54 protein-coding genes and 1 other annotated feature (1 of these 55 running past the window's edge) are annotated in these 57,671 nt (G+C 43.3%); of the genes, 42 read left to right on the top strand and 12 right to left on the bottom strand.

What is annotated here, in order from left to right:
• Window positions 1–36: 36 nt before the first annotated feature.
• Window positions 37–354: a helix-turn-helix domain-containing protein gene (locus JZO70_RS16280; RefSeq protein ID WP_207674731.1), complete on the bottom strand. Its 318-nt coding sequence runs from the start codon at window positions 352–354 to the stop codon at window positions 37–39.
• 138 nt (window positions 355–492) lie between these two features.
• On the opposite strand from JZO70_RS16280, the gene JZO70_RS16285 reads away from it, so the two are divergent.
• Entirely contained in the window at window positions 493–711 is a 219-nt protein-coding gene (locus JZO70_RS16285) for a helix-turn-helix domain-containing protein (RefSeq protein ID WP_207674732.1), read from the top strand.
• Window positions 712–847: 136 nt separating this feature from the next.
• Window positions 848–1,894, top strand: coding sequence for a galactitol-1-phosphate 5-dehydrogenase (locus JZO70_RS16290; RefSeq protein ID WP_207674733.1), 1,047 nt, complete (start codon window positions 848–850; stop codon window positions 1,892–1,894).
• 423 nt (window positions 1,895–2,317) lie between these two features.
• Here JZO70_RS16290 and JZO70_RS16295 read toward each other — a convergent pair whose 3' ends face one another.
• The gene (locus tag JZO70_RS16295) at window positions 2,318–3,847 is read right to left on the bottom strand and encodes an LPXTG cell wall anchor domain-containing protein (protein WP_207674734.1); all 1,530 of its coding nucleotides are present in this window, start codon (window positions 3,845–3,847) and stop codon (window positions 2,318–2,320) included.
• A 271-nt stretch (window positions 3,848–4,118) separates the two neighbouring features.
• On the opposite strand from JZO70_RS16295, the gene JZO70_RS16300 reads away from it, so the two are divergent.
• Both JZO70_RS16300 and JZO70_RS16305 read left to right on the top strand, forming a co-directional pair.
• Window positions 4,119–5,678 carry a WD40/YVTN/BNR-like repeat-containing protein gene (locus JZO70_RS16300; RefSeq protein ID WP_242703982.1) on the top strand — a complete coding sequence of 520 codons (1,560 nt, stop codon included), beginning with the start codon at window positions 4,119–4,121 and terminating at the stop codon, window positions 5,676–5,678.
• Between the two features lie 126 nt (window positions 5,679–5,804).
• Window positions 5,805–7,466 carry an SWIM zinc finger family protein gene (locus JZO70_RS16305; RefSeq protein ID WP_207674735.1) on the top strand — a complete coding sequence of 554 codons (1,662 nt, stop codon included), beginning with the start codon at window positions 5,805–5,807 and terminating at the stop codon, window positions 7,464–7,466.
• Window positions 7,467–7,618: 152 nt separating this feature from the next.
• Here the strand turns inward: JZO70_RS16305 and JZO70_RS16310 are convergent, their stop codons facing one another.
• The 6 genes from JZO70_RS16310 to JZO70_RS16335 form a co-directional block, all read right to left on the bottom strand.
• Window positions 7,619–8,350, bottom strand: coding sequence for an amino acid ABC transporter ATP-binding protein (locus tag JZO70_RS16310; RefSeq protein WP_207674736.1), 732 nt, complete (start codon window positions 8,348–8,350; stop codon window positions 7,619–7,621).
• A complete protein-coding gene (locus tag JZO70_RS16315) occupies window positions 8,289–9,059 on the bottom strand; it encodes an amino acid ABC transporter permease (protein WP_207674737.1) in 771 nt (256 codons plus the stop codon). Before JZO70_RS16315 ends, JZO70_RS16310 begins: the two co-directional genes overlap by 62 nt.
• Window positions 9,060–9,755, bottom strand: a complete 696-nt coding sequence (locus JZO70_RS16320; RefSeq protein WP_207674738.1) for an amino acid ABC transporter permease — start codon at window positions 9,753–9,755, stop codon at window positions 9,060–9,062.
• Window positions 9,756–9,766: 11 nt separating this feature from the next.
• Entirely contained in the window at window positions 9,767–10,627 is an 861-nt protein-coding gene (locus JZO70_RS16325; protein WP_207674739.1) for a transporter substrate-binding domain-containing protein, read from the bottom strand.
• Window positions 10,624–11,619: a uroporphyrinogen decarboxylase family protein gene (locus JZO70_RS16330; protein ID WP_207674740.1), complete on the bottom strand. Its 996-nt coding sequence runs from the start codon at window positions 11,617–11,619 to the stop codon at window positions 10,624–10,626. Before JZO70_RS16330 ends, JZO70_RS16325 begins: the two co-directional genes overlap by 4 nt.
• 259 nt (window positions 11,620–11,878) lie before the next feature.
• Window positions 11,879–12,802 (bottom strand): LysR family transcriptional regulator, encoded by a 924-nt coding sequence (locus JZO70_RS16335; RefSeq protein WP_207674741.1) that lies wholly within the window; start codon window positions 12,800–12,802, stop codon window positions 11,879–11,881.
• Between the two features lie 359 nt (window positions 12,803–13,161).
• Here JZO70_RS16335 and JZO70_RS16340 point away from each other — a divergent pair, with 359 nt between their 5' ends.
• The 4 genes from JZO70_RS16340 (at window position 13,162) to JZO70_RS16355 (ending at window position 17,647) form a co-directional block, all read left to right on the top strand.
• The gene (locus tag JZO70_RS16340) at window positions 13,162–13,941 is read left to right on the top strand and encodes a DeoR/GlpR family DNA-binding transcription regulator (RefSeq protein WP_207674742.1); all 780 of its coding nucleotides are present in this window, start codon (window positions 13,162–13,164) and stop codon (window positions 13,939–13,941) included.
• Window positions 13,928–15,310, top strand: coding sequence for a M24 family metallopeptidase (locus tag JZO70_RS16345; protein ID WP_207674743.1), 1,383 nt, complete (start codon window positions 13,928–13,930; stop codon window positions 15,308–15,310). The genes JZO70_RS16340 and JZO70_RS16345 overlap by 14 nt, the downstream gene beginning before the upstream one ends.
• Before the next feature lie 167 nt (window positions 15,311–15,477).
• A complete protein-coding gene (locus tag JZO70_RS16350) occupies window positions 15,478–17,064 on the top strand; it encodes a polysaccharide biosynthesis protein (protein WP_207674744.1) in 1,587 nt (528 codons plus the stop codon).
• An 88-nt stretch (window positions 17,065–17,152) separates the two neighbouring features.
• Window positions 17,153–17,647 carry an acyl-CoA thioesterase gene (locus JZO70_RS16355; protein ID WP_207674745.1) on the top strand — a complete coding sequence of 165 codons (495 nt, stop codon included), beginning with the start codon at window positions 17,153–17,155 and terminating at the stop codon, window positions 17,645–17,647.
• Window positions 17,648–17,698: 51 nt separating this feature from the next.
• Here JZO70_RS16355 and JZO70_RS16360 read toward each other — a convergent pair whose 3' ends face one another.
• Window positions 17,699–18,664, bottom strand: coding sequence for an ABC transporter substrate-binding protein (locus tag JZO70_RS16360; RefSeq protein WP_207674746.1), 966 nt, complete (start codon window positions 18,662–18,664; stop codon window positions 17,699–17,701).
• Window positions 18,665–19,086: 422 nt separating this feature from the next.
• Here JZO70_RS16360 and JZO70_RS16365 point away from each other — a divergent pair, with 422 nt between their 5' ends.
• Together JZO70_RS16365 and JZO70_RS16370 are read left to right on the top strand one after the other, a co-directional pair.
• Window positions 19,087–20,385, top strand: a complete 1,299-nt coding sequence (locus JZO70_RS16365; protein WP_207674747.1) for a putative DNA modification/repair radical SAM protein — start codon at window positions 19,087–19,089, stop codon at window positions 20,383–20,385.
• 4 nt (window positions 20,386–20,389) lie between these two features.
• Window positions 20,390–21,133 (top strand): TIGR03915 family putative DNA repair protein, encoded by a 744-nt coding sequence (locus JZO70_RS16370; protein ID WP_207674748.1) that lies wholly within the window; start codon window positions 20,390–20,392, stop codon window positions 21,131–21,133.
• Window positions 21,134–21,219: 86 nt separating this feature from the next.
• Here JZO70_RS16370 and JZO70_RS16375 read toward each other — a convergent pair whose 3' ends face one another.
• Window positions 21,220–22,476: a C39 family peptidase gene (locus JZO70_RS16375; RefSeq protein ID WP_207674749.1), complete on the bottom strand. Its 1,257-nt coding sequence runs from the start codon at window positions 22,474–22,476 to the stop codon at window positions 21,220–21,222.
• Window positions 22,477–22,696: 220 nt separating this feature from the next.
• Here JZO70_RS16375 and JZO70_RS16380 point away from each other — a divergent pair, with 220 nt between their 5' ends.
• The 17 genes from JZO70_RS16380 to JZO70_RS16460 all read left to right on the top strand — a co-directional run bounded on the left by JZO70_RS16380 (window position 22,697) and on the right by JZO70_RS16460 (window position 39,047).
• Window positions 22,697–24,286 carry a hypothetical protein gene (locus JZO70_RS16380; RefSeq protein ID WP_207674750.1) on the top strand — a complete coding sequence of 530 codons (1,590 nt, stop codon included), beginning with the start codon at window positions 22,697–22,699 and terminating at the stop codon, window positions 24,284–24,286.
• A gap of 163 nt (window positions 24,287–24,449) precedes the next feature.
• Entirely contained in the window at window positions 24,450–25,169 is a 720-nt protein-coding gene (locus JZO70_RS16385) for an alpha/beta family hydrolase (protein WP_207674751.1), read from the top strand.
• 111 nt (window positions 25,170–25,280) lie between these two features.
• A complete protein-coding gene (locus tag JZO70_RS16390; RefSeq protein WP_207674752.1) occupies window positions 25,281–26,768 on the top strand; it encodes a phytoene desaturase family protein in 1,488 nt (495 codons plus the stop codon).
• A complete protein-coding gene (locus tag JZO70_RS16395; protein WP_207674753.1) occupies window positions 26,758–27,654 on the top strand; it encodes a phytoene/squalene synthase family protein in 897 nt (298 codons plus the stop codon). Before JZO70_RS16390 ends, JZO70_RS16395 begins: the two co-directional genes overlap by 11 nt.
• 8 nt (window positions 27,655–27,662) lie before the next feature.
• Window positions 27,663–28,211, top strand: coding sequence for a TetR/AcrR family transcriptional regulator (locus JZO70_RS16400; RefSeq protein ID WP_207674812.1), 549 nt, complete (start codon window positions 27,663–27,665; stop codon window positions 28,209–28,211).
• A gap of 79 nt (window positions 28,212–28,290) precedes the next feature.
• Window positions 28,291–29,226, top strand: a complete 936-nt coding sequence (locus JZO70_RS16405) for a cation diffusion facilitator family transporter (RefSeq protein ID WP_207674754.1) — start codon at window positions 28,291–28,293, stop codon at window positions 29,224–29,226.
• Window positions 29,227–29,360: 134 nt separating this feature from the next.
• Complete coding sequence (locus JZO70_RS16410) at window positions 29,361–29,876, top strand: dCTP deaminase/dUTPase family protein (RefSeq protein ID WP_207674755.1); 516 nt, start codon at window positions 29,361–29,363, stop codon at window positions 29,874–29,876.
• 29 nt (window positions 29,877–29,905) lie between these two features.
• Window positions 29,906–31,276, top strand: coding sequence for a DNA repair protein RadA (radA, locus tag JZO70_RS16415; RefSeq protein ID WP_207674756.1), 1,371 nt, complete (start codon window positions 29,906–29,908; stop codon window positions 31,274–31,276).
• 120 nt (window positions 31,277–31,396) lie between these two features.
• Window positions 31,397–32,548, top strand: coding sequence for a PIN/TRAM domain-containing protein (locus JZO70_RS16420; RefSeq protein WP_207674757.1), 1,152 nt, complete (start codon window positions 31,397–31,399; stop codon window positions 32,546–32,548).
• Window positions 32,549–32,636: 88 nt separating this feature from the next.
• The gene (gene gltX, locus JZO70_RS16425) at window positions 32,637–34,094 is read left to right on the top strand and encodes a glutamate--tRNA ligase (RefSeq protein WP_207674758.1); all 1,458 of its coding nucleotides are present in this window, start codon (window positions 32,637–32,639) and stop codon (window positions 34,092–34,094) included.
• Window positions 34,091–34,298: a binding site (T-box leader), on the top strand. Its footprint overlaps the gene before it by 4 nt.
• Window positions 34,299–34,404: 106 nt before the next feature.
• Window positions 34,405–34,938 carry a serine O-acetyltransferase EpsC gene (gene epsC / locus JZO70_RS16430; protein WP_207674759.1) on the top strand — a complete coding sequence of 178 codons (534 nt, stop codon included), beginning with the start codon at window positions 34,405–34,407 and terminating at the stop codon, window positions 34,936–34,938.
• Window positions 34,931–36,340: a cysteine--tRNA ligase gene (gene cysS, locus JZO70_RS16435; protein ID WP_207674760.1), complete on the top strand. Its 1,410-nt coding sequence runs from the start codon at window positions 34,931–34,933 to the stop codon at window positions 36,338–36,340. The genes epsC and cysS overlap by 8 nt, the downstream gene beginning before the upstream one ends.
• On the top strand, window positions 36,340–36,744 hold the full coding sequence (locus tag JZO70_RS16440; RefSeq protein ID WP_207674761.1) for a Mini-ribonuclease 3: 405 nt from the start codon (window positions 36,340–36,342) through the stop codon (window positions 36,742–36,744). The genes cysS and JZO70_RS16440 overlap by 1 nt, the downstream gene beginning before the upstream one ends.
• On the top strand, window positions 36,728–37,519 hold the full coding sequence (gene rlmB / locus JZO70_RS16445; protein ID WP_207674762.1) for a 23S rRNA (guanosine(2251)-2'-O)-methyltransferase RlmB: 792 nt from the start codon (window positions 36,728–36,730) through the stop codon (window positions 37,517–37,519). Before JZO70_RS16440 ends, rlmB begins: the two co-directional genes overlap by 17 nt.
• Window positions 37,519–38,043, top strand: coding sequence for an NYN domain-containing protein (locus tag JZO70_RS16450; protein WP_207674763.1), 525 nt, complete (start codon window positions 37,519–37,521; stop codon window positions 38,041–38,043). The genes rlmB and JZO70_RS16450 overlap by 1 nt, the downstream gene beginning before the upstream one ends.
• Window positions 38,044–38,115: 72 nt before the next feature.
• Window positions 38,116–38,685 carry a sigma-70 family RNA polymerase sigma factor gene (locus tag JZO70_RS16455; RefSeq protein ID WP_207674764.1) on the top strand — a complete coding sequence of 190 codons (570 nt, stop codon included), beginning with the start codon at window positions 38,116–38,118 and terminating at the stop codon, window positions 38,683–38,685.
• 116 nt (window positions 38,686–38,801) lie between these two features.
• Window positions 38,802–39,047, top strand: a complete 246-nt coding sequence (locus JZO70_RS16460; protein WP_010756310.1) for a Veg family protein — start codon at window positions 38,802–38,804, stop codon at window positions 39,045–39,047.
• Window positions 39,048–39,093: 46 nt separating this feature from the next.
• Here the strand turns inward: JZO70_RS16460 and mscL are convergent, their stop codons facing one another.
• Window positions 39,094–39,567 (bottom strand): large conductance mechanosensitive channel protein MscL, encoded by a 474-nt coding sequence (mscL, locus tag JZO70_RS16465; protein ID WP_207674765.1) that lies wholly within the window; start codon window positions 39,565–39,567, stop codon window positions 39,094–39,096.
• 144 nt (window positions 39,568–39,711) lie between these two features.
• Here mscL and yfmF point away from each other — a divergent pair, with 144 nt between their 5' ends.
• The 9 genes from yfmF (at window position 39,712) to mprF (ending at window position 52,010) form a co-directional block, all read left to right on the top strand.
• Window positions 39,712–40,974, top strand: a complete 1,263-nt coding sequence (gene yfmF / locus JZO70_RS16470) for an EF-P 5-aminopentanol modification-associated protein YfmF (RefSeq protein ID WP_207674766.1) — start codon at window positions 39,712–39,714, stop codon at window positions 40,972–40,974.
• The gene (gene yfmH / locus JZO70_RS16475) at window positions 40,967–42,259 is read left to right on the top strand and encodes an EF-P 5-aminopentanol modification-associated protein YfmH (RefSeq protein ID WP_207674767.1); all 1,293 of its coding nucleotides are present in this window, start codon (window positions 40,967–40,969) and stop codon (window positions 42,257–42,259) included. The genes yfmF and yfmH overlap by 8 nt, the downstream gene beginning before the upstream one ends.
• Window position 42,260: 1 nt before the next feature.
• A complete protein-coding gene (ymfI, locus tag JZO70_RS16480; RefSeq protein WP_207674768.1) occupies window positions 42,261–42,986 on the top strand; it encodes an elongation factor P 5-aminopentanone reductase in 726 nt (241 codons plus the stop codon).
• A gap of 14 nt (window positions 42,987–43,000) precedes the next feature.
• The gene (locus JZO70_RS16485) at window positions 43,001–43,879 is read left to right on the top strand and encodes a RodZ domain-containing protein (RefSeq protein WP_207674769.1); all 879 of its coding nucleotides are present in this window, start codon (window positions 43,001–43,003) and stop codon (window positions 43,877–43,879) included.
• A gap of 15 nt (window positions 43,880–43,894) precedes the next feature.
• Window positions 43,895–44,476: a CDP-diacylglycerol--glycerol-3-phosphate 3-phosphatidyltransferase gene (gene pgsA, locus JZO70_RS16490; protein ID WP_207674770.1), complete on the top strand. Its 582-nt coding sequence runs from the start codon at window positions 43,895–43,897 to the stop codon at window positions 44,474–44,476.
• A 271-nt stretch (window positions 44,477–44,747) separates the two neighbouring features.
• Window positions 44,748–45,995 (top strand): competence/damage-inducible protein A, encoded by a 1,248-nt coding sequence (locus JZO70_RS16495; protein ID WP_207674771.1) that lies wholly within the window; start codon window positions 44,748–44,750, stop codon window positions 45,993–45,995.
• Window positions 45,996–46,113: 118 nt separating this feature from the next.
• Entirely contained in the window at window positions 46,114–47,166 is a 1,053-nt protein-coding gene (gene recA, locus JZO70_RS16500; protein WP_207674772.1) for a recombinase RecA, read from the top strand.
• A 563-nt stretch (window positions 47,167–47,729) separates the two neighbouring features.
• Window positions 47,730–49,286 (top strand): ribonuclease Y, encoded by a 1,557-nt coding sequence (gene rny / locus JZO70_RS16505; RefSeq protein ID WP_207674773.1) that lies wholly within the window; start codon window positions 47,730–47,732, stop codon window positions 49,284–49,286.
• A 162-nt stretch (window positions 49,287–49,448) separates the two neighbouring features.
• Complete coding sequence (gene mprF, locus JZO70_RS16510; protein ID WP_207674813.1) at window positions 49,449–52,010, top strand: bifunctional lysylphosphatidylglycerol flippase/synthetase MprF; 2,562 nt, start codon at window positions 49,449–49,451, stop codon at window positions 52,008–52,010.
• A gap of 48 nt (window positions 52,011–52,058) precedes the next feature.
• Here mprF and JZO70_RS16515 read toward each other — a convergent pair whose 3' ends face one another.
• Window positions 52,059–52,475: an Hsp20 family protein gene (locus JZO70_RS16515; RefSeq protein WP_207674774.1), complete on the bottom strand. Its 417-nt coding sequence runs from the start codon at window positions 52,473–52,475 to the stop codon at window positions 52,059–52,061.
• Window positions 52,476–52,627: 152 nt separating this feature from the next.
• Between JZO70_RS16515 and ispE the strand changes: the two genes are divergently transcribed.
• From ispE to glmU, 6 genes are all read left to right on the top strand, one after another.
• On the top strand, window positions 52,628–53,479 hold the full coding sequence (gene ispE, locus JZO70_RS16520; RefSeq protein WP_207674775.1) for a 4-(cytidine 5'-diphospho)-2-C-methyl-D-erythritol kinase: 852 nt from the start codon (window positions 52,628–52,630) through the stop codon (window positions 53,477–53,479).
• A 216-nt stretch (window positions 53,480–53,695) separates the two neighbouring features.
• Complete coding sequence (locus JZO70_RS16525; protein WP_207674776.1) at window positions 53,696–54,637, top strand: metal ABC transporter substrate-binding protein; 942 nt, start codon at window positions 53,696–53,698, stop codon at window positions 54,635–54,637.
• A gap of 11 nt (window positions 54,638–54,648) precedes the next feature.
• Window positions 54,649–55,329 carry a metal ABC transporter ATP-binding protein gene (locus JZO70_RS16530; protein ID WP_207674777.1) on the top strand — a complete coding sequence of 227 codons (681 nt, stop codon included), beginning with the start codon at window positions 54,649–54,651 and terminating at the stop codon, window positions 55,327–55,329.
• Window positions 55,302–56,135 (top strand): metal ABC transporter permease, encoded by an 834-nt coding sequence (locus JZO70_RS16535; RefSeq protein WP_207674778.1) that lies wholly within the window; start codon window positions 55,302–55,304, stop codon window positions 56,133–56,135. The genes JZO70_RS16530 and JZO70_RS16535 overlap by 28 nt, the downstream gene beginning before the upstream one ends.
• A 143-nt stretch (window positions 56,136–56,278) precedes the next feature.
• Window positions 56,279–57,097 (top strand): pur operon repressor, encoded by an 819-nt coding sequence (purR, locus tag JZO70_RS16540; protein ID WP_207674779.1) that lies wholly within the window; start codon window positions 56,279–56,281, stop codon window positions 57,095–57,097.
• Window positions 57,098–57,201: 104 nt separating this feature from the next.
• Window positions 57,202–57,671, top strand: the 5' portion of a protein-coding gene (gene glmU, locus JZO70_RS16545) for a bifunctional UDP-N-acetylglucosamine diphosphorylase/glucosamine-1-phosphate N-acetyltransferase GlmU (protein WP_207674780.1). 898 nt of this gene lie beyond the right edge of the window; only the first 470 of its 1,368 coding nucleotides appear in the window; it begins with the start codon at window positions 57,202–57,204; the stop codon falls past the right edge of the window.

Here is a 57,671-nt window from a genome sequence, read left to right on the forward strand (position 1 = left end):
GACTTATGTCACAGCCTCATCTTTATTTACGTATAGTCATTCCTTTGGCTTCACATTCTTCTGCTTAACAAATTCAATATAGTTGATAATATCCTCTAATTGTTCCGCAACGATATTTTCGTCGATGTGAGCAGCGATCCGATCGGCAGGATGAGTCGCTTCATCTTCAAAGTAAGAAATGGATACGCCTAGAGCTTTTGATAGTTTTTTGACTGTTTCCAGTGTAGGGTCTTTTCTTTCGCCTTTTTCCAATCGCGAGATGTTTGAGGCACTCACCCCTGATTTTAGGGCTAGCTGGTTCACGCCTAAACCCTTAGATTCGCGTAAAGCTTTCAATTTTTTTCCAAAGTTCATGAGAAAACTCCCTTCTCCCTTACTATATAGCCATTTGGCAACAATTACAAAAGACATTTGTAGTTTTATTAGCAAAAACATTGCCAAATGACAATTTTAGTTTTATATTATTGACATAAGGCAACGGAGGTGGAACCAATGAAAATTGTCCTAAATAAGGAAGCCTTAAAGAATCTGATGGTTCAAAGCAAGGAAGATGTATACTCGTTGGCAAAGAGAATGGAGGTCGCCCCCTCAACCATTTATCGCATTTTAAGCGGTGAACGAGGTGTTGGCAGCCAAATGATCGCAAAGCTGTTGTGGGCCTATAATCTGTCAGAAAAAGATTTTGATAAACTGTTTATTGTCAGCAAATAAGTTAACCAATCACCAGCACAACTTTACACGAATCATGAGAGGCATAAAACAGCCCTTAGTCACCCGTAGATACCAAGTTTCCTTGTAACCGCCGCATAAGCCAAAAAAAATCGGGTTAGGAAGAAGGGATTCCCCATTGAAAGCTGCACTACTAAATGATTCAAATCACTTCGTCGTCTGTCAAACCAACAAACCTGTTCCTCAGGAGAAAGAAGTCCTAATTAAAGTAAAAGCCGCAAGTATTTGTGATTCAGATATCAAGCAACTAAAACAGGCTCGCTCACGTCCAGCATCGCCAATTATCGGTCACGAATTCGCCGGAATTGTCGCAGATATCGGCAGCCAGGTCAGCCAAGTAAAAATCGGCGATCGGGTTGCGGGTATTCCTTTTCTGCCCTGTGGAAGCTGTGCCGACTGCCAAGCTGACAACCAGCATTGGTGCGAACACAGCCGAAAAATCGGTACCCATCAAAATGGCTGTTTTGCTGAATACGTAGTGCTGCCAGAAGAAAATGTCATCGGTCTTGGTGATAAAATCTCCTTTGAAGAAGCAGCCTTGCTGGAGCCATTAGCTAAGGCCGCTCATGGGGTGAAGCTGCTGGAGGTTCAAGCAGGAGACACGGTTGCGGTATTTGGACTAAATACCTTTGGCTTGATGAACATCCAGTGGCTGCGACAGACTGGGGCAAAACGAATCATCGGACTAGATACGGATGGCAACAATCTTTGGGAGGCCAAAGTGCATGGCGTCACCAATACAATCAATCTACTTCGGGAATCCATCGATAAACGAATTGCTCAGCTGACTAACGGACAGGGCGTGGATATAGCGTTAGAATGCACCGGCTCCTCACTTGCGGAGGAACAATGCCTGCTGATTACCAAAAAAGGCGGCACCATCGGCTATTATGGCATGGCGCCTTCCAATATGATGCTGCGGCAGCAGGCCTTTGAAAATATTTTCCGTCGCGAGTATACAATCAAAGGTCTGTGGAATACTTATTCGGCCCCTTTTCCAGGTGAAGAGTGGACCGCTTCTTTAGCCTTGATTGAGCAAAAAAAGCTGGCACCGCAGCAGTTTATTTCTCATCGCTTCAGCTTGGAGGACATCCAGCAGGCCTTTGATTTAGCCATGGACGAAAATATTTCCAATCAGAGAGTGATAGTCGTTCCTAAAGGATAACCTGAACCTTAATAGAAGCTTCAGCAGAAAGCACCCTAATAATCAATTCTTCAGCTGCTAGCTGCCGGTATCCTTACCACCAGATTTTGTCACACTATAATATACGCAATTTTTGTATTCTTGTCGTAAGCGAGGGGTTTTACCATCTAACTCTTTTTTTAGTGATTAATTATTAGTAATCGTCTAGTTATTGCTAAACTGCAAAAAGTAGGAATGACAGCTAACTCATCTTTAGGAATTGATTTCTCCAAAACCGGGAGAAATCAGTCCGATTGTCGTACGCATATCATCCTACTAGACTTCTCGTGTTGATTTATAAGTGATTAAATGCTGAGTAATCGTCTAGTTATTGCCGAACTGCAAAAAGTAGGAGTGACAAATAAGGACAACACCGGTTGGCGTTGTCCTTATAAAGAAGTCATATTAAGCTTTTTTTGATGAATTTTTCCAGTAAAGGAAGGCGGCAGCCGCCAAGATAAGCGCGCCGATTACAATCAACAGGTTCGAGTTGGTGCTCCCGGTTTGCGGCAATGATTTTCCTTGTGTTGTTGGTACTGTTTTAGGTGTAGCCGTCTGCTTAGGTGTAACTGGAGTGGTTGGAGTGACGATCTGTTCTTCAGATTTCACTTCGCCAATGGTGATCACGCTGGTGGCACTCGTTTGGCCATCCGTGTAAGTCACGCGATATTTACCAGGCAGTGAACGGTCGATGGTATCAATTCCACCCTTGTCGTTGTTTTCAGTAGACAAGCGCAAGCCTTTATTCACCGCTTCCTGCTCAGTCATGACCGCAACAGTGCTCAAGTTTGCTTTGCTTAATAGTTCATGCAGGTCAATATGGTACACCTCAGCATTTGGCGTAACGTACACATACTCTGTCGCAATCGAAATCTTCAAATTGTTCTTGTCGCCCGTATAAGTCACAAGGTCCAACAAAGCTGGATTGTTTAGATAGCTGCCAACCTCAACTGGGAAAGTGTGATCGGCTACTTCGAGTTTTAGCAATTGCGGAGTAGGTGTTGGTTCAGGATCGGGCTCCACTCGGGTAGCACCATCTTTTCCGGTAATATCAAGAGCCAGCGTTGCAGCAGTTCCGTCAGGATTTTTCGCTTGAACTTCGTAGCTTCCTGATAGAGAAAGGTTGATCTGCTCCACTTGAGCTGAATCATTGGGTGCTGCCGTTAATTTTAGCGCAGCTGCTTCTTCTTCGGTAAATACGGAAACTTTATCAAGTGTTGTTTTGCCTAACAATGTATTTAAATCATGATAATAAACTGCTTCGTCAATTGCAGCGTAGACCATTTTTGAAGTGATAGTCAAAGCCAGCTCGTTTTTATCTCCTGAGTAAGTAATCCGATTTAGCAGATCAGCCTTTGTGATTACTTTATTGTCTTCAAATGGTAGGATTTCCTCGGTTTTATCAAAGGCAATTTTAGAAGTGTTTTCTCTTGTTTGCTTACTAGGTAAAACCTCCAGCTCTTCTACCGGCAAAGCTTCACTCACGAAGAAAGCAGCCGGTTCTTCGACTTCAGCTGGAACGTCCACTTTTGGAATCTTCACTTCGTGGGTTCCAAGATCATCCGTATAAGAAACCATCATACTTTTCTCTTCAGCTAAAGCAGCAAAAGCTTCAGGATTCTTCTTAGCCTCAGCAAGATAGCTCTGCTTTAATTCTTCAGCGATCTTCCGGGACTCTTTATTTGGTGTCACTACTTTATCAATGTAGTCCTTTTTAGCCGCTGATCTTCTTTTTGACGTACTCTTAACAGGTACCCAATTCCCATTTTCATACTTGAAGGTATCGATGCCGTCGCCGACATCTCTGTTCCAGATACTTGCATTTTCAATTGCTGCGCTAGGTTTTTCTACCGAGTTGTAAGTTGCTGCCTGGACTGATACAGCACTCGACAAGAAAAATGAAGCGACAACCAATAAACCAACCAACTTTTTCACGTGTTCTCCTCCTTGCATTTGTTAAGTGAAGTAAATCTATTATCTTTATCCTTTAAATAATAGTATATACATAAAGGGTAATAAATACAAAAGATAGTTTAAATATATATATAAAAGACTCAAGAATAATATAGAGATTCGTTAGTACTTTGTCTGTTAATGCCTCCGAATAATACTTCTCACTAAGCTTCACTTAAACTTAATCAAAAGCACCTATCCAGCATCAAGTATTTGTAGCATAATAAGTAAAAACGTTTTACACATTGGAGATATGATGAATCCTGAACTGTTTATTATTGAATTACTTTCTTCCAAAGAGAAGATTTTAGCCTATGATAAAGAAACGCGGCAGAAAAATCTATTGGCAATCATTGGCTATTTAATTGGAACCAGCGGTCTCTTCTTTGGTTTAGCTACGCTTGTCTATCGTGCCTTCCCGTGGCGGCTATGGTCGATCACCAGCAATTATATATTAGAAGGTCTTTATTATTTTTCATTAGCGGTGGGGATTATTTGCCTGGTCGTTCTATTGGGATTACTAGTGAAAAATGTATTTGGCGGCTTACTAATGCATCATTCCTATAATCGCTGGCTAGAGAAAAATGCCGGGAAAACGCTGAAGGTTCAGCAGGTGTATCAAGAAAATGGTTATTACTATTTAGCCGACAAATCGAAAGTTCCCAAAATCCGTTTGGCACAGACCGATTGTCTCGCGTTAACCACCACAATGGATGGTGCTACTATTATAATAGGAAGAAAACCGCAATTTCCCGGAATCGGGTCGAATCAGCTGTTCATACTAAATGGCGAACCAGCAGCTTTACCGCAGACTTTTTCCAAGGCTCATTCCTTCAATCAACGAGCTGTGCTGCTGCTAGCCGGGCTGCTGTTTGTTGCCATGGCGGGGATTTCTTATTATGAAGTAACCAGCTACTACCAAACATTCTATGGTACCGATGCAGTGGAAACGACCTATTCCTTCAGTAGTCAAGAAGTATTGGATGCCGGAGGACTGTTGACGCAGCAGGGCCCCACGCCAGATTATCAAATCAGCCAAACCAATCAATTGGAGCTGGTTACCGACAGCGATGAACTCTACATGACTACCGACAACGGAACGAATTGGTCATTTATTCCTTTGAAACCCGAATGGCTGCGGTTTGGCAGTTACTTGCTGACTAGCGGCGAGATTCCGATGGGCTATTGGATGGATAAGACTTATGATATTTCGCCGGATTTTTCCTGGTTCATTTATTCCCAGAATGCTGAGGCTGTAGAATTTTTATCCTCCAAAGACAATGGACAAACCTGGCAAAAATCCTTAGTAACTGAAAATGATGGGCCATGGATTCGTTACCGTAAAGCCAGTTTCTTCCCAAACGGCAGCGGCGTGCTAGTCTATTCAACCGCTTCGCCGGAGGTTTCCTCTGAAGGTCTGGAAATATACTTTACCAGTGATTTTGGTCAAACCTGGAATCGAAGCAATGGCACCACGATCAGCCAACCAGTCCAAAATGTCAGCTTTGTGAATCCGACACTAGGCTTTGTCTCCACGCGAGAACAATTGTACTATACCAATAATAGCGGCAGCTCCTTCAAGGAAGCCGTAGTCACCATCCCGGAAGGCTATCAAACCGGCGGACTGGATCTCTTCCAATCCCCCAACGAAGTTATCCAAGTCAGCACCAATCTACTGGAAACCAGATTTTACTTACTGAAAATGGAAGGCATCGATCAAGGCAAAATGTTCGCCTGCCGCTACCAATCTTCCGACAACGGCGAAACCTGGCAGCTTGCAGAACAGCTGTCCCAGGTGGAGCTGACGGATTAAAAATTTCAAGCTAGGTTCATCAAATAAGATGAGCCTAGTTTTTTTCTGGAGGAATTTCTAAAGGCAGAGGTGCATAAATCGTACAATTGGCTTACACTAGAAAAAAAGACAAAGGAGCACGGGAACATGATAAACTGGCAACATCTTTTTCGATCACATATTTTGGAACGAGGAGCTAGTTATCACTTTGAAGATTTAGTAGAAGATATGATAGTTAAAGATGGAAAAATCGCAGCTGTCGTTTGCGGCAGTGAAGACTATCAAGTGATCATTGAATTAAGGAGCAATCAAGTCATCTCCATGCATTGTGACTGTCCTTATGCAGAGAGTGGGAACCATTGTAAGCACATGGCTGCGGTCATGTTTGCATACGAGGATGAACACAAAGTGAAAAAGCCAACTATTGAACAAAAAATTGAGCACTCCAACGTAAGGGAGCTAGTGGTGAGTGCTGATGAAATTACTATTCGGTTATTCTTGCTGGAAATCTTGCAAAATGATGCAAAGTTGGCTCAACGTTTCGCTCAACAGCTGTCTCCGAAGGTCAGTGAGGAGGACATCAATAGCTATATGTATCGAATCAGCGATATTGTCGAAACCTATTCTGATTTTGATGATTTCATTGATTACTATCAGGCAGACAAGTTCGCCAATGAATTGTGGGAGCTATTAAACGAGGATATCCAACCAATGATTGGTAATAAACAGTATCTTCCGGCTTTTCAAATCATTTGCTGTATAGCTGACACTATTGGTAATGTGGACATTGACGATTCTAGTGGTGGAGTAGGAACAGTGGTATACCAATGTGTAGAGATGTGGGAGGAATTGCTGAGATTGGCTCCTCTCGCAGAAAAACGCGAAATGTATCCAATTCTGGTGGCTCGATTAGAGCAGAATAACGATTTTTTCCAAGATCAAATTGAGGAGATTATCAAAAAAAGCTTCTCAGAAGCAGAGTTTCTGGAACAAAGCTTAGCGCTGGCTAAGCGAAAATGTCAAGAAGCAGAGGCAGCGGGCTCTTTTTATTCTGAATACAGATTAAACAATTGGGTGTATTTTCAACTTGATTTGATGGAACGCCTAGGAAAACCAGTTTCAGAAATTGATCAACTATACAAAAAATACTGGAAGCTAAGCGGGGTCCGTAAGCAGAAGGTAAAACAATTGCTGACTCAGAAAAACTATTCACAGGCGGTTCAGGTACTAAAGGAAAGCCTAGAAATTGACCGAGAATATCCGGGCTTGGTTCGGGAGCATAGTATGAAGCTGAAAGAAATTTATGAACAGCTGGATCAAAAGGAAAATTACCTAAATCAGCTGTGGCAGCTTTTACTTCATGATGATAAAGGTAACGTGATCATTTATCGAGAACTGAGAGATATGTATTCAGAAGTAGAATGGCCAGATATATATGAAAATATTTTCGCAGAGTTAGCTGATTTTCAGCATGTTGATCAGCTATACTTGCAAGAAAAAAGATATGACTTACTTATAAAATTCATCATGAAATCCCATGGATTACATGTTACTCAGCGCTATTTGAAGCAACTAAAGGACCTGTATCCAAATGAACTTTTGACCAAATTTGAAACCGAGATCAAAAAGATGACCGCTGGGGCATCTAGTCGCAAAAATTATTATACTATTGCTCAAATTCTGCAAAAAATGCCTTCTATCCCTGGAGGTACCTTACGCATGCAGCTTTTAATAGAAGATTTAAAGCAGGCGTATCCTAGAAGGTCAGCAATGATTGATGAATTTGACAAGGTTTTGAAACAAAAATAGTAGACGCTTGGGGTTGTTCGACTATTAGGGCAGTCTTAGCTATAAAATCTATTTGCTGATTTTGACTGATTTTCATCAAATAGAATTAAGAAATATGGTTTGAACAATAAAAAAAGAAGAAACGCTGGATAGACTGCAGCGTTTCTCCTTTTTTAACTGATCCTCGCTAAAAACCGTTTGGTCCGTTCTTCCTTCGGTGCCGCAAAAAAATCTTTTGGTGCACCTTCTTCGATAATTCGTCCTTCATCCATAAACACCACATGGCTGGCAATCTCGCGGGCAAAGCCCATTTCGTGGGTCACCACCACCATAGTGATACCTTCTTCAGCCAATTGGCGCATCACCTGCAGGACATCACCGATCAACTCCGGGTCCAGCGCCGAGGTTGGTTCATCAAACAACAATACATCAGGCTTCACCGCAATGGCGCGGGCAATCCCGATCCGTTGTTGCTGACCACCAGACAATTCATGAGGATAGTAGTTTTCGTGACTAGACAGGCCCACCTTGGCAATGGCTTCCCGAGCAGTCTCGAGAGCTTGAGCCTTGGGAATTTTACGAGCAATAATTAGACCTTCCAGCACATTTTCCAAGGCCGTTTTGTTGGCGAACAGATTGTAATGCTGAAAAACAAAGGCGGTTTTTTTCCGCAACGTCAATATTTCCTTGTTGGATATTTTAGCTAAGTCGTAGGCGGTATCCGCCAGAGCAAGTTCGCCGCTGTCGGCTTTTTCCAAGCCATTCAGGCAGCGGAGGAAGGTGGTTTTTCCGGAACCGCTGGGCCCTAAGATGACAATTACGTCTCCTTGATTGACCTGCAGGCTAACGTCGTTTAAAACTGATTGCTGCTGAAAGCTTTTGTGAATGTGAGTAGCGTTTAGCATGGAATTGCTCCTTTCTAACAGTAGAGGGTTGAGAAATTCGGTACTGAACCAATGAAAACAGTCCTTGGATTGTGCCGCACAATAATAAATAGACCACGAAAATGACAAAGTAGGCTTCGAAATAATGGTAACCATAGGCAGCTTGTACCCGAGCGATGGCAGTAATATCTTGAACTGTCATCACGAACACTAGTGATGTGCCCTTCACCAAGTTAATCAGCAGATTACATAAATTGGGCAAAGCTGAAACCAACGCTTGCGGGAAAATAATCCGGCGATAAGTTTGAAAGGTACTCAGACCAATTGCTTGCCCCGCCTCCAGCTGTCCTTTATCCACCGTCATCAAGGCGGAACGGAAAACTTCTGATAGGCTGGCGGTAGTCAGAAAACCAAAGACGATAAAGACATAAAAAATCGGATTAAAGGCAAAGACATCAATCGAGCTGCCGATGCGCTGCATCAAGACATTTAAAACACTAGGCAGCAGACTGTAAAAGAAGAGAATCAACAAAATCGGCGGCGTTGCCCGCACAAAGGCTAGATACACCATGGAAAAGGCAGTGACACCCTTAACTTGATGAAGCCGGGCCAAGGCCAAAAGCAAAGCCGGCAGAAAACTTAGCGCAAAGGCAACGGCCATTATGGCTAAAGTGGTGGGAACTCCTCGCAGCGTGAGGAAAAAGGTTTCGCTGATAAACTGCCAGTTCATTTAATGCACTCCCTTCGGTGTCAGCAGACGCTCAGCTGCCTGTGTAGTCAAGGTCAGCACAAAGGCCAACCCCCAATAAATAATTGCTGCCGCGGTATAGGTTTCCAGCGAATAATTGCCAAAGTTGCGGCTGATTAACAGATTCGCGCCGCCCAACACATCCACTAAGCCGATGGTGTAGGCTAAGGCAGCATCCTTCATTAAATTAAGCAAGGCACTGGAAAAGTTCGGTAAAGCAATCCGGGCTGCTTGCGGCAGCAAAATTCGATAAAAGGTTTGAAACGGCGACAAGCCAATACTAAGTCCCGCCTCCAGCTGTCCTTTAGGAACCGCGGAATACGCGGAGGTAAATACCTTGGAAATAATTGCCGCAAACAATAACGTCATGGCGATGATCACAAATACTCCCCGGGACCAGCCGTCCGTTTCGATTCCCAGCCACCAATTAAGGAAACGAGGAAAGCCGTAAAAAACGATGAACAGCAGCACAATCGGCGGGGTACAACGCAGGACAAACACGTAGCCTTCAGCAATCGAGCGCAGCGTCTTGTCATTGGCCAGCAGTCCCCAGGCGACAATTCCGCCTAAAAGGGTGCCAATTAAAACGGTAACTCCAGCAACTGCCAAGGTTACCGGTAAATTTGCCAGTAAGCCAGGTAGTACTTGCCAGATGCGGGCGGGGTCAAATGAAACCATCAAATTCCTCCTTAGTTGTTTTCGTCAATAAATTGGAACACATCTTCACCAAAGTATTCCTCAGACAACGACTGCAGCGTGCCATCTTCCTCCAGCTCACGAATCGCTCCTTCGTAGGCTTTAGCAAATGCTTCATTCTGCTCATCTCTATGCAGCAGCGGATAAGTTGGAATACCTTTATAAGGAACATAGGTCAACTGATTGGCGTATTGATGATAGGCGCCGTCTTCGTTTTCAATCGCTTCTTCATAGGAAAGCTTAATATCAAAGAAAGCATCGTAGCGTTTTTCCAATACCCAAGCGTAGGCATCGGCGACATTAAAGGCTTCAGCCGCTGTCAATTGGATCTGCTGGTCGGGATTTGCCTGATTGTATTCATCAATCACATTCCATTGCGCATTTTGCGGTGAGATCGGAACAAGCTTGCCTCCTGTTTTTGCAAACGAGTCGATATCCGTGATAGTGTCCGCATCCTCTTGACGAATGGTAAAGCCGATAATGCTGGCGCCGATTTTTTCCTCCGGCAGAATAAATTTCTCTGCCCGCTCTTCTGTGTACCAAGCACCTTTAACTCCCACATCGTATTTCCCTGATTCCAGCCCGATCAATAGATCATCGTCGCTAGTACCGGTAAATTCCAATTCATACTGGGGCAGCTTTTCATCCACCGCTTTTAACACTTGAACCTCATAGCCGTCAGATTCGCCGGCTTCGTTGATAAAGTCATAAGGCACATAGTTTTGAGTGTGGGCGACTTGAATCGTAGTTACTTGTTTCTCATCAGCTGCGGCCGGCTGCTTGCTTTGCCTGACCAGCAATGTTCCCCCTACTACTGCTAAAACGACAACAACACCTGCAATTAGTTTCTTCACTTAACTTCCTCCTTGGTGTAAACCGCTTCGCGAACCCATTGCAAATGTTCCAGCGCAATATCACTCGGCACCGTGCAATCGGCCCCTACAATAACTCCAGTTGTTCCGGCTTCTTCAATCAACGCTTCAGCGGCCGCTTGGATTTCGGACTGATTGCCTTGATACAACAAGCCATCCACCGTATTATCAAAGCCGCCAATGACCGTGCGGTTAAAGAAATTTTTACCTTCCGCTAGGGAAACTTCTTCCGGCCCGACTGCCCAGTTGACGGCGGCTGACGGATAATCTTGATATAAGGACAAATCGTTGGTGGCCCCTTCATAGCCGCAAATATGCAGAATGTTGTTGGCGGAGGCTTGATTAGCCGCCTGCAACACCGTTAAATCCGAAGAGCGGACAAAGTGGGCGTAAGCTTCTGAAGAAATCCGGTCATCCTGAACATTTTGAACACTAAAGTAAATGCCGTCGATGTCGGTTTCCGTTAAAACGGCGGTGACTAAGTGGGCAATGTCTTCGGCAATAATTTGCAGAACCTGTTGCGTAAGCTGCGGATTTTCCAGCAAGAAATCAGCAAATTGTGCTTCGCCGCCTGCCAACTGCCATTTGAAATAAGTTGCTGGAGCGAAGATATTGTAAAAGGACGCAATGTCTTCTGTAAATTGAGCTTTCTGTTCCTTGATTAAAGCAACCTGCTGCTGAATCCAAGGATGATCTTTGCCAATCGACTGAATGTCCTTTAAGTCTTCAATACTTTCAGCTTGAGCGATTTGATCATTGGGGTAGTAAAAGAACCCATCGCTCATCAACTTCACAAAGTCCGGTTGGAAGGCTTGGATAAAATCCCGATGCCCGTTGATATTTCTCTCAATCACAGACGGGATCGGCTGACGCAGCTGCTCTTCATCAGTAATAAAATGAAACCAAAATCCCACAGGTACTCGGGTGACTTCCTTTTGATGCAATGCACGTAAAACCAATTCTCTTTTCGACATAAAAACACTCCCTTTTTTGTTTTGACCAAAGAAAAAAGGACTTGATAGGCTATCAAGTCCTTTAGTCGCTCCTTTAGAAAAATAGTGGTGTATTTTTTCTAAGGGTACGCTAAAGAACACGGCATTGACAAGCCATGTACATTTGTTCAGTTGTCATAACCGTACCAGCGACTTTTAGCATGCGTGTTCTCCTCCTTTTTTTTGATTGGTCTAACTATACCAAGGGAATGGTGATTTGGATAATTGTTGTTATTGATGGTTAGTCATTGATTTTGCCAATAGATGTGGATGATTGGTCCACTGCTTCCTGCACCTTGTCCAAAAATAGGGTGGCCATTTCGCTTAAGGACCGTTGCTGATGGTAAACAGCTCCTAAGGTATGAATCGCAGAATCGGCCAAGGGCTTTAGTATAATTTGATCTTTAGCGAAGCCCTCCACGATCCCCAACCCAGAAGCGTAGGCATCCGATCCGCACAATAAATTCAACAGCGTGCCTCGGTCATTGGCATAGATCACTGACTGGGTAGTAGGGATTTCCAACGGGTCTTCATCAAAATGGGAAAACTCATACTCCTCCTGGGTAAAACGAATTTGCGGATATTCCGTTAAATCTGCCACGGTAATCTGTTCTTTTTGTGCCAACGGATGATCTTTCCGCAAAAAAATCTGAGTAACAAATTGTCCCAACGGTTGAAAGCTCAGCTGCTCCTGAGAAAAATGCCGTTCCAAAGAGCGGCGATTTGCGGGAGTCAGGTATAAAATCCCCAACTCACTGCGAAAGGTTTGCAGGCTTTCAATAATTTTTTGGGTGGTGGTTTCCACTAAATGGAAATTTTGGCACTCCGTTTGAAATTCCTTAAAGACAGCTAAAAAGGGTTGGGACAGAAAATCATAATGTTGAGCCGTGACCACAAAGTCCTTTTTCTTATCAGGCTGATAGTGGTTCTCTAAAAGCTCCACCTGAGCCAAAATCCGTTTGGCAGCCACTAAAAATTCACTGCCGGCTTCCGTTAAGCGCACGCCAGATTTAGAGCGGTGGAAAAGGCGGATGCCTAATGAGCTTTCTAACTCCTTAATAGAAGTGGATAAACTGGATTGGGTAACAAATAAATCTTTGGCAGCCTGACTGAAGCTGCCCGCCTCAGCGATTGCTACCGCATAACGACATTGTTGAAAATTCATAAAAGGCTCCTTTCTGGGTAAAAGAAAAGAGGACTTGATCAATACCAAGTCCTCCAGCGCATATCCGACTATTCAGTCAGTTACAGGTACGCCAAAGAACATGATGCGCAAAGACACATCATGCGTTGGCAGTTTGTTGCTGGCAATACTAAGTAGTCTCTGTTCATCATGTTCACATCCTTCATTAGAATATTATGAAGATAATAGCATAGTTTTAATCTAAATCAAATAGAAAGCTTGCTAAAAGTTGAAGAAGGAGCTGGAGGTTACTTTCGTTTGCACCGATGTGCATTATTATCTGAATTAAATTGCAAAATATTGCAAAAGATGGTAAAATTAAGACGAGGGAGAAATCAATCATGCTAATAGAAGAACGTTTAAGTAAAATCAAAACTATTTTAGAGCAGCAGGAAAGTGCTTCAATGGACTATTTAGCCCAACAGCTCGGGGTTTCCAAGGACACTATCCGCCGCGATCTGATCAAACTGGAGCAAAAAAATGTCGTAAGACGCATCCACGGCGGAGCGATGTTAGCCAGTCGGGAAGCCCTGATTTTCGATTATCAAGAGCGGTCCAGTCGGGATCAGCAGGTAAAAGAGCAGATGGGGCAGCTGGCAGCGGAGATGATCAAAAGCAATTCTTCCATGATCTTAGACTCCTCCACAACTGTCGAAGCCGCCATTCCATACCTGCAAGGTAAAGGGGTGCTGGCGATAACCAATTCCCTAACGCACGCCACCTTATTGGCTCAGCTGGACAATAGTGAAATCAGTATCCTGCCGGGTAAGCTCCACAAAAAGCAGCTGTTTATTTACGGCGCCGAAACGGTCCAGAAAATCAGCGAATATTTGGTAGATTACACGTTGCTGGGAGTTTTCGCCATCAGCCAGAATGGGATATTTATCCATACCGAGGAAGAAGGTTTGGTGAAGCGCCAAATGGTACGACAAAGTAAAAAAGTTATCGCCATGGCAGATCATACGAAAATTGAAACCACCGGACTGTTTAAAATTTGTTCCTTGCAAGAATTAGATGTGTTAATAACCGATCAAATGCCTTCGCAGGAATTTATTGCAGCTTTAGAAGAAAACAATGTCGAACTAATCACCCTAAAAGGAGAAAAACATGAAAACAATTAAACTAACGACTGTCAAAGAACCAACGATTCACGAAGAAGTAGCCCCGGTCTTTTTAACTGACGAAACGATGCAGCAGCGGAAAGAAAAAATCCTGTGCCTGATGAAAAAAGCTGCCTACGACTACTTGGTCGTTTATGCGGACAAAGAGCACGGCTCAAATTTTGAGTACCTAACCGGCTTCTTCCCCCGTTTTGAAGAAGGCCTGTTGATTATCAACAAAGAAGGCGAAAGCTCCTTTGTTCTAGGTAATGAAAATCTGAAAATGGTAAATCACGCTCGGATCGAAGGCCAATTGTACCACTCGCCGTACTTCTCATTGCCGAATCAACCGATGGATAATGAACGACCTTTAAGCGACATTTTTAAAGAGATCGGACTAGCAACTGCTAAAAAAATCGGGGTTGCTGGCTGGAAGATGTTTACACCAAAACTGACCGATGGCAAACAGCTGTTGGATTTACCTTACTTCATCGTGGAAGAGCTAAAACAAGCTGCCCAGCAAGCAGAACTGTTAAATGCCTGCGATCTATTTATCAGCGGCGAGTATGGTGCTCGCACGGTGAACAATGCCAATGAATTTGCTCATTACGAATACGGCGCAAACTTAGCTTCTTCCCGTATTTTGCGTGCGTTGAATGCCATCGAACCAGGAATCAAAGAAGCTGAACTCGGCGAACTATTGAATGGCGAAGGCCAACTGAATTCAGTGGTGACCATTGCTGCAGCAGGAGATCGCTTTGAAAAAGCTAATTTTTATCCTACCCACAAAGCAGTCAAGGAAGGGGACAAATTGTCGCTAACCATCGGCTACAAGGGCGGTTTATCTAGTCGTTCCGGCTTCGTTATTCAAAAGGAAAGTGAATTACCTGCTGATCAACAGGATTACTTAGAAAAGGTCGTTTATCCATACTTTAGAGCAATGACTGCCTGGTTGAGTGAATCGAAGATCGGTCGTACCGGCGGCGAGCTGTATCAAACAATCGAAACAGTCTTGCCTAAGGAAACCTACGGCTGGAGCTTGAATCCCGGACATTTAGTGGCGGATGAAGAATGGATGTCTTCACCAATTTATCCAGAATCAAAAGAAGTGCTAAAAAGCGGTATGATTTTCGAGATCGACATTATTCCATCAATTCCTGGATATCAAGGCACCAGCGCAGAAGAATGTGTGGCTCTGGCAGATGAAGAACTACAAAAAGAAATCAAAGAGCAATACCCAGAATTATGGGCCCGGATCGAAGGCCGCCGCGAATACATTCGCAACGAGCTGAATATTCCATTGTCAGACGACATCTTGCCGTTGTCTAACACAGTCGCTTACCTGCGACCTTTCTTCTTAGCGAAAGATCAAGCTTTAGTTGTTGAATAACTATCAGACACTGCTCAGATTTTGGGTAGTGTTTTTTGCATTTAGAAAAATCAATTCCAATCCCCGAGCTAGCTGCCGGAAAGTAAACAATTCGTTAAAGCGGCAGCAACGAACCGGCTAGTTAAAATTTCTCCGCTATAATTAAAACAAAAAAGCACAGGTGAAGTATGAAAAAGAATTTATTATCCGGCACCTTTTGGCTTTCGTCAGCGAATTTACTTTGCAAGGTTCTAGGCATTATTTATTTAATTCCTTGGCTGATGATGATGGGCTCAAAGGACGCCGAAGTGCGGGCACAAGCCCTATACAATGTCGCTTATTTACCCTATGCGCTGTTTTTAACCTTAGGCACAGCCGGTTTTCCCAGCGGTATTGCTAAAAAGATCGCTGCTGAAAAAGAGAATCCGCAAAATGTCCAGCTGCTGTTTAAAAGTTCATTAGGTATCATGGAAGGAATTGGAGTCATTTCCGCTATTTTGATGTTCATTTTCGCACCACTGTTGAGTCAGATTAGTCCGGTCAGCAATTTGCAGGAGGCAACCTGGGCCATTCGCAGCCTATGTCCTTCGTTAATGGTGATTCCAATTTTGAGTGCTTTGCGAGGGTATTTCCAAGGGGTCAGTGATGTGATTCCCTACAGCTTGTCCAACGTAATCGAACAGCTGGTGCGAGTGATCGTAATTTTGGCGGGGACCTTTTATCTGCGAGTGCTGACTGACGGCAGTATTTTATCCGCGGTGGTGATTAGTACGCTGGCTTCCTGCTTCGGGGGTCTGGTAAGTATCGCCTATTTAATGTTTGTGGGGAAACGCAAAGACTATTTCCGTCTGCGATTTTTTGTTTTCCGACCTAGCACACTGCTGCAGGAGCAACGTCCGCTGGTGATATCAGTAATCCGCGAATCACTGCCATTTATCTATGTCGCTTCCGCAATTTCTATCGCACAGCTGATTGATCAGGTTACCTTAAAGGGGATCTTGTATTATTTGACCCATCAACTTAGCCTGGGGCAAACGGAAGTCCTCTTTACTCAAGCCGCGGCGAACCCTAACAAATTGACGGCAGTGTTGATTACCATCATCGGCTCGATTTCAGTGACCTCTTTGCCGTTGTTAACCAGTCTGCGCTCGCAAAAGGATTTGCTGGTAGGAATTTCTGATGTGTTGCGCCTAGCTTTGACTTTCTTACTGCCGGCAACCATTGGGATGTTCATTCTGGCACAACCAATGTATACGATCCTTTTTGGCTATGATCCGGCGACGACTGGATATATGCGATTAGCGATTGTAACTACGGCTGTTTTAAGCATCAGTTCAATCTTATTGGCGATTATGCAGGCTATCGGAATGCATCGGGCAGCTATCACTTTAGTGACAAAAGCCTTAGCTATTAAGCTGCTGCTGCAATTTCCCTTGGTCTGGTTGACTCGCGGCTATGGTCTGAACCTGGCAACGGGTGCAGCTTTTCTAGTAATTACTTTGCAAGGCTATCGCAAAATTTGTTCTCATTATGAAATCCAACCGCTGCATTATGTTCGAAACTACGTGAAGCAGCTGATCTTTGCGGCTGGCGTGATGACGCTGCTTTGCGGTGTTGCTTATCTTTTGCTTGCCCAGCTGATTCAAGTAGACACACGTATGGGCGCCTTGCTAATTAGTGTGTTAATTGCTGGTTTAGGCAGCGGTATTTATGTATTAGCCGGTTTGCCAAGGCAGGTTCAGAAGGTAAAGAATCGTTTGCTTTCGCATTTGTAGAAATTACTAGCGAACTTAAAAACAATACCTATCAAAAAGAAGACAATTCCTTGTATACTAATGATAGAAAAAGAAGGGAAGGTAAATTATGCCAACTTGTAAAGAAACCCGCGCGGTCCAAACGCATTTAATCATGTACTCTCAAATGAATATGCACAAGACTCTTTATGGCGGTCAGTTAATGCACTGGTTAGATGAAACAGCCGGTATTGCAGCTGCTCGGTTTGCTAGAACCAGCTTAGTAACCGCCTCATTGGATCAACTAGATTTTCTGCAGCCGTTATATGAAGGCCATTCTGTTTGTTTGGAAGCCTATGTGTCTGGTGCCGGAAAACGTTCGATGGAAGTGTTTGTAAAGGTGATTGGAGAAGATTTATTGAAAAGTGAGCGCTATCTAGCAGCTACTAGTTTCTTAACCTTCACCAGCCTTGATCGCAGGATTGAATTGCCAGATATTACTCCTGAGACCGCCGAAGAAAAATATATCTGTGCCGGCTACGCTGCTCGTCGTGCTTCCCGTAAAGAAAAGCGGACAGAAAGCATTGAACTGGCGAAACATGTAAATACCGAACTTCCTTGGTAAGCAAAAGCAACAGCCTCTTTTCAGTCTAGAGGCGGTTGCTTTTATTTATAACTATTTCGGTTCTTCAATGCTGGCTGGGTCAATGCCTAACGCTTCAGCCATATCTTCGTTTACGTAGAAAGCTAAGTCTCTAGCACTTTCAACCGGCATCGTTTGCGGTTCAGCTTCGCCATCTAAAATCTTCGCAGCCATTTCCCCGGTTTGTTTACCTAAAGAAACATAATCCACTCCTAAGGTAACCAATCCGCCTTCTTTTACTTGATTCACAGAACCAGCAACTAATGGAATTTTATGCTGTTTAACTACTTCACCAACCACGGTAGCGGCACTGGCGAAAGTACTGTCAGTTGGGATATAAATGGCGTCTACTTCGCTGGCTACTGACTCAGTTGCCTGCTGTACATCATTAGTGCTGGTAGCATTGCGTACCATAATTTCTAGTCCAAGCTCTTCTAAATATTCAGTCGCAACATCAATTTGAATTTGTGAATTCACTTCACCGGCATTGTAAAGCAGGCCGACTTTTTTCGCATCAGGTGTTACTGATAAAAGCAAATCAATTTGTTTTGTAATAGGTGACAGGTTAGTGGTCCCTGACATATTAGTTCCCGGTTCTTCATAAGTTTTCACTAGTTTTGCTGCTTTCAAGTCAGTCACTGCTGTTACCAGTGCTGGAATATCTGTCGTGCCATTAGCAATTGATTGTCCTGCTGGCGTGCCGATTCCCAGCAACAAGTCAGGCTGATCCTTGATTAATTTTTCACTCATACTTTTTAGGTTGTCTTGATTATTTTGGGCATTTTGGTAAGCAATTTCTAAGTTTTCCCCTTCAACATAGCCGTTTTCAGCCAAGCCTTCTTTGAAACCTTCGTAAGCCTCGTCGAAAGAACCATGCTGTACTGTCTGTAAGACACCAACCTTTTTCACCGATTCATCCGAACTAGCATCGCCTTGTCCACAAGCACCTAACATCAATAAACTAACTAAACCTAATCCTACCAATACATTCTTTTTCATTTTTACATTCTCCTTTTCCATAAAAAAATCATCCACTCAGTAAACTAAGTGGATGATGGGAATACGAGAATAGAATTCTTCAGCCACTTCGATTACTTCTACGTGGCTGGTGGTACGTCAAAATACTTTAGCCATCATAGATAGATACAAAACGTAGGTCGTTTGCATCCATCTTGATGAATACAAACCTATCTAAAAAAGCTAAAGAAAAAGCTGTTATTCAGTTGTGAGTGATTTCTGTTCATCATAAGGATGACCTCCAACTTCTAATTGATGATTAGTATACACTGAGAAAAATGAGATGTAAATAAGAAATTTAAACTTTTTTCGATTTTTCGTAAGAAATCCCTTCGAATTTTGACTTTCCACTCGATTTTCAGTAAAATAAGAACGTACGTTCGCATTAAATAAGGAGAGATTCGATGGAACTGACAAGAAAGATAGAGATTTTAGCCGAATCAGCGAAATATGATGTGTCCTGTTCCAGCAGCGGGGTTACCAAGAATACCCGCGAAGGATCCGTCGGCAGCACCGCTGTTTCCGGCATTTGCCATTCATTTACCCCTGATGGCCGCTGTGTGTCGTTGTTGAAGCTGCTATTCACTAATGCGTGCATCTTCGATTGCCACTATTGCATCAACCGCAAATCAAACGCGATTCCTCGGGCCACCTTCACGCCTCAAGAAGTCGCCGATTTGACGATGGATTTTTATATACGCAACTATATAGAAGGATTGTTTCTAAGCTCAGCGATTATCAAAAATGTTGATTACACCTGTGAGCTGCTGATCAAAACCTTGAAAATCCTGCGGCAGGAAAAAGGGTTTCGCGGCTATATCCATGTCAAAGCCATTCCTGGTGCCGACGAGAAATTAATCGAAGAGCTGGGTTTTCTGGCTGACCGGATGAGTGTTAATGTGGAGCTGCCCTCCAGAGAGAGCTTGAAATTATTAGCACCCGACAAAGATCCTTATGCCTTATATAAACCCATGAAGCAGATCACCACTAAGAAAAAAGAAGAAGCTCTCTTACCGGCGATTAAAAAAGGCCCCAGCTTTGTCCCAGCCGGTCAGTCGACTCAAATGATTATCGGGGCCAGTCCAGAAAGTGACCGATCGATTGTCAAAATTGCCGAGAATTTGTATCAACGCTATGAGTTAAAACGGGTCTATTATTCTGCCTATATTCCTGTCAATCAGGACTCGTTGCTGCCGGCGATTACTACAGAACCGCCGCTACTGCGGGAGCATCGTTTATATCAAGCCGACTGGTTGATGCGCTTTTACCGTTTTTCAGCTGACGAAATTTTGTCGGATGAAAAGCCGAATTTTAATTTATACTTAGATCCGAAAGCAAACTGGGCGGTCCAAAATTACCACCTTTTTCCGATAGATGTTCAAACAGCTTCTTATGATATGTTGCTGCGGGTGCCAGGAATCGGCCCAAAAAGCGCCCAGAATATCGTAAAGGCTCGAAAATACTATCGACTCCATTTAAGTGATTTGAAGAAGCTGGGGATCGTCATTAAGCGAGCACAGTATTTTATCGCCTGCAATCACGAAACACCTGCCGGCTTAATCCGTGATCCAGAATGGGTGATTACGTCGCTGATTTCCTCCAAGCAATACCAGACCTTGAAACAGCTTAATACCCAGAGCAAAGCCGAGCAGCTGTCCTTGTTTGATGTTGAGCGATTCGAACATGCTCAAGAAAGCAGGTGAGAACATGCGAGAGGTTCCAGAGACTTGGGAGTACGACGGCAGCTTTTACGGCTTTCTTTGTTTGGTGGATCGTGCTTTTTCACAAAAAGTCTTTCCAACACTTATCCTAACGCCAGAAACGGCTTTGGAAAGCCTGTTTCTAGGGGATTTGATAGAGACCGATGAAGCCAGAGCGCACAAAATCTATCGTCGCTTGCAGCAGCGTTTGACGCCTGAAAATCTCCGCTTTATTCAAACGGGCTTTTACGCAACGCTAGTGAATAAAGAACGTTGTCTGTTGGATACGATCGAAATTGCCTTAGGTACAAAGGATTCATTGGAGAATTTTATCGGCCATCCATCTGTTTTACCTGTCAAAAAAAGCATTAAAACTTTGTTAGGGGAGGTTCATCTATTTACTGGTTTTGTTCGTTTTGAATATGTAGGAAAAATATTGTTCAGCAAAATCGCCCCTAAGCATTATTCACTGCCTTTTTTATGCCCGCATTTTGTTGAACGTTATTTTAATGAGCAAATGATGATTTATGATGAGACCCATCGTCTGTTGGCCCTGATCGATCATGGTCAAGTAACCTTAATCGAAGACAGCGAGTGCCCGGAAATCAAAGCAACAGATGAAGAGCAAGAAATTCAAGACCAATGGCGCGCCTTTCTTGGAGCGGTCACCATCAAGGAACGGATCAATCCCCGGGTGCAGATGGGACATTTGCCATTGCGCTTTCGGGGAAATATGGTGGAGTTTGAATAGGTGTCTTATGTATAGAAAGAAAAAGTGTCTCGTTGTTTATCCCATAACAGGTAAACAGCGAGACGCTTTTTAGAGTTTAAAGCAGCTTATCGAACAACAACTGCAAATTTTTTCAAATTGTAGCTGGCTTCAAATTTTGCTCCAGCAACCCAATACTTGCCGCCATTTGGATCTGATACATGGTACGTGTTGTTGCTTTCATTAAATCCATCCAAAGTCAAGATGTGGGCATTATCTATCCCAGTTCCCCAGAAATACTTGCCATATTTAGGACTATCCAAGTTTAAAGTCACATAAACAACAACGGGGTTACCATTTTTAAGTTCTTGTTTTAAAGTCCCCACCGATGAATTTGAAATATTGGCTACTTTTCCGTAACGACTACCCCAACTTGCTAATGGTGCGGGAAAAATAGATTGGTAGACATCCTCCATAATTCTATCTGGACGCCCAGCAAAGCCATTGTTAGGATTGTTATCGCTAGCTAGCGGCATTTCTTTAATAAAGGAATTTAAATTGTAATTCTTAGCATAGCCTTTCAACTGTAATGCTTGTAGCAAAGCAGCAGCTTCACAGCCCATCGGCATGCCGGCTGTGTTTTGATTAATATAAGGAGCATTAAGCAAAGCATAGTCGCTTACAGAAGTTGCTCCACCAACTGCATACCAAGCAATGCCCTCATAGCGCCAACCAACTCGTTGCAGATTATCCCTTTCTGCTCCGTTTAATGTATAGTGATGGGAACCCGCTTTTGCATTAGGATTATATAGTCGATACAAGGGTAGTCCGTCAGACGGTGAATACCAGCTAATTCCTTCATCGCGCCAACCAACCCCCTTTAAATGATCTCTTTCGTTGGCATCTAAAGTATAATGGTGATCTCCTGCATTAGGGTTGTACAACCGATAAACGGGTTGTCCGCCTTCCGGAGCCGACCAGCCGACACCTTCATAATTCCAGCCGGCATTTACAGTAATGTCTCGCTCAATACCGTTTGCGGTATAGAAATGTTCCCCGCTGTTAGGATTATACAGCCGATACATTGGGATGCTTGCTGCTTTCGTTTGAACTGTTGAAAAAGTGGCCGGAGTCATTGCTGGCGCCACTTCAGAAGGCTCAACTGCAGCTTCTTGCGGTTCTGTCGCTGCTGATGTGACAGCAGGGGAAACTTCTGGGACAACATCAACTGAATCATCCAATTCGTTTGTATCTGAAGCTTGAACCTCAGATGTCATTGTGTCAGAAGATACCGTAGTCTCTTCGACTGCGAAACCATTTACGCTGCCCAAAAAGGTTGAAGCAAGAATGGTTGTACAAAATAACAAGCTAACACTTTTTTTCATTAGTATATACTCCTCCATATCCATTAAAATCTAATATATAATTCGTTAGTAATTTCTTTTATTCTATCACTAGCAACTAAAATATACTACAAGAATAGTTTTTATTTTGAGTTAAAAAGTTATCGCTGGGAGTGGGCAAATTTCTTTGACAAAAATGATTCATGTAGTTTAGAATTTGATTAAGATAATAATTGTTTTTATCAAATTCGGAGGTGGCACAATGAATTTTAGGCAGGATAAGAAGAATAACAAGAAATATTTGCTAATCGTAGCAGGACTATTATTTTCAACGACATTATACGAGCAAAAAAGTGATACAGCGTTTGCTTCGGAGCTGGGAAATGAAGCAGTAGTAGTAGAAAACTCTGCAAATAATACAGCAGCAATTATGGAAGCGCCTCCTGGAGTGGTGGATAGTAGCCAAGAGAGCGTCAACAGTGAAGAACCAGCAATTACTGTACCATCTGATACAATAGAATCTGAAGACCCCCCAGCTCCACAACTACCTGAAAAACCAGATAATTCTTCGGAAAATGAAGTGCCTGTTGTGGAGGATGAGCAAGACAGTCAAAACGAAGAGGCTGCTGTAGAAGAGGAAGACATTCAAAATGAGGACTCGGCGGTAGAGAAGGAAGATACTCCAAGTGAACTTCCTGCTGTAGAAGAGGAGCAGTCAAAAGACAAAACAGAAAGCAGCCAAGCGGCAGATACGGCTGTTATTCCTGATAAAAAGCAAACCGCTCCCGCTGCACAAGCACCGGTGAAGAAAGCAGAACCGCAAAAAGCAGCAGTAAAAGCAGCCGAATTACCAACGAAAGCTCGAGCAGCAGCACCGAAAGCACCGGTGCAGGATGTACCAATCTTTAGAATTTACAACCCGAACTCTGGCGAGCATTTTTATACGATGAACGGCTATGAACGAGATATGCTTAGCCGGATTGGTTGGCGTTACGAAGGGATTGGCTGGCGGTCAGTATTATCTGGCATCGAAGTCTTCCGGCTATACAATCCTAATTCTGGCGAACACTTCTATACAATGAATGGTAATGAACGGGACAATTTGAAAGGGCACGGCTGGCGCTACGAAGGAATTGGTTGGCACACGCTAGGCGATGGCATGCCGGTTTACCGCGTGTACAACCCTAATGGCGGGGTGGGCGCACACCATTACACCGTAAACGGCAATGAACGAGATCATTTAACTAGTGTCGGCTGGCGTTATGAGGGAATTGGCTGGTACAGCACTCCGTTCCAACCAGAAAGTGTAGTGCAATGGGCTTCTGGATTTTTCGGAATTACGCGAGATCAAATTGTCAATGAATTGAGTAAACATGAAAATGACCGTTACTATTTGTATACACCATTTAGAGGCCTTACTGCTAATGCAAGTACTTCAATGAGTCCGAACGGAGACCCGAATGGCAGCGGACCGGGCATGAACTGTACCGGCTTTATCGCAAGTGTTATCCAAAGAGCTGGCGGTAATTTAGGTGCCATTACGAATGTGGCAAATGCTTGGGGCGGTGTAGGAAATGGCTATAACTGGCGAGATGCACTGACTAAAAATGTACAATATGAAACTTACGGCTCGGTAAGTTCATTATTACAAAGCGGATTAGCTAAAAAAGGTGACATTTTGTATTTTGAGCCTGATTATTCTCAACCAGGTTATGATTGCCACCTAGGCTTTTTCTGGGGAAATACACCAAATCACGACAGAATATGGCACAGTACCTTCCCGCATAATAACATGTCTAATATTAAATCGATGACACCTTGGACGAAAATATACTTGTTCCGTCAAGGTTAATATCAGGCCAATTGATCTCTGCATCTAGAGATCAATTGGCCTGTTTTGTGTCAAAAAATACCACTTTAGCTGAGAGTTTTACTGCTTAATCCTTCCTAATGCAATTTCCACGAAAATTTTGCCGACTGATGATATGATTGGAACGAAAGAAAGGAAGAGAGCAATGAAAAAATGGAAAAAAATCCTGCTGATTGTTTTAATTGGCATTGTAGTTATTGCTGTCGGCGGAGTTGCATATCTGCAAACCCAGACATATCCGCCGGCAAGACCTGCGGAACAAACTGCTCAAAGGGCAGAAGAAAGCAGTGATTGGCTGTACTTCCCATCAGAGGACCAAAGCAAGCCTATAGTCATTTTTTATCCAGGCGCACTAGTGGACCCAGAGAGCTACAGTGTATGGGCTGAAAGTCTGGCACAGTCAGGTTATCCGGTATACGTGCTAAAAATGCCCTTGGATTTAGCAGTTTTGGCGCCTAACCGTGCAGAAAAGGTATTGGAAGAGCAGCCTGAACGCTCTTATGTGGTTGGCGGTCATTCGTTAGGCGGTGTTATGGCCAGCCGTTTTGCTGCTGAAAATGCCGAACATTTAAAGGGTGTGTTCTTTTTAGCTAGTTATCCAGATGAAAAAGGCAGTCTAGCGAATAAAGAAGTACCAGTTCTTTCCTTAACAGCAGAAAACGACCAAGTTTTGAATCAAGCAGCTTATAAAGAATCTAAACAAGAACTTCCTGAGAATGCAGAATATCAAGAAATTGCAGGCGGCAACCATGCCGGATTTGGCGCATATGGTCCGCAAAAAGGTGATGGGGAATCTACAATTGATGATCAAAATCAACAGGTAGCTGACCGCTTGCTGGCTTGGCTAGAAAACGATGTAAAATAAGAAAAAGGGCTGATCATTTTCAAGTGATCGGCTTTTTTAGTATCTTTTTGGGCTGTATACTTTTACTTATCAAGTGATAAGTTATAAAATGATTAAAGGAGGAGAATGTCGATGAAAAAGGTAATAGTAATAGGTGCAGGTGTTGCAGGACTGACCGCCGCTGTCAGGTTGCAAAAATTAGGTTATGAGGTTCATTTATACGAAAAAGACAGCCAGGTAGGCGGAAAAATGAATCAGATTAAAAAGGAAGGATTCACTTTTGATGTAGGACCGACGATCGTTATGATGCCGGATATCTATCAAGAGGTGTTTGAATTTTGCGGAAAAGACCCCGAGGATTATATTCCAATGGAAAAAATTGATCCTATGTTGAAGCTGTATTTTTCTGACGATGATCCCTTAGTCTTTTCATCTGATTTGGTTGCGTTGACGAAGACGCTGGAAAGTATATCTGAAGAAGATGCGCAAGGCTATTTTGCCTTTTTAGCTGATATTTATAAGCGTTATTTGATTGCTAAAGACGCATTTATCACGCGCTCATTTCGTTCTTTCTGGGATTTTTACAATCCAAAATCATTGTTAAATGGCTTGAAATTAAAAACATTTGGCGACGCCTACAGCTCAATTTCCAAGTTTGTAAAAGATGATCGTCTGCGGAAATCGCTGGCATTTCAAACGTTGTATATCGGAATTTCGCCTTACCAAGGGCCTTCCTTGTACACAATCATCCCGATGATTGAGTTATTTTATGGGGTGTATTTTATGAAGGGCGGCATGTACACCTTGGCTCAAGGACTGGAGCGCTTGTTCAAGGAAATGGGCGGCCAGATTTATTGTGATACCGAAGTGCAAGAAATTCTGATCGAAAATAAAGAAGCTGTCGGAATTAGAGTCAACAACGAGCGGATTTTAGCGGATGCGGTGGTTTGTGGCGCAGATTTCCCTTATGCCATGAAGCATTTATTGCCAAATGAAAAAGATCGCGGCAAATATACGGATCAAAAAATTGAGAAGATGGAATACTCTTGTTCTTGCTTCTTGCTTTATCTTGGACTTGATAAAAAATATGATGTAGAAGCCCTTCATTCCATTCATTTTGCCAAAGATTTCGAGAAAAACATTACCGATATTTTTGATCAAGGTGTTTTGCCGGATGATCCTTCCTACTATTTATATGTACCGAGTTTGCTGGATCAATCTATGGCTAGAGAAGGACATGAGGCTCTATATGTCTTAATTCCGGTTCCAGAATTATCTAAGTTTGACGATTGGACCGACGAAACGATTCAGCAGTATCGCAATCATGTGATTCAAAAAATTAAAGAGGAAACCGTGTTTACCGATTTAGATGAACACATTGTTTTTGAAGAACATTATGCGCCAACGGACTTTGCTGGTAATTTTAATGCCTATCATGGGGCAACCTTTGGCTTAAAACCAACCTTAAAGCAAAGTAATTACTATCGCCCTCACAATAAATTTGACTATGCAGACCGGTTGTATTTCTGCGGCAGCAGTACACATCCGGGGGCTGGGGTACCAATTGTTATGCAAAGTGCGAAGTTAGCAGTAGAGGAGCTGGTTGTCGATGACCAATAAACTTGCGACGGATTTTATTCGCCACCAAGCGGATTTTGATTATTGCGAACGCATCATTGAGCACCATTCCAAAAGCTTTTATGCGGCTTTTTCCCGTTTACCGGAGCAAAAAGCCATGAGTGTTTATGCGATTTACGCTTTTTGTCGTCGGGCCGATGATGCTATTGACGTGGAGAAGAATCCGGAAAAACTGGCAGAGCTGAAAGCGCAGCTGGGAGCTTTTCAAAAAGGCGATCATCCGGATGAACCTTTATGGCGGGCGTTGGCAGTCGTATTCAAGCATTATCCGCTGGATATTCAAGCCTTTTACGATATGCTGGAGGGCCAGCGCCGCGATATCAAATTTCAACAGCCGGCTACTCAGCAGGAGCTGGAAGAATACAGCTATTACGTTGCTGGCTCTGTTGGCTTAATGCTACTGCCGCTGTTATCGCAAAACTGGGAAAAAATCATCGAAGAGGCTAAACAATTGGGTGAAGCCATGCAAATCACCAATATTTTACGGGACATTGGTGAAGATGAAGCACAAGGCCGCATCTATTTGCCAAAAGATAAAATGGCTGAATATGGCGTAACTCCTGAAGACTTGAAACAGCACCGACAAACAGCTGAGTTTGCCCAGTTATGGGAATACGAAGCGCAGCGGGCCGAAGCCAGCTATCAAAAAGGATTGACTATGATGCCTTGGATTGATGAAGATTGTCGGACGCCATTATTAGCAGCATGTTATTTTTATCGAGAAATATTGGAGGTGGTTCGAGAGAATGACTACCAAGTCTTCACCCAAAAGCACGCAGTAAAGCAGGCAAGAAAGCTGCGTATCTTTCAGGCTATCCGCAAAGAATTGGCCAAAATCGACCAGCAAAAGGAGTCGGTTCGGCGATGAATAAGACCATGTACCAAAAAATTTTAGATACAGCGGAAAGTCTATTTATGAATCAAGGATACGAAGCTACCTCTACCCGCCAAATCGCTGAAGCATTGGGGATTACTCAGCCGAATATCTATTATCATTTTAAGAAGAAGGAAGATATTTATGTAGCGGTCATGCGGGAATTGGCTGATGAAGTCGGAAGCCAGCTGCAAGAGATTGCTAAGGAAAATGGATCAACTTTGACAGAAAAGCTGACGGAAATGATGGTGTATCTGCAACAAAGGCATCCCTTTGATTTCTACATGATGATGCATGACATGCACTACGCCCTTTCCAAGGAGTCTTCCCAGGAGCTGTACCTTTTGTGGCAGCAGTCTTATGAGGCACCTTTTGTTGATGTGCTAAAAAAAGAAGACGTATTTTTGCGTTCAGGGGTCCAGGCTGAGCTGGCAGTCAAACAATTGTTCATTTTGCTGGCGGCTTATCTGCAGCCGGATACATACGACAAGCAGGGAAATTCTTTTCCTGCAGCGATTGATATGTTTTTGTATGGAATCGTGAAAAAGTAAGCTGAGCGCCGATGGAGGGGTTCAGCTTCTTTCTGTTATATAATAAAAGCAAGAATTGAGATAGAGAGAAGATGAAAGCATGGATAAGCAGCGACCAACGGCCGTTTTGGCGGCTTTGATTGCCAATATTTTAGTAGCCATCAGTAAATTTGTTGGCTATGCCGTCAGCGGCAGTGCGGCGATGTTGAATGAAAGTATCCATAGTGTAGTGGATTGCAGCAACCAAATCCTTTTGCTGTTCGGCAACAAACGGGCCAGCCGCGGACAAAGTGCTCTGCATCAATTTGGCGAGGGTCGGGCTAAGTACTTTTTTAGTACAATTGTTGCGACGATGCTTTTTTTTGGTGGTGGTGCACTAGGTGTAATGGAGGCTTTGGAAAAGCTTTTTCACCCGAGTCATGAAGTAGAAAACACTTGGATTGTTTTGGTGATCCTAGTCTTTGGCATTTTAGTGGAAGGCAGCTCGCTAAGGGTAGCACTAAAAGAAATTCACGAGTTGAACACGGAGAAGTTACCTTTGTTCCGTTTTTTACACGAAAGTCGTCACAGCGAAATTTTGATTATTTTTACTGAAGATTTTTGTGCCGTAATTGGTTTGGTGTTAGCTATTTTAGGGACATTGCTGACTGCTCTCACTGGCAATCCCATGTTTGATGCTTTAAGCGGTTTAATGATTGGCTTACTATTGATGTTTGCTTCCATCTTTTTAGCCCGGGAATTTTACAGCTTAATCGTAGGGGAAAGTGTTTCCCAAGCAGATTTAGCAAAAATCCAAATGGCCTTTCAACGCCCTGAAGTCAAACGCTTGATTGACGTTAAGACGGTTCATTTGAGCCCTGAGGAAGTACTGATTGCAGCTAAGATGGATATCAATGATGCGTATGAAGAAATCAGCTATAAAGTAATCAACGAAATTGAGCTTCAAATTCGGCAATCACTGCCAGATAAAAAAGCGTATATTTACATTGAAATTGATGAATTTGATCCGAATTATGCCGTAAGGGAGCAGAGCTAATGGCCCTGCTCTTTTTCTCATGGCAGTAAATCCCTAAGATTCACTAAATTTCCACATAGTTTTCGCAAAACATTTTCATAAACGTACGTTCTCTATGGTAGAATAACAATAAGATTTTTTTAAAGGAGCAACCCATGAAAAAAAGAGGATTTGAAGTAGTTACAAAGTACCAAAATCAAGAAATTCACTTGCCGGAGCGGGCAACTAAAAATGCGGCCGGCTATGATTTCGAAGCAGCTGAAGATATCGTTATTCCAACTTTTTGGAAACGATTGGTGGCACAGGTTACCGGTAAAGTTGATCAAGAAGAAAAATTGGTTAAACCAGTGCTGGTTCCAACGGGTATTAAAGCTTACATGGGTGAGGACGAGTACTTGCAATTAGCGAATCGCTCCAGCAATCCTTTGAAACGCTTTTTAAGTCTAAGCAACGGTGTTGGAGTCATCGACAGCGATTATTACAACAATCCTGATAACGAAGGGCACATCATGTTTCAATTTACGAATTTTGGCCTGACGGATGTTACGATTAAAAAAGGTGAACGAATCGGCCAGGGAATTTTCCTGCCGTTTTTAAAGGCTGACAACGATTGTGCGACAACTGAACGAACAGGTGGATTCGGCTCTTCCGATCAGCATCAAAAAAACTAGTTTTATGTTAAAATTAAAGAGGTGGAATTGTGGCAAAAAAAGCTAAAACACAATTTATTTGCCAAGAATGCGGCTATGTTTCGCCGAAATATTTAGGCCGCTGTCCCAATTGCGGCCGCTGGAACACATTAGTAGAAGAGGTCATTCAAGATACTGAAGACCGTCGCAACCGCGTCAGTCTAACGGGTGAAAAGGCCCAACCAACGCTTTTGAAGGATGTTGTCTTCACAAAAGAAACCCGAATTGAAACCCAGCTAGCTGAATTGAACCGAGTGTTAGGCGGCGGTGTAGTTCCCGGATCGCTAGTATTAATTGGTGGTGATCCTGGGATTGGTAAATCAACATTGCTACTGCAGGTGTCTCATCAACTAGCAGCTACCGGCGGAAAAGTTCTTTATGTCTCGGGAGAAGAAAGTGCCCAGCAGATCAAGCTGCGAGCACAGCGTCTAGGCTCCAGCGACACCGATTTTTACTTGTATCCAGAAACGGATATGGGAGAAATCAGTCGAGTAATCGAACATATTAAGCCAGATTTTGTTATCATTGACTCGATTCAAACCATGACCCAGCCTGATATTTCCAGTGTGGCTGGATCAGTCAGTCAAGTCCGTGAAACTACGGCAGAATTGCTAAAGCTGGCGAAAACCAACGGCATTGCTATTTTCATCGTTGGGCATGTAACCAAAGAAGGAAACATCGCTGGTCCAAGGATGCTGGAGCATATGGTGGATACCGTTTTGTATTTTGAAGGGGAAAAACACCACAGCTTCCGAATTTTACGGGCAGTGAAAAACCGGTTTGGTTCCACTAACGAAATCGGGATCTTCGAAATGCGGGAAACCGGTCTGGTGGAGGTTGCCAATCCGTCACAGGTGTTCTTAGAAGAACGGCTGGAAGGCGCAACTGGTTCAGCAATTGTTGTTGCCATGGAAGGTAGCCGGCCGATTCTAGTTGAAGTGCAGGCCTTAGTGACACCAACCGTTTTCGGTAATGCCAAACGTACCACAACCGGTCTGGATTTCAACCGGATATCCTTAATTATGGCAGTTTTAGAAAAACGTGCGGGATTGCTGCTGCAAAACCAGGATGCTTTCTTAAAGGCCGCTGGCGGGGTAAAATTGAATGAACCAGCCATTGACTTGGCAGTAGCGGTAGCGATTGCTTCCAGCTACAAAGAAAAAGGAACGGAAGCCACCGAGTGTTTTATCGGTGAAATTGGTTTAACTGGCGAAATTCGCCGGGTGAACAGCATCGAGCAGCGGGTCAAAGAAGCAGTAAAACTAGGCTTCAAGCGAATCTATTTACCAAAAAACAACATGGGAGACTGGACGCCGCCAAAAGGAGCCGAACTTATCCCAGTTGCTACGATTGGTGAAACGCTGCGTAAAGTATTTAAGTAATCAAATCACCCAGACTGTTTGCCCCAGCGGCCAGCAGTCCAGGTGTTAAAGTGAATTTCTTAACAGACCTTTTCGATAAGAAAGGGCCTGTAAGAAAATTGACAATTTAGGAGGGAAGTCATGCAAAAACGTGTATTAACTGTCATCATTGTTTTAGTTGGGATCAGTATGGGGATTACCTTGCTGCCGACAGCATGGATGGCAATCGGACAAACCGACAATTTCTGGTTGAATAATTCTTTGACGAATGGCCTGATTGGCGCAATTATTTTCTTATTATTATCCGTGGTCCTCGTCGAACCCATTACAACCGGAGTAAAAAAGATCGAGAAACAATTAAACGAATTAAGCTTAACCTATTTACTGTTTGGAACAGTGGGAGCGATTATCGGCCTAACTTTAGGGCTGTTTGTTACCAATCCTCTATATAATTTAGAGGTGCCTTTTGTAAATAGTGCGTTGCCGATTCTGATTATGATTTTGTTAGGTTACTTGGGATTTCGGATGGGAACGACCCGAATTGATGAGTGGAAAAAGATATTTACTCCCCGCTCTAAAAAGCCGGAAAATCAAGAAGGCGAAGTGTTAGATCGCAAGGCGGATGAAAATTTCCATAAGTATAAAATTTTGGATACCAGTGTCATCATCGATGGCCGGATTTACGACATTGCTAAAAGCGGCTTTTTAGAAGGCGTGCTGATGATTCCGAACTTCGTCTTGTATGAATTGCAATACATTGCCGATTCAGGCGACAGCTTGAAACGGGTAAGAGGACGCCGCGGTTTGGATATTTTGAATTCTTTGCAAAAAGAAGACGGTATCTCAGTGGAAATGTACGATGGCGACTTTGAAGACATCAACGAAGTCGACAGCAAGCTGATCAAATTGGCGAAATTATTGGATGGTGTGATTGTCACCAACGATTACAACCTGAATAAAGTTTCTGAGTTCCAAAATGTCGCAGTTCTAAATATCAATGCATTAGCTAATGCGGTAAAACCAGTGGTTATTCCTGGCGAGAACATGAATGTCCTGCTGGTAAAAGCCGGAACGGAACGCCAGCAAGGGGTCGCCTACTTAGATGACGGCACCATGGTAGTCGTGGAAGATGGGCAGCATTATATGAATGAACATATTGAAGTTGTCGTAACTAGTGCTTTGCAAACAGCCGCCGGACGGATGATCTTTGCTAAGCCAGCTCATTCAAATCGCAACCTTAAAGATGATTCACCCGAGAAAAAAATTGAGTATCAAGATGGCAAGAAGGATTGACCCTTTACTAAATAGCCGATTGATTGTACAATTTGAGCAGTGAAGCAGGCGTTAGATCTGCTTAATTAAGCGGGAAAGAGGAGTTCACATGTCAAAAATTCGTGTGCGTTACGCACCAAGTCCAACTGGACATTTACACATTGGAAATGCTCGGACAGCATTATTCAACTATTTATTTGCTCGTCACAATGATGGTGAATTTATCATTCGTATTGAGGATACTGATCAAAAACGCAACATTGCAGACGGCGAAAAAAGCCAACTGGAAAACCTGGCTTGGCTAGGAATGGATTGGGATGAGTCTCCGGAAAAACCAGGAGCATACGGTCCTTACCGTCAGTCTGAACGTAAAGAAATCTATCAACCGCTAATCGATCAATTATTAGCCAGCAACTGGGCTTACAAATGCTACTGTACCGAAGAAGAATTAGAAGCTGAACGTGAAGCACAAAGAGCTCGCGGCGAAATGCCTCACTATGGCGGTAAATGCGCTAGCTTATCTCCTGAACAGCAAGCAGAAAAAGAAGCACAAGGTTTAGAACCCGTGATTCGTTTCCGCGTACCACGCAATACCAGCTACAGCTTTGAAGATATGGTTAAAGGTGAAATCACTTTTGAATCTGACAATGTCGGCGGCGACTTCGTCATTCAAAAACGCGATGGCATGCCAACTTATAACTTTGCTGTTGCCGTAGATGATCACATGATGAAAATCACTCACGTACTACGTGGCGATGATCACATTGCCAACACACCAAAACAATTAATGATTTACGATGCCTTTGGCTGGGCCCGCCCAACCTTCGGACACATGACGTTAATCATCAATAGCGAGACAGGTAAAAAGCTAAGCAAACGGGATGAATCGATTCTGCAATTTATCGAACAATACCGTGAGCTAGGCTACTTGCCAGAAGCAATGTTCAACTTTATCGCGTTATTAGGCTGGTCACCAGTTGGAGAAGACGAAATCTTCTCACCAGAAGAACTTGTTAAAATGTTTGATACGAAACGTTTAAGCAAATCACCAGCTGCCTTTGACCAGAAGAAATTAGAATGGGTAAACAACAACTACATCAAAGCAATGGATCTAGATGCCTTGACTGAATTGTGCTTGCCATATCTAATTAAAGCCGGCAAAGTAGAAGAAACTCCAGATGCTGACCGTAAAGCTTGGGTAAAACGTGTAGTTGGTTTATATCAACCGCAAATGAGCTATGCAGCTGAAATCGTGGAGGTTTCTCAATTATTCTTTGAAGAACATCCTGTTTTGGATGAAGCAGCTCAAGAAGTCTTGGCTCAAGAAACAGTTCCAATGGTTTTAAGTGCCTTCAAGGAACAATTAACAGATATGGAAACTGTTGATGCGGCTGGTGTATTGGCAGCAATCAAAGCCGTTCAAAAAGAAACAGGCGTTAAAGGCAAAAACCTTTGGATGCCGATTCGGGTAGCCGTTAGTGGTGTAACCCACGGTCCTGAATTGCCAGAAACCGTTGAATTATTAGGTAAAGAAAAAGCTTTAGCACATTTAAATCAAGTAATGTAAACACATCGAAAAGAAGAAGTAGCAGGGAATAAGTCCTTCAAAGAGAGTCTGCGGTTGGTGTAAGCAGGCAGGGACAGAACTGTGAAATGCATCTTGGAGTGGTTTTGGCGATAGGTAGCCAAAAACGGATGAAAACGGCCGTTACCCGTAAGAGGCAGCTAGTCTGCAAACAAAAGTGGGACCACGTCAGCGCGCGTCTTTTGAGGAAACTCAAAGGATGCGCGTTTTTTATGTCTAGAAGTATTGGGGGAATTCTTTTACTAAGGGGAGTAAGGGAAATTCGTTGTCTGAAAGAAAAGGAGCGATTAAAATGGGATGGTGGAAACAAGCGATAGAAGCTACCAAACGGAATGATCCTGCTGTCAAGTCAAGTGTTGAAGTCGTATTAACATATCCTGGGATACATGCTTTGTTTTTTCATAAGCTGTCCCATTTTCTTTATAAGCAAAACTTGTTTTTATTGGCTCGGATCCACTCGCAGTTTTGGCGGTTTTTAACCGGGATTGAGATTCATCCAGGAGCTAAGATAGCTCCCGGAGTGTTTATCGACCATGGTTGCGGAGTGGTAATTGGTGAAACAGCGGAAGTAGAAGAAAATGTCGTGCTGTTCCACGGCGTAACCTTAGGAGGGACCGGAAAAGATACGGGCAAACGTCATCCGACTGTCCGCAAAGGGGCTTTTATTTCAGCCAATGCACAAATTTTAGGCCCGATCGAAATCGGAGTCGGTGCTAAAATCGGAGCCGGAGCAGTGGTTTTAAATAATGTACCTGACCATGCTACAGCAGTAGGGGTACCAGCTAAAATAGCAAGAATTAACGGAAGGAAGGTTCCACATGATTGAAATTTATAATACGTTAACCCGTGAAAAAGAAGCATTCAAACCAATTGAAGAAGGCAAAATCCGCATGTATGTCTGCGGACCAACTGTCTACAATTACATCCATATCGGAAACGCCCGCAGTACGATTGCTTTTGATACAATTCGCCGCTATTTTGAATACCGTGGCTATGAAGTGAATTATGTCTCGAACTTTACCGATGTGGATGACAAAATTATCAAAGCAGCCAAAGAACTATCGCTGACAGCACCAGAAGTAGCCGATCGGTTTATCGCTGCCTTTGAAGAAGATACCGCAGCACTAAACGTAAAACCAGCTACGTTGCATCCGCGGGTAATGAATCATATTCCTGATATTATTGATTTTATTACCGTGCTGGTGGAAATGGATTATGCTTATGAATCCAACGGTGATGTGTATTACCGCACCCGCAAATTCAAAGATTATGGGGAATTAAGCGATCAATCCATCGATGAGCTGGAAGTTGGCGCTAGTCAGCGGACCGGCAGCGAACAGCTGCAAAAAGAAGATCCGTTAGATTTTGCTCTGTGGAAATCAGCTAAGCCAGAAGAAATTGCTTGGAAATCACCTTGGGGAATGGGACGTCCCGGCTGGCATATCGAGTGTTCAGTTATGGCTACCAAGCATTTAGGTGACACGATTGATATTCACGGTGGCGGTCAAGATTTGGAGTTTCCTCACCATGAAAATGAAATCGCCCAAAGCGAAGCGAAAACCGGCCAAAAATTTGCCAATTATTGGATGCATAATGGCTATGTAACCATTGGTGAAGACGACGAAAAAATGAGCAAATCTCTAGGCAACTTTGTAACTGTTCACGACATGGTTAAAGAAATTGATCCGCAAGTGCTGCGTTTCTTTATGGCAACTACACAATACCGTCGGCCAATCCGTTACAGTGAAACAACCATGAAGGATGCTCAAGCCAACTTGCAACGCTTACGTACAACCTTTGAAAATGTGAATTTCCGTAAAGATACGGCGGTAGAGCAGCTGGCTGATGATGAACAAAATATTCAAGTCATCAATGATTTGGAAGTTCGCTTTGTCAAAGAAATGGACGATGACTTTAATGCTGCCAACGGAATTACGGTCGTTTATGAATTAGCTAAGTGGTTAAATCAATATATTGAAAAGTCTGAGGTTTCTGCCGCTGTTTTAGAGGCCGGGGTGTCAATGTTTACTCAGCTGCTAGCTGTATTTGGGATTAACTTTGAAACAGCTGGTTTATTGGATGAAGAGGTGGACCAATTAATTGCGGAACGTAACCAAGCCCGCAAGGATAAAAACTTTGCCCGCAGTGATGAAATTCGCGATCAATTGAAGGATCAAGGAATTATTTTAGAAGACACGCCGCAGGGTACTCGATGGAGAAGAGCCTAATGATAGATGTAAAACAATTAAGCGGATTGACCTTGGCTTACGTAGGCGATGCTATTTATGAAAGCTATGTTCGGGATTTCCTAGTTCTTTCTGGCCAAACCCGACCAAACAAACTGCACCACATGGCTACTCGTTATGTTTCGGCTAAAGCTCAAGCGATGCTGATTCATGAGATGGATGCTGTTGAGCTGCTGACAGAAGAAGAACAAGGCATCTACCGGCGCGGGCGTAATGCAAAAAGCTATACTTCCGCGAAGAATACCGATAAAATGACCTATCGCATGTCGACGGGATTTGAGGCTGTAATGGGCTACTTGCATTTGTTAGGTCAAAAAGAACGTTTAGAAGAATTAATGGATTGGTGTATTAAGAAAGTAGGCGAAGTAGATGAAGGACAAGCGTAAACGCAAGCCGCAGAAAGCGGTAGTAGTACCTGAAGAGAATAATAATGAAGAAAAGAATTTTGTCTTTGGTCACCACGCAACGGTGGAAGCACTGCAGGCAGGTCGCGGAAATAAATTATTTTTACAAGAGGATGCCCGCGGTGAAAAAATTGAACAGTTAAAAGGCTTAGCTCAAACGCAAGCTGTTCCGGTAAAATGGGTACCAAAACAAAAATTAGATACTTTAAGTGATCATGGCGTGCATCAGGGGATGTTGCTGGCAATTACGCCGTATGAATACTTAACTCTGGATGGTCTGCTGGAACAAACCACGGCAGAGGCACCCTTTTTGCTGATTTTAGACAGTTTAGAAGATCCCCATAACTTTGGATCTATCTTACGAACCGCGGATGCCAGCGGGGTAAACGGAGTAATTATCCCTAAGCATCGCTCGGTGGGGATCACACCAGTAGTAACGAAGGCATCAACGGGCGCGGTCGAGTATGTACCAATTGCTCGAGTGACTAACCTTAGTCAAGCCATCAAGCAATTAAAGGATGCTGGCTACTGGGTCTTTGGAACAGATATGGAAGGAACGGATTATCGTCAGTGGAAAGTGGACGGTCCGATTGCTTTGATTATCGGCAACGAAGGTCGCGGAATGAGTGCGGGTCTGAAAAAAGACGTAGACGAAATGCTGACTATTCCAATGACAGGACATGTACAGAGCTTAAATGCTGGTGTAGCAGCAGGTCTTTTAATGTTTGAAGTACTGAGAAAGCGAAGTGGCAGCTGATGAAAAAGCAGTTACTGCTGGTGGACGGCTATAACATGATTGGTGCTTGGCCGGAGCTTTCCCTGCTAAAGAAACAAGACCACCTAGAGGAGGCACGGGAAGTACTGCTAAATCGTTTGTCCAATTATGCTAAGTATCAAGGCTTGGAAATAATTGTGGTGTTCGATGCGCAGCTGGTTCCAGGAATTCAAAAAAGTTACCAAAAATATCAGCTGACTGTTGTCTTCACTAAAGAAGACGAAACAGCGGACAGCTACATTGAACGAACAGCCGGTGAGTTGAATGATCGCTTGACCCAAGTAACCGTGGCTACTAGTGATTTGGCGGAGCAATGGACCGTGTTCTCTCAAGGCGCTTTACGAACTTCGGCTCGAGAGCTGTACAAGGATCTTCAAAAAACGGAAGAGACCATTTTAGGTGCTGCAAAAGATACACAATTTACCGATTTTCGTCGCAATTCTCCATGGAACGAAGAGCAATTGAACAATTTGTCCCAAAAAAGGGACGAATTAAGCCAAAAATAAAAAATCGCGTTTAACCACTTCTATTTTGATAAAAAACGGGTATTATTTTTATCAAAAAGGAGTGGTTGTGTTGTGTTAAATCAATTAAATTGTTTGTTGGAGAAGGCAAAATCGGGTGATGAGTGCTCGTTCAAAATTCTTTTTGAAGAGTACCAGGGAGTCGTCTTCACCATAAAGAAGAAGTATTTTATTCGGATTTTTGATACAGATGATTGGCTGCAAGAGGGTAGAATAGCATTGAATGATGCGATCATGAGCTACGAACAGAATCAAAAAGTTAGTTTTGGTCTGTATTTCAAAATAATTTTTGAGCATCGGATTCAAGGACAGCTGCGAAAGCAAGAGGCAAAAAAGCGGAAAGTCGAGAAGAACATCATTCCGATTGACACAGTGGGACTTGATTCTGTAAGCTCGACATTATTTTATCATGAGTATGTGGATGAAGCGCTGATTATGCACGAAACACTGGAAAATTTGGAAGCTCAATTGTCACCTTTTGAAGCTCAGGTTTTTATGAAATATATGAAAAGTGTTGAAATATCGGACATAGCGAAAGGACTGGGGAGATCGCCATCTTCGGTGTCACGGAGCTTATCGCGGGCAAAAAGAAAAATAAAAAATGAGTTATCTTATCAAGAATAGCTTTTGAAAACGCATACAACGGTTGGCGCTGTATAAGGGGTTGCAAAACAATTTCTCTTATGATAACATTGTAAATTCCAACTTTTTCTGTTATACTGTAGGGTGAGGTGAACTGAATGCCAACAACTTTAGCAACCATCAAGCAGAGCTTAGAGGATCGTTTAGGTAGTCCGATTTTACTAGTCGCTCAAACAGGCAGAAAACGTCAAACACAACGCAGAGGAATTCTAACTGAGATTTATCCATCTGTGTTTGTAGTCGATTTGGATCCTGAAGAAAATTCTTTTGAACGAGTATCGTACAGTTATTCCGATGTATTAACACGTACAGTAGAAATTGAATTTTTAACTGAAGCAGTTTAAGAGCCATGGAGCAATTTTGCTCCATGGTTTTTATGTGTCTTAAATTTTACAGATCAGTGGGTTTCTCTTGAATGACTACAGGGTCTTCGGTTTTTACGTGTTCCTGCAAATGTTTCTGTTCGGCTAATAGATCACGGATGTCAGCCAAATAATCTTCAGCTGTGGGTGCCACTTCTTCTTCCGGTTCTTCTTTATTATGACCGCCTATTGTTTGAGCTCGATTGGCAGCTTTCACAATTAAGAATAGTACGAAACCAGTAATTAAAAAGGTAATAATAGCACTAACGACATCGCCAAAGGCAAATTTAACTCCCTTAACTGGTACCCAGTCTAAAACAGAAACGGCAGCCTCTAAATCTTGTCCCTTGGTAAATAACGAAACGATCAAACCAACCAGCGGAGTAATCAACCCATCAACTACTTGGGTTACAATTGCAGTAAAGGCACTCCCGATTACAACCCCGACAGCCAGGTCAATCACATTGCCTCGCATTAGAAAGTCCTTGAATTCTTTAAACATTTTCTTCCTCCTTATCTTCTCACTTACAAGTATAGCGAACTCCCTAAGAAAGATGAAACAAAAGGCCTCACTATAGCAAATCCCGGCTTTCCCCTTTTTCCTGTGCTATAATTGAGGGTAATGACAAATTAAAGGAGCGTATCTATGATTCGACTAAAAAAAGGTATTCGGCTGCATGTCTTACCCACGAAAAAATATAAAACAATTCAAATCTACGGACGCTTTACTACGCGTTTAACGAGAGAGAAAATGACGACTCGTACGTTACTAGCAAACTTATTAGAAACGAACTCGTTGCATTATCCGGACCAAACAAAACTAAGTGCTCACCTGGCAGAGTTATATGGTGCTGGCTTTGGCTTGAGTGTCGGCCGCAAAGGCAATATTCATTGGATGAATCTGGGAATTAGTGTTGTAAATGGAAAATATGTAGATGATTCTACAATCTTAGCCCAGGCGGTTGATTTGTTTAAAGAAATACTCTTTTATCCGAACATTAAAGACGGAAAATTTGATGAGCAAACCTTCCAATTGGAAAAAGAAAATTTGAAGGGCTATTTGGAAAGTTTGGAAGAAGACAAGCAAACCTTGGCTTCTTTAAAGCTGCAGGAAACATATTTTACCGATGACGCTCAGAAAATTCCAAGCTTTGGGACAGTAGCAGATTTGCAGCAGGAAACAAGTCAAACAGTTGCAGATTATTATCAGGAAGTCCTAGCAAAAGATCAACTGGATATTTTTGTGGTAGGCGATGTTACCGAGGAAGAGGCGGAAAAACTATTTTCTGCGCTGCCGTTTACTGACCGGGAAGAAATCTCACCTGAAATCTATTATGAACAAACCACCAGCAACGTCATTCGCGAACAACAATTACAGGAATCAGTCATTCAAGGGAAATTGAACTTGGCATATTCTACTGGTATTTATTACGAAGATTTGCTGCGATTTCCGCTATTGGTTTTCAACGGCTTGTTTGGCGGGTTCCCTCATTCCAAACTGTTTATGAATGTGCGGGAAAAGGAAAGCTTGGCGTATTATGCCTCCAGTACCTTTGACACCTTCCGGGGATATTTAAGTGTCCAAACCGGAATTAACAGTGAAAACCGCAACAAAGTACTCCACCTTGTCAATGAACAGCTGGAAGCCCTGCAACAAGGAGACTTCACTGATTTAGCTTTCCAACAAACAAAAGCAATGCTGAAAAACCAATATTTATTAGGCTTGGATCGTCCACAAAACATGATCGAGATCGCTTATTTGGACCAGTGGTTGCCAGGAAGTCAATTGTCAGATGAACAATGGCTGAAACGATTAGAAGGAGTGACTAAGCAAGAAGTTCAAGAAGTAGCGAAACAGCTGCAGCTTCAAGCCATCTTCTTTTTAGACGGAGGAAAGCAAAATGGATAAACAAACCTATGAAAAAATCAACGAAACCCTATATAAAGAAATTCTGCCAAGCGGCTTAACGGTCTATTTGCTGCCTAAAGAAGACTACCATAAAGCTTATGGCCTGTTCAGCACAAATTACGGTTCTATCGACAATACCTTTATCCCTCGTGGTGGGGAAGAGTATATCACAGTACCTGATGGCATTGCCCATTTTCTAGAGCATAAAATGTTTGAAAAAGAAGAAGGCGACGTTTTCCAAAAATTTGGTGAACAAGGGGCCTCGGCCAATGCTTTTACCAGCTTTACTCGGACCAGCTATCTGTTTTCAACCACCGATCAGCTGGAACTAAATTTGAAAACCTTGTTGGATTTTGTGCAGGAGCCTTATTTTACTGAGGAATCGGTGCAAAAAGAACAGGGAATTATCGGACAAGAAATTCAAATGTATCAGGATGATCCCAATTGGCAGCAGTTCTTCGGTATTTTAAAAAATATGTATCCGAAGCATCCGCTGCACATCGATATTGCTGGTACGATTGAATCGATTGCCGAAATTACGGCAGAAGACTTGTACACTTGCTATCGGACATTTTACCATCCTAGCAACATGACCCTGTTTGTGGTGGGGAATCTGGAACCTGAAGCATTGATGGACTTCATTAAAGAAAATCAGGCCCAAAAAGAATTTCCAGCACCGGAACCGATTCAACGTCAATTCCCGCAAGAAGAGGTGGAAGACATTGTTAAGGTCAGCGAACAGACAATGCCGGTAGCTATTCCTAAAGCGATCATCGGTATTAAAGGAATCGCACCATTGGCGGAGGATGACAAAGAGCGGTTGATTTTCAAATTATCCGTTGATTTGCTGCTGCAGCTGCTATTGGGGAGTACTTCGCAAAATTATCTGCGCCTGTACAATGATGGGATTCTGGATGACAGCTTTGGTTATGAATTTTCGTTGGACCGCAGCTTTTATTTTGCTGATTTTGGTGGTGATACCGAGAAGCCAGAGCGTTTGGCAGATGAAGTGACGAATATTTTGTTGAACTTTGAAGAAGATGCTGAGATTAGCGAAGAGAATCTGGCTTTATTGAAGAAAAAAATGCTGGGCAAATATTTCCAATCCTTGAATGCTTTGGAATATGTGGCCAATCAGTTTACGCAATCCTTATTTGGCGAATGGACCTTGTTTGATATGCCGGAATTGATTCAAAGCGTGCAGCTGGATGATATTTTAGCGGCGGGCAAGCTGTTGTTTAAGGAAGAAGCTTTCAGTCGCTTCTACATGCGCAAGGAGGAATAAGATGCCCTATGGCCTTGTAATGGGGGCTAGCGGGGATATTGGACAAGCCATCTGTTATGCTATGGCAGCAGATGGCTGGTCTCTTTATTGTCACTACCACCACAATCAAGAAAAAGTATTAAGTTTAGTTTCAGACTTACGCCAACGTTATCCTCAGCAAGATTTTTTTGTGGTATCCTTAAACATGCTAGAGGAGTCTGCAATCTCGGACTTTGTGAACCAGTTATTTCAAGTAGACGGCGTCATTTTTGCTTCAGGCTTTACGGTATACAATTTATTGCCGGAGGTTACTAGCCAGCAAATGGACAGTCTATGGCAAATTCATATGAAAACACCGCTGTTACTGTTGCAGCAGCTGCAGGCCAAGTTGGCTCAAAGCGGCCGAGGACGAGTTATTTTTATCAGCTCGGTTTATGGTCAGCACGGCAGCAGCATGGAAACTGTGTATAGTGCCGTGAAAGGTGCGCAAGAGGCGTTTGTTAGAGCCTACTCAAAAGAAGTGGTCACCTTAGGAATCACGGTGAATGCTATCGCACCCGGTGCAGTGAATACGCAAATGAATCAAAACTGGTCAACAAGTGAAAAAGAGAGCTTAGCAGCAGATATTCCTTTAGGGCGAATGGCCGAACCGTTAGAAGTGGCAGCGGCATGCAATTATTTATGTTCAAAGGAAGCCAGCTATACAACTGGGACAACCTTAGTGGTTGCCGGCGGCTGGATGAATTAAGGAGTAGAAAACGAGTGGCTACTATAAATATAGGTGAAACATTACGAAAAGCCCGAATCGATCAAAAAATTAGTCTGGATGAGCTGCAGCAAAAAACGAAAATTCAAAAACGTTATTTGATTGCCTTAGAAGACAACGACTTTCATTTACTGCCAAGCGACTACTACTTGCGGGCGTTTATTCGCCAATATGCAGAAGAAGTAAGGCTGGATGGCAATTATTTATTAGATGTTTACGATGGAAAAGATCAGCCGCAGCCGGTTTATCCTGAAATTGCTCCGGTGGAAGGCTCTCGCAAGAAAAAACACGCGGAGAATCCAACGAAGAAACGGGTGAAGGCCAGTCTGCCTACTGTACTTTTAGGATTGGTTGCTTTGTCGATTGTGGCAGTTGTTGGTTATATGATGTGGCTGGACAATCAAGGGGAGCCGATTATTTCTCCGAATAATTCGATGGCGGTGGAAAATTCAGTCAGCTCCAGTGAGAGTACTTTAGAAAGTACTAGTGAGAGCAGTTCAACTGTTGAAAGCACCAGCGAATCCTCTGAAGAGCCTGAAAAACCAAAAATGGCGATTACGATGGAAAATAATACGACTAACACGGCTCAGATGAAAATTGATCAAATTGATGGTCCGGTGAAGTTAACCTTTACTGGCAGAGAACGGGTATGGGTAGGTGTTCAGGTGAACGGGGCATTGATTTATCAACACACTCTGCAGCCAAACGAAACCCAAACTACGGAGTTGCCGGCCAATACGGCTCAGGCGATGATTACACTTGGGATTGCTGATTATGCAAGTATTGAAGTGAATGATGAACCGTTGGATTTCCAACCGGCAGGCTCGCTTAGTCAAAAGAATATTAATTTAACCATGAATTATGTGCAGCAGTAAGAAAGGAGCAGAACATTGAACTTACCAAATAAATTAACGGTCATTCGAATTTTCATGATTCCGTTATTTATGATTATTGTGTTGGCCCCCTGGGATTGGGGTACACTGAACGCTGGAGGGACCGCTTTACCGGTTACTCAATTAGTCGGAGCGATTGTTTTCGCCATTGCCAGTTATACCGACCATCTGGACGGACAAATTGCTCGTGCCAGAGGATTAGTCACCAACTTCGGTAAATTTGCCGATCCGTTGGCTGACAAAATGCTTGTGATGACCGCTTTTATTATTTTAGTAGAGCAAGGCAAAGCACCAGCTTGGGTGATTGCGATTATTGTCTGCCGTGAATTAGCAGTAACTGGTTTGCGTCTATTGATTGTAGAGCAAGGCGGAGGCGTAATGGCCGCTGCGATGCCTGGTAAAATTAAAACAGCAACTCAAATGATTGGGATTGTTCTGCTTTACTTGAATAATGTACCTTTTAATTACATCGGTATTCCGGTGGATCAAATTATGCTGTATGTTTGTCTATTCTTTACCATCTATTCTGGCTATGATTATTTTGCTAAAAACACAGCCTTATTCAAAGGCTCAATGTAAGCTAAGAATTAAATTTGAAATTGTACCGAAGTTATTCTGTTATCTGAATATCCGAACTATAAGAGATGGCTCTGTCAAGAGGGGCTTCATCATTTTATAGTTCGGATATTTTTTTGTTGGGAAAATACTTTTGGGCAGTTCTTTTTTATAAAAAGTCACAATTTTAGTAGTTTTAAAGAGTGAAGGGATTTCTGACAAAAAATTGCCGAAATTTTCGTTTTTCTGGTATAGTTGAAGGGAAATTGCGTATCTTAAGAAAGAAGTGGATGAAATGAAAGCAGAAATTATTGCTGTCGGAACAGAATTATTAATGGGACAAGTTGTAAACACCAATGCGACCTTTTTATCGGAGCAACTGGCGGATTTAGGAATTGATGTGTATTACCATACCGTGGTAGGAGACAATCCAAAGCGATTGGAGGAGTTGTTGCAGTTAGCTGATACCCGAAGTGATTTAATCATCTTAGGCGGCGGTTTAGGGCCCACAGATGACGATCTGACTAAGAACGTATTGGCTGACCACGTCGGAGTACCACTGGTACAAGATGCTGAAGGGTACGCACACATGATGACCTTCTTTAAAAATCGCCAGCATCCAATGACACCCAACAATTTGCGGCAAGTGGAAACATTAGAAGGGGCAGTTCCATTGCAAAACCGTACCGGACTAGCAATTGGCTGTCTTTACAAAGGGGAAAAGAACAATTACATTCTATTGCCTGGACCTCCTAGTGAATTGAGACCAATGTTTCTGGAGCAAGCGAAACCATTGCTGCAAAAGGAATTTCCAACGCAAGAAGTTCTAACCTCACGTGTGCTGCGTTTTTATGGAATTGGCGAATCGCTGTTGGTAACAGAGCTAGCTGACATGATTAAGCATCAGTCTAACCCAACGATTGCACCTTATGCGAAGCCTAATGAAGTGACCCTGCGCATTACCGCAAATACGGTAGATGACACTTCCGCAACCGTACTGTTGGATCAAGTCGAAACGGAAATCATGGCTAAAGTCGGGGATTACTTTTATGGTTATGGCGATACCAACAGCTTGGAAGAAGTTACCGTTGACTTATTGAAGAAGCATCACTTAACCGTAACAGCTGCTGAAAGTTTGACGGCTGGTGAGTTCCAATCGACTCTAGGACAAATTCCGGGTGTTTCGGAAGTGTTCCCTGGCGGATTTGTAACTTATTCTAAAGCTGCCAAAGCGGCCTTTTTAGACATTGATCCGGCCTTGCTGGATACGTATGGCGTCGTGAGCCGCGAGTGTGCTCAAGCGATGGCGGAACATGCTTTAGCGAAAGCCGGCACTGATTTTGCGGTCTCATTTACCGGCGTAGCAGGTCCTGATGAGCTGGAAGGACAAATTCCAGGAACGGTCTATATTGCCCTTGCGCAAAAGGACCAAGAAACGGTAGTTACCGAGAATCACTTCTCCCGTGATCGGTCTTATGTGCGTCACAGCGCGGTTATGAAGGGGTTAGATTTGATCCGTCGAGCAATTTTAAGTAAAGATTAAAAATGCGAATGTTTGTTCGTTTTTAGCTTGCTTTTTTGGTCGCAAACCGATAAACTAATACTACTGACCCGAGAAAAATCATTCACTGAAATGTTTTTATTATAAGGAGGATTCGCATTTGGCTGACGATCGTAAAGCAGCATTAGAAGCTGCAATGAAGAAGATTGAAAAGAACTATGGTAAAGGCTCCATCATGAAATTGGGCGATAAAATCGACCAGCAGATTTCAACAATTCCAAGTGGCTCATTGGCACTGGACGTGGCATTAGGTGTAGGCGGCTACCCTCGTGGACGCGTAATCGAAATCTACGGACCAGAAAGTTCTGGTAAAACCACAGTGGCATTACATGCCATTGCTGAAGTACAAAAACAAGGCGGAACCGCAGCCTTTATCGATGCGGAACACGCATTAGATCCACAATATGCTCAGAATTTAGGCGTAAACATCGACGAATTGCTGTTGTCACAACCAGATACAGGTGAGCAAGGGCTAGAAATCGCTGACGCACTGGTATCCAGTGGCGCGGTGGACATTATTGTAATCGACTCGGTTGCTGCATTAGTACCACGTGCAGAAATCGACGGCGAAATGGGCGCTTCCCACGTTGGTTTGCAAGCTCGTTTGATGTCACAAGCATTACGTAAATTGTCAGGCTCTATCAACAAGACGAAGACGATCGCGGTATTTATTAACCAAATTCGGGAAAAAGTCGGCATCATGTTTGGTAACCCGGAAACAACACCTGGTGGACGTGCGTTGAAATTCTACGCAACTGTTCGTTTGGAAGTACGTCGAGCTGAACAATTGAAGAACGGTACGGATATTGTTGGTAACCGGACTAAGATTAAAGTTGTGAAAAACAAAGTGGCACCGCCATTTAAAGTGGCTGAAGTTGATATCATGTACGGACAAGGGATCTCACAAGAGGGCGAATTGTTAGACATGGCATCTGAACAAGACATTATCGATAAGAGTGGTGCTTGGTACAGTTACAAGGACGAACGAATTGGTCAAGGTCGGGAAAATGCCAAGAAATACTTGTCTGAGCATCCAGAAATGACCGCCGAGGTATCCACTCGCGTGCGTGCGGCTTACGGTATCGGCGAAGCAGTCGATGTCCCAGACGAAGTCGAAGATCTAGAACAAGAAGAACTACCATTAGAAGAATAAACCATCAGACACTAACGAGACTACCCTCTTGTTAGTGTCTTTTTTTACCAGTCGTGCTTTTCGCAGTATATAAAGATAGAAGTCAAAATGATTGATTGCATTTTTAAAATGATACGAGAAGTTTAGCACGATGGTATGCGTATGAAAATCGAACTTGTTTTTCCCGGTCTTGGAAAAACAAATTCCTTTATCCTGAATTAGCTGCCAGTCCCCCACTCAGTTTCTGTCTCCTCATTAATCCAAATCCAATCGTAAAATTTAATCAATCCCCTAACAAATCGCATTTTCCCAAATATCGGGGAATAAATTCATTAAACGGGATAATTAGGTTGAAATAAGAGCCCAATGCCCCATAATATCGAAAGTGTCCTCTGACAAAGGAACTATTTACAGAAAATTGAGAACGCTATCGTCAAATAAAGTTGACACCCTATCTTTCAAACATTAGAATAAAGTTGTGTGACTTTACAATACACACGCATGCAAGTAGGCATATTGATAATTTTAACCGCGTTTATCAAAAAACTACACATAAAAAAATAGATAGTACGGAGGTGGATTCAATGACAGTTCCTATTCTCCTCGCTATCATCGGTTTAATTGTCGGTCTTGGTTTAGGTTTTATGGTTGCAAAATCGCGCCATGATAAAGAAATTGATGGGGCACAAAACTCAGCTAAAGGGATTATTAGTCATGCAAGAAAAGAAGCTGAAACCTTAAAAAAAGAAGCTTTGTTAGAAGCCAAAGAAGAAAACCAGCAGTATCGAGCACAAGTTGAAAGTGAGTTGAAAGAAAGCAAACAAGAATTAAAAACTCAAGAAAATCGCTTGCTTCAAAGAGAACAGTCTTTAGATCGTAAAGACGATTCAATCGAGAAGCGTGAAAACTCACTGGAAGACAAAGAAACAAAACTCAGTGCTAGACAGCAATTAATTGACGAGCGAGAAAAAGAAGTAGAACACTTAATTGAAGAGCAACAAACAAAACTGGAACAAGTAGCTTCATTAAGCAAAGAAGAAGCTAAAGATGTCATCATGCGCACGACTGAAGAAGAATTGAACCATGAATTAACTATAATGGTAAAAGAATCTGAACAAAGGGCCAAAGAAGAAGCAGATCGCAAAGCGAAAAACCTTCTGGCAATGGCTATTCAACGTTGCGGTGCTGATGCAGTTTCTGAAACAACCGTTTCTGTTGTCACATTACCGAATGATGAGATGAAAGGTCGCATCATTGGTCGTGAAGGACGGAATATCCGCACCTTGGAAACCTTAACGGGGATTGATTTGATCATTGATGATACGCCGGAAGCGGTAGTATTGTCAGGCTTTGATCCAATCAGACGAGAAATTGCTCGTATGACATTAGAGAAATTGATTCAAGACGGACGGATTCATCCGGCCCGAATTGAAGAAATGGTTGAGAAATCTCGCAAGGAAATGGACGAACGTATTCGTGAATACGGGGAACAGGCCGCCTTTGAAGTCGGTGCCCATACCTTGCATCCAGATTTAATCAAGATTTTGGGTCGCTTGCATTTCAGAACCAGTTATGGTCAAAATGTCTTGGATCATTCCGTGGAGGTTGCCAAATTGACTGGTGTCTTAGCTGCCGAATTAGGCGAAGACATCCAAATGGCGCAACGTGCCGGATTGCTGCATGATATCGGAAAAGCGTTAGACCACGAAATCGAAGGTTCCCACGTTGAGATCGGTGCTGAATTAGCAGCGAAATATCGTGAGAATTCAATCGTAATCAATGCCATTGCTTCTCACCATGGCGATACAGAAGCAACTTCAGTGATTTCAGTGCTGGTAGCAGCCGCTGATGCTGTATCCGCAGCTCGCCCAGGTGCCCGCAGTGAATCATTGGAAAATTACATTCGCCGCCTAGAAAACTTGGAAAACATCTCCAACAGCTTTGATGGCGTCGATTCCAGCTTCGCCGTACAGGCCGGACGTGAAGTTCGCGTGATGGTTAAGCCGGAAGAAATTTCTGATTTAGAATCTGTTCGTCTGGTTCGCGATATCCGTCGCAAGATCGAAGACGAATTGGATTACCCAGGTCACATCAAAGTAACTGTTATTCGGGAAACCAGAGCAACAGATTACGCAAAATAGACACCGATAAGACAAAAATCCTCTGTGATTTTTGTCTTATTTTATTTTTACGAATGTTTAGCGAAAAAGTTTACGAAATTAGGCAGTTTCAAGTTGGCAAATGGTCTAGAATAGGCTACGATAATAGAAAAGATGAGTAGGAGAAACCAAGTGAATAAACGTATGACGCACATAAGTAAATGGTTCAAACGTCATGCAACCTTATTAAAGATTCTTTTCTTTGGGATTGTTTTATTTTTCGTCGCCAATCAAGTGACTCATATCGCGCAAGGCATGAGCTGGCAAGAGGTTTGGCAGACGATTCAAGAGCAGGATCAATGGTCTTTATTAGGTATGCTGGGAGTCGGTTTGGCCGGTGTTGTCCCGATGCTCCTATATGACTTTGTTGCTATTAAAACACTAGAAGATGAAGGTCGGCCCAAGATGGAACGCAGCGATTGGCTGATAGCTGCTTGGACCACCAACACGATTAATAATTTAGCCGGTTTCGGTGGCGTTGTCGGAGCGAGTCTGCGGGCCAGCTTCTACGGTAAAAATCTGGAAAAGAAAAAAGTGCTGGCTACAGTTTCCAAGGTCGCTTTGTTTATGCTGAGCGGACTTTCGGTATTAGCCTTCATTACGGCACTGGATCTGTTTCTGTTTCGGACCGATAACCCGTTTGTCCGCTATCGCATTTGGCTTTTGCTGGGCGGTGTTTTTGCTCCGCTGTTATTTGCTTTGGTGTATACTCGCCGCAAAACCTTGTTTAAAGAATTCAAAACCAAAAGCATCGTCCTTTTGTATCTGGCTTCTTTAGGTCAATGGCTGGGCGCTTTGGCAGTATTCTTAACGGTTGGGCATTTGATGGGGATTCGTTTAGCCATCAGTGCGGTCTATCCGATGTTTGTGATTGCTACCGGCTTCGGGATGATTACCATGATTCCTGGTGGCGCCGGAACCTTTGATGTCATGATGATTTTAGGCTTAGGCCATCTAGGCTTGAGTCAAAGTCAGGCAGTTGTCTGGATTCTATTTTATCGGGTGTTTTATTATCTGCTGCCGTTTCTTTCTGGTATTTTGATCTTCTTAACCAGTACCAGTGTGCGGATGAATCGCTATTTTGATAATTTGCCGCGGATTTTGTCGCAAAAGCTGGCCCATGCGATTCTGGTGGGCGCGGTGTATTTTGCCGGGATTATGATGATTCTGCTGTCGACCTTCACGAACCTTTCCAATATCAGCCGCCTGTTTGAGGTGTTGCTGCCTTATTCCTTTGACTTTTTGGATCAGACCTTGAACCTGTTAGTGGGCTTCCTGCTTTTGGGATTGGCTCGGGGAATTGCGGAAAAGGTGCGTAAAGCTTTCTGGCCGACGATTTTACTGCTGGCTTTTGGGATTGTGAATACGGTGGCTAAAACAGCATCGCTGCGGCTGATTATTGCCTACGTGCTGGTTCTTCTGATTGTGTGGGCTTCCCGCAAAGAATTCTCCCGCAAACGGTTTGTCTATTCGTGGGGCGGTTTGATTGTAGATGGATTGATTTTTGGCATTCTGTTTATCTTTTATGCGGTGGCTGGCTATCAAAGCGGTCAATTTTGGCGAGATGCGCCGGTTTCCAATGGCTACTTTGCTTTTCCTTCAGAGGAAATCTGGGTTTCAGGAATTATCGGTTTAATTCTTTCGATTCTGTGTTTGGCAATTTTGTATCAGTATTTGACTCAAGGTAAGGACGAGTTGGGAACTGATTGGGACGAGAAACGTTTCAACTATTTAACCAATCGTTATGGCGGAACAGCTGCAGGCCACTATCTGCGTTTGCCTGGCTATACTTACTATTATTATCAAGAAAACGGTAATGATCAGATTGTTTTTGGTTTCCAGACAAAGGCCAATAAGTGCTTTGTATTAGGCAATCCGATTGGAAATCGCGAAAAGTGGCAGGCAGCTACGATTGCTTTCTTGGAGCATGCCGATCGTTTAGGCTACCAGCTGGCTTTCTACAAGATTTCCGATGATTATGTATTGCTCTTGCATGATTTAGGCTTCCACTTTGATAAGATTGGCGAAAATGGCGTGACTGATTTCCAAGCGCATCCTCGGGAAGTGTTCTCTGATCGCTTTGAATTTAAGCGGCTAACCAATGAAGGCTATCAATTTATCTACTTTAAGACGATTCCTGATGAGGTATATGAAGAAATGCGGGAAATCTCGGAAGAGTGGTTAAATGGCGAGAAGGAAAAACACTTCTCGGTAGGTCGGTTTGATCGGGCGTATATGGAAGCGAGTCAGGTGGGAATTGTCCGAGATCCGGCGAATCGGATTGTTGGTTTTATTTCCAAACAACCGATTGACGGAAATCGAGCGTCTTATGATTTGCTGCGTTATCGCAATGATGTGCCTAAGGAATTGCCGACATTTTTGAAGCTGCAATTAATGGATGAGTTGAAGCGTCAAGGCATCCAGCAGGTGTATCAAGGCATGGCGCCGCTAGCGAAGGTGGGCGAAACTTCGTACTCTTTCCTAGGTGAACGGATTATGAACCTAATCTACAAATACGGCAATTCCTTCTATGACTTCCAGCAAGTGACGGAAGAGAAGACCCTCTATGTAGATTACTGGCGACCTCGCTATTTTGCGTACATGAAGTCCAGCAGCTTTGCTTTTTCAGCACTGCAGCTGCTTCTGTTGATTGGCCGTGGAAAAAACAAAGGGGCAACCTTAACAGAAGAAATGATTGAAGTATAAACGAAGACTCGGCCTGAGGATAAAATTCAGGTCGAGTCTTTTTAGGGTTTATTGAATATCGATTTTCTTACGGGTGGACTGATCGGCTTCGACTTTTGGCAAGTTCAGGCTTAATACGCCGTTTTCGAAGGTAGCGGCAATTTTTTCATCATCAACATTTTTTACCACGAATTGGCGGCGTAAGGCAGTCGTTGAGCGTTCCTTGCGCAGGTAGCGGCCGGTGGTTTCTTCTTTTTCTTCTTTTTGTTCAGTGTGTTCTGCGGCGATGATCAAAATCTCGCTATCGTATTCCACGGTAATTTCGTCTTTTTCAAAGCCGGGTAAATCGGCTTTTACTTCATAGTGATCGGGAAATTCCTGTACATCCACATTCAATTTGCGGTCTTCGTTGAAGCTGCTCATCAAACGGCCCACTAATTCTTCGCCGTCTAACCAATCTTTTTTTGGAAATAATAATCCTGCCATAGCGCATTCCTTCTTTCCCTTTTCTTTTATCGTAAGCCTTTGCGAGAAATTATTCAACCGATAAAGGACAAAGCATGCTAAAATGGAGTAACTATACTTTTACAAGGAGCTATGATAGAATTTCCTAGTGAAAAATTCGAATAGGTGAGAAAATGGAAATCATGGAAAAAGCGCCGGCTAAGATCAATCTTGGTCTGGACATTCTCGGCAAACGCCCGGATGGCTTGCATGAACTGTCAATGGTGATGGCAAGCATTGATTTGGCGGATCGTTTACAGCTGGAGGAAATTCCTGAAAACAAAATTATCATCGAAACCAATAAGGCCTTTTTGCCTACCGATAAGAAGAATCATGTATATGAAGCACTGGAGCTGGTGAAGGATCGTTACCAGATTGATACTGGACTGAAGGTGAACATTCATAAACAGATTCCGGTGGCAGCGGGCTTGGGCGGCGGCTCAACCGATTCGGCGGCGGCATTACGCGCGGTCAATCGTTTGTGGCAGCTGGGGCTTTCAATGGAGGAGCTGGCGGCATTAGGCGCTGAAGTAGGCTCCGATGTCCCTTATTGTGTATATAGTCAAACAGCGTTAGTGGAAGGCTTTGGTGAGAAGGTGACATTATTGCCTTCGATGCCTCAATGCTGGGTAGTGGTGGTTAAGCCGCGGATGAGTGTCTCAACCCGCAATATCTTTTCCCAGATTGTCATGGAGGATTTGTATCATCCCAACATTGATGCTTTGATTCAGGCAATTGAGACGCAGGACTATCAGATGATGACGGAAAATTTAGGAAACTCGATGGAAGTTGTAACGATTGCAAAACACCCAATTATACAAAGAATCAAGGACCGAATGATGAAATACGGAGCAGATGCAGCCATGATGAGCGGCAGCGGTCCGACAGTCTACGGTTTGTGCCGCAAGCATTCTCGCGCGCAGCATATTTACAATGCATTAAAAGGGTTCTGCGAGGAAGTTTATCTCGTGCGTACCTTGAAGTAAGATCCACTTGTGGGTCTTTTTTTCTGTCTTCGATTAGTGAAAAATAACGCGGGCTAAATATATTTACGCTTTTTCATATGAATGACCCAACATGTATTTTACGTTTTGACGGTCTTTTCGTTTAGTAAAACGTAAAATTTACGCTTTAAGTTGACGGATAGAAAAACATCTGTTAGATTATTTTAGGTTAAACGTATTTGAAAGGTGTGTACCGAAATGAAAAAAAGCGTTCTTTTCTTAACAGCCATCGCGGCTGTAGGTCTTTTCGCTGCTTGCGGCAATCAAGCCCAGGAACCAGCTGAAAATGAAAATATCCAAGTCATCACGACTTTTTATCCCATGTACGAATTTACTAAAGAAGTAGTTGGAGAGGAAGGCGACGTTCAGCTTCTAATCCCAGCTGGTACCGAGCCTCACGATTTCGAACCTTCCGCCAAGGACTTAGCGGAAATCGCTGATGCGGATGTCTTTGTTTACAACAGTCCAGAATTGGAAACCTGGGTGGACAACTTGACGGATAGTGTCGATACGGATCAAACAACGATTATTGAAGCGTCGAAGGATATTTCTTTAATGGAAGGTTCCGCTCACGAGCATGAAGAAGGCGAAGCTGAATCTGCAGAAGAACACAGCCACGAGCTGGACCCCCATGTTTGGCTGGACCCGGTTTTAGCGATTCAAGAAGTTGAGACTATTCGCGATGAGCTAAGCGCAAAATATCCGGATGACAAAGCGGTATTTGAAGAAAATGCTGCAGCGTATATTGAGAAATTACAGGATTTAGATAACCAATACAAAACAGCTTTTGCTGATGCGAGCAATAAAACCTTTGTCACCCAACACGCGGCTTTCGGTTATTTGGCAAATCAGTATGGCTTAACTCAAGAAGCGATTGCCGGAGTATCACCGGATCAAGAGCCGTCACCGACTCGCTTAAGCGAATTGAAGCATTATGTAGATGACCACAATGTGAGCGTCATTTACTTTGAAGAAAATGCAACATCGAAAGTAGCAGAAACCTTGTCACAGGAAACCGGCGTGAAGTTAGAGGTGCTGAACCCATTGGAAAGTCTGACCGACCAGCAAATCAAAGACGGCGAGAATTATATTTCAGTAATGGAAGAAAATTTGACGGCTTTGAAAGAAAGTATCAAGTAAGGAGCAATGCAATGTCCTATATAAAAGTAGAAAATCTTTCCTTTTACTACGATGAGGAACCGGTGCTGGAAAATGTGTCCTATCAAGTAGACCCCGGTGAATTTGTCATCTTGACCGGTGAAAATGGGGCGGCAAAGTCAACGTTGATCAAAGCTACGTTAGGCTTGTTGAAGCCTAGCAGCGGCCAAGTGACGATTGCCAAGGAAAACAGTGAAGGCAAGAAGCTGAGCATGGGCTACATCCCGCAACAAGTAGCATCATTCAATGCCGGCTTTCCCAGTACCGTGCTGGAATTAGTCAGCTCAGGTCGTTACCCGCAAGGAAAATGGTTCAAAAAATTAACGCCCCGCGATCATGCCCATGTGAAAAAAGCGTTGGAAGCTGTTGGCATGTGGAATACCCGCCACAAACGGGTAGGCGAACTGTCAGGGGGACAAAAGCAGCGGATCAGCTTGGCGCGGATTTTTGCCAAAGATCCGGATTTGTTTATTTTGGATGAACCGACTACCGGGATGGATGAGCGTTCACGGAATAATTTCTATGAACTGCTGCAGCATAGTGCCCATGAGCATGGAAAAAGTATTTTGATGATCACTCATGATCACGACGACATTAAACAATACGTGGATCGACAAATCCGCTTAGTACGGAAGGAGGACTCTCAATGGCGCTGCTTTCATATGAATTCATGAGACGAGCCTTTATGGCCGGGATCTTTATTGCTGGGATCGCTCCGATGCTGGGAGTCTTTCTGGTCATTCGCCGCCAATCGTTAATGGCGGATACTTTGTCCCATGTTTCGCTAGCTGGAGTCGCCTTAGGATTCTTCTTGAATTTGAATCCCACCATGACCACTTTACTGGTAGTCGTAGTGGCAGCAATTATCATGGAGTATTTGCAAAACATGTACAGCTCTTATTCAGAGATTTCGATTGCTATTTTGATGGCAGCGGGATTGGCGGTAGCGCTAGTGCTGATGAAGCTGGCGCCGGGAAGCTCCGCGGTGAGTATTCAATCTTATCTGTTCGGTTCTATTGTGACGGTCACTTGGTCGCAGGTCATCTTCTTAGGGATACTGTTTGTACTAGTTGGGTTGTTGTTTTTCCTATTCAAACGACCGATGTACGTGCTGACCTTTGATGAAGATATCGCAGCTGTTGACGGCTTGCCGGTGCGCATGATGTCAATGATCTTTAACGTAGTAACGGGTGTGGCGATTGCGATTATGATTCCGATTGCTGGAGCGTTGCTGATTTCAGCGATTATGATTTTGCCGGCGGCGACAGGCATGCGGTCAGGCAAAAGCTTTAACATGGTTATCTTGATTAGTGTGATCATTGGTTTTATCGGAATTATTGGTGGTTTAACCGGGTCCTTCTATTTGGACACACCGCCGGGTGCCACCATTACTCTAGGATTTATCTTCTTATTCCTGCTGATGAACGGCTTGCGGCGTCTGCGCATGATGACCCAGCGGAAGAAAAACCAAAACGATTAGAGGAAAGCGAAGGCTTTGCCTCTTTTTTTCGGCATTTTATTAGAAAAGCCGAACTTTTTCCGTCAAAAACCAGAAAATGCTCGAATTTTTAGGGCTAAACCCTTATAATGAGAAACGATAGAATTAGAATAGGAGTGAAAGACGTGAAAATTCGTCGTAGTGAGCGTTTGATCGACACAACGCAGTATTTATTAGAACATCCCCATACGTTGATTCCACTGACCTTTTTTGCTGCTCGATACCGTTCAGCGAAATCGTCCATCAGTGAAGATTTAGCCATTGTCAAAAAGACCTTTAAGGAAAGAGGCACCGGCTTTTTAGAAACCATCCCAGGAGCCGCTGGCGGTGTGGTTTACACTCCCAGTATTACCAATGAAGCAGCCAAAGAATACATTGAATCCTTAGCCGAACGTTTGTCAGAAGAAGATCGTTTATTACCAGGGGGCTACGTGTATCTGTCAGATATGCTGGGTCAGCCTGATTTGTTGCGGATGGTGGGCAGAATCATCGCTGCACAATACTTAGATAAAGAAATTGATGCGGTCATGACGGTAGCTACAAAAGGTGTACCGATCGCTCAAGCAGTCTCTTATTATTTAAATGCCCCATTTGTAATCGTTCGTCGTGACTCGAAAATTACTGAAGGTTCAACTGTTAGTGTTAATTACGTGTCTGGTTCATCAGAGCGTATTGAAAAAATGGAGCTGTCAAAACGTAGCTTGAAACGCGGATCGAAGGTCTTGATCGTTGATGACTTCATGAAGGGTGGCGGAACCGTCAACGGAATGAAGAGCTTGATTGAAGAATTTGAAGCCGAGTTGGTAGGCATTACCGTATTTGCGGAATCACGCTTCAAAGGTGAACGAGCGATCAGCGATTATCGTTCATTATTGTACGTGAAAGATGTCGACACCAGCACCAAAACCATCACGGTCGTTCCCGGAAATTGTTTTGAAGAATAAGCAAGGATTCCTTGCTTATTTTCTTGTGGACTTTTCTAAGTAGATTGAAAATGAACAGATAGTGAGCTACACTTAATCAGAGAAAACTATTAGGAGTGACTATTTTGGAAAATCGATACGCCATTATTTTGGCAGCGGGTAAGGGTACCCGCATGAAATCAAAGCTGTATAAGGTGCTGCATCCAGTAGCCGGCAAACCAATGGTAGAACACATTATTGAACGAGTGATTGAAACGAGTCCAGCAGAAATCGTCACTATCGTCGGTCATGGTGCTGAAAAAGTGAAGGCTCAATTAGGCGAACGAAGCCAGTATGCATTGCAGGCTGAACAATTAGGAACAGGCCATGCAGTCGTGCAGGCGGCCGACTTTTTGAAAGATAAAACTGGGACAACCTTAGTTATCAGTGGCGATACACCGCTTTTAACGACGCAAACGTTGGACAACTTGTTTGACTACCATCAAGGGAAAAAAGCCAGTGCCACAATTTTAACCGCTCATGCTGAAGATCCAACAGGCTATGGCCGGATTTTGCGAGATCATGTCGGCATTGTTGAGAAAATTGTGGAACAAAA

This window comes from Candidatus Enterococcus moelleringii (genome assembly GCF_017377575.1).
Taxonomy (GTDB): domain Bacteria; phylum Bacillota; class Bacilli; order Lactobacillales; family Enterococcaceae; genus Enterococcus_A; species Enterococcus_A moelleringii.

What these genes read in the sequence shown, in the direction of transcription:
- JZO70_RS16335 (WP_207674741.1), bottom strand. Translation starts at nt 12,802, where the DNA reads ATGAATTTTCAACAATGTCGTTATGCGGTAGCAATCGCTGAGGCGGGC.
- JZO70_RS16320 (WP_207674738.1), bottom strand. Translation starts at nt 9,755, where the DNA reads ATGGTTTCATTTGACCCCGCCCGCATCTGGCAAGTACTACCTGGCTTA.
- JZO70_RS16395 (WP_207674753.1), top strand. Translation starts at nt 26,758, where the DNA reads ATGACCAATAAACTTGCGACGGATTTTATTCGCCACCAAGCGGATTTT.
- ymfI (WP_207674768.1), top strand. Translation starts at nt 42,261, where the DNA reads ATGCCCTATGGCCTTGTAATGGGGGCTAGCGGGGATATTGGACAAGCC.
- JZO70_RS16285 (WP_207674732.1), top strand. Translation starts at nt 493, where the DNA reads ATGAAAATTGTCCTAAATAAGGAAGCCTTAAAGAATCTGATGGTTCAA.
- mprF (WP_207674813.1), top strand. Translation starts at nt 49,449, where the DNA reads ATGACGCACATAAGTAAATGGTTCAAACGTCATGCAACCTTATTAAAG.
- JZO70_RS16280 (WP_207674731.1), bottom strand. Translation starts at nt 354, where the DNA reads ATGAACTTTGGAAAAAAATTGAAAGCTTTACGCGAATCTAAGGGTTTA.
- JZO70_RS16390 (WP_207674752.1), top strand. Translation starts at nt 25,281, where the DNA reads ATGAAAAAGGTAATAGTAATAGGTGCAGGTGTTGCAGGACTGACCGCC.
- JZO70_RS16305 (WP_207674735.1), top strand. Translation starts at nt 5,805, where the DNA reads ATGATAAACTGGCAACATCTTTTTCGATCACATATTTTGGAACGAGGA.
- epsC (WP_207674759.1), top strand. Translation starts at nt 34,405, where the DNA reads ATGGGATGGTGGAAACAAGCGATAGAAGCTACCAAACGGAATGATCCT.
- JZO70_RS16300 (WP_242703982.1), top strand. Translation starts at nt 4,119, where the DNA reads ATGATGAATCCTGAACTGTTTATTATTGAATTACTTTCTTCCAAAGAG.
- JZO70_RS16460 (WP_010756310.1), top strand. Translation starts at nt 38,802, where the DNA reads ATGCCAACAACTTTAGCAACCATCAAGCAGAGCTTAGAGGATCGTTTA.
- ispE (WP_207674775.1), top strand. Translation starts at nt 52,628, where the DNA reads ATGGAAATCATGGAAAAAGCGCCGGCTAAGATCAATCTTGGTCTGGAC.
- JZO70_RS16495 (WP_207674771.1), top strand. Translation starts at nt 44,748, where the DNA reads ATGAAAGCAGAAATTATTGCTGTCGGAACAGAATTATTAATGGGACAA.
- yfmF (WP_207674766.1), top strand. Translation starts at nt 39,712, where the DNA reads ATGATTCGACTAAAAAAAGGTATTCGGCTGCATGTCTTACCCACGAAA.
- JZO70_RS16340 (WP_207674742.1), top strand. Translation starts at nt 13,162, where the DNA reads ATGCTAATAGAAGAACGTTTAAGTAAAATCAAAACTATTTTAGAGCAG.
- JZO70_RS16420 (WP_207674757.1), top strand. Translation starts at nt 31,397, where the DNA reads ATGCAAAAACGTGTATTAACTGTCATCATTGTTTTAGTTGGGATCAGT.
- yfmH (WP_207674767.1), top strand. Translation starts at nt 40,967, where the DNA reads ATGGATAAACAAACCTATGAAAAAATCAACGAAACCCTATATAAAGAA.
- JZO70_RS16530 (WP_207674777.1), top strand. Translation starts at nt 54,649, where the DNA reads ATGTCCTATATAAAAGTAGAAAATCTTTCCTTTTACTACGATGAGGAA.
- JZO70_RS16365 (WP_207674747.1), top strand. Translation starts at nt 19,087, where the DNA reads ATGGAACTGACAAGAAAGATAGAGATTTTAGCCGAATCAGCGAAATAT.
- JZO70_RS16375 (WP_207674749.1), bottom strand. Translation starts at nt 22,476, where the DNA reads ATGAAAAAAAGTGTTAGCTTGTTATTTTGTACAACCATTCTTGCTTCA.
- JZO70_RS16380 (WP_207674750.1), top strand. Translation starts at nt 22,697, where the DNA reads ATGAATTTTAGGCAGGATAAGAAGAATAACAAGAAATATTTGCTAATC.
- rny (WP_207674773.1), top strand. Translation starts at nt 47,730, where the DNA reads ATGACAGTTCCTATTCTCCTCGCTATCATCGGTTTAATTGTCGGTCTT.
- JZO70_RS16405 (WP_207674754.1), top strand. Translation starts at nt 28,291, where the DNA reads ATGGATAAGCAGCGACCAACGGCCGTTTTGGCGGCTTTGATTGCCAAT.
- JZO70_RS16400 (WP_207674812.1), top strand. Translation starts at nt 27,663, where the DNA reads ATGTACCAAAAAATTTTAGATACAGCGGAAAGTCTATTTATGAATCAA.
- JZO70_RS16360 (WP_207674746.1), bottom strand. Translation starts at nt 18,664, where the DNA reads ATGAAAAAGAATGTATTGGTAGGATTAGGTTTAGTTAGTTTATTGATG.
- JZO70_RS16345 (WP_207674743.1), top strand. Translation starts at nt 13,928, where the DNA reads ATGAAAACAATTAAACTAACGACTGTCAAAGAACCAACGATTCACGAA.
- JZO70_RS16410 (WP_207674755.1), top strand. Translation starts at nt 29,361, where the DNA reads ATGAAAAAAAGAGGATTTGAAGTAGTTACAAAGTACCAAAATCAAGAA.
- JZO70_RS16385 (WP_207674751.1), top strand. Translation starts at nt 24,450, where the DNA reads ATGAAAAAATGGAAAAAAATCCTGCTGATTGTTTTAATTGGCATTGTA.
- gltX (WP_207674758.1), top strand. Translation starts at nt 32,637, where the DNA reads ATGTCAAAAATTCGTGTGCGTTACGCACCAAGTCCAACTGGACATTTA.
- JZO70_RS16535 (WP_207674778.1), top strand. Translation starts at nt 55,302, where the DNA reads ATGGCGCTGCTTTCATATGAATTCATGAGACGAGCCTTTATGGCCGGG.
- JZO70_RS16330 (WP_207674740.1), bottom strand. Translation starts at nt 11,619, where the DNA reads ATGTCGAAAAGAGAATTGGTTTTACGTGCATTGCATCAAAAGGAAGTC.
- JZO70_RS16525 (WP_207674776.1), top strand. Translation starts at nt 53,696, where the DNA reads ATGAAAAAAAGCGTTCTTTTCTTAACAGCCATCGCGGCTGTAGGTCTT.
- JZO70_RS16370 (WP_207674748.1), top strand. Translation starts at nt 20,390, where the DNA reads ATGCGAGAGGTTCCAGAGACTTGGGAGTACGACGGCAGCTTTTACGGC.
- cysS (WP_207674760.1), top strand. Translation starts at nt 34,931, where the DNA reads ATGATTGAAATTTATAATACGTTAACCCGTGAAAAAGAAGCATTCAAA.
- JZO70_RS16315 (WP_207674737.1), bottom strand. Translation starts at nt 9,059, where the DNA reads ATGAACTGGCAGTTTATCAGCGAAACCTTTTTCCTCACGCTGCGAGGA.
- JZO70_RS16515 (WP_207674774.1), bottom strand. Translation starts at nt 52,475, where the DNA reads ATGGCAGGATTATTATTTCCAAAAAAAGATTGGTTAGACGGCGAAGAA.
- mscL (WP_207674765.1), bottom strand. Translation starts at nt 39,567, where the DNA reads ATGTTTAAAGAATTCAAGGACTTTCTAATGCGAGGCAATGTGATTGAC.
- JZO70_RS16350 (WP_207674744.1), top strand. Translation starts at nt 15,478, where the DNA reads ATGAAAAAGAATTTATTATCCGGCACCTTTTGGCTTTCGTCAGCGAAT.
- JZO70_RS16310 (WP_207674736.1), bottom strand. Translation starts at nt 8,350, where the DNA reads ATGCTAAACGCTACTCACATTCACAAAAGCTTTCAGCAGCAATCAGTT.
- JZO70_RS16440 (WP_207674761.1), top strand. Translation starts at nt 36,340, where the DNA reads ATGATAGATGTAAAACAATTAAGCGGATTGACCTTGGCTTACGTAGGC.
- JZO70_RS16450 (WP_207674763.1), top strand. Translation starts at nt 37,519, where the DNA reads ATGAAAAAGCAGTTACTGCTGGTGGACGGCTATAACATGATTGGTGCT.
- rlmB (WP_207674762.1), top strand. Translation starts at nt 36,728, where the DNA reads ATGAAGGACAAGCGTAAACGCAAGCCGCAGAAAGCGGTAGTAGTACCT.
- JZO70_RS16355 (WP_207674745.1), top strand. Translation starts at nt 17,153, where the DNA reads ATGCCAACTTGTAAAGAAACCCGCGCGGTCCAAACGCATTTAATCATG.